The sequence below is a fragment of the Nonomuraea sp. NPDC050556 genome, from assembly GCF_044457355.1.
Lineage (GTDB): Bacteria > Actinomycetota > Actinomycetes > Streptosporangiales > Streptosporangiaceae > Nonomuraea.
In genome coordinates this window covers 855,923-911,034 of the sequence record NZ_JBITGU010000003.1, presented here as the reverse complement: position 1 = coordinate 911,034, position 55,112 = coordinate 855,923, and the positions used below count along the sequence as shown (strand labels likewise).

The window sequence follows — 55,112 nt, the reverse complement described above, 5'->3', positions numbered from 1 at the left end:
CGCCAGGATTGCAGGACCACACCGAGCCTTGACCGCCAGCGCTCGTCACCGCGCGCCGGGTCCTCGCCGAGGACTCTCACGTGACCGTCGGACCGCATCCTGAAGCCTTCGAGGATCTCGATCGTGGTGGTCTTGCCGGCGCCATTGGGGCCGAGCAGGGCAAGGACCTCGCCTGGGTGGGCCTGGAAGGTCACGTCGTGCAGAACGTCGGTGGGGCCGTACCGCATGCGCAGCCCTTCGACCTCGATCACACTCATTCTCATCTCCACGTTTCTTGGACACTCTTGGGCGGGCAGAATCCCCCATGGGCAAGCGCCCACTCGGGACGGGCGGGTAGGCACCCCGCCATGGGCGACCTTGGGCAACCATGGGCAAGCGCCCACCCACCCGCCTTGGGCGGGCGGGTGGGCACTTTTGGGCACGCCAAAGAGAGGGCACGGCCCATGTGTGCGGTTGGGTCTATTCGCCTGCTGCGGCGCGGGCGCGCGCCAGCAGGTCCTCACGGTCGATCCCGGCCAGGCTCAGAGCCCTGGGCACGGTACCCACCTCTGCCTGCAGCACCCCGAGCAGCAGATGCACCGGCCGCAGGTCCTTCTTCCTCGGGGCGTGCAGAATCCCACGCTCCAGCGCCAGCTTCGTCGAGGCGCCCATGACCGTCGGCGCCTTGTCGGCCGGACTCGCCTGCGGAAGCCCGAACCTCGACGGCGACACCCCAGCCGCGGCCAGGCTGTGCTCGAACTCCCTGTCCAGCGCCGCCCGGATCGCGTTACGATCGAGCCCGCCCAGGACTTCACGAGTGACCTCCTCCTGACCGGCGGCAATCGCCAGGAGAAGATGATGCGCCTCGATCGCCGACGAACCGTCCGCCCGCGCCTCCTCAGCGCCTTGCTTCAGGACGGCGTCGAGGTATACGTCGATTGCGGATGCCATGCTTCAGCGTCTCCTCAGGTTGACTCCGGCGGTGATGAGCCGCTTGGCGTGCTTCTTGTGGACCGCTTGACGGGTCACCCCTAGCGCTTCGGCCACTTGAGGCCAGCTCCAGCCCGAACGCATGGCCTGTTCGACAGCGGCGTCCTCGATCTGGTCAGCCAGCCGCCGCAACGCCGCCACCGCGGCGAGCGCATCAGCGGGCTCCTGGGGGACGGGGATATCATCAGCGGACATACAAGCAACCTTAGTTGACAGCCCATCGCTTAGTCAACCTCAGTTGCTAATGCGCTTCCCGGACGCGATCGCTCGCACCCCACCCACGCGATCCCGCGCTTCCCCACCCCACCCTCATCGCGCCCGCCTCCCCCGCTTCACCCGAGCGCGGGCCACACCTTGTCGCCGCCAGCCCTCATTGGGCGCCACATACCTTCCGGCGCGCCACACGCACCCCTTCGGCCTCCACGATCACTGGCCACGCCTCCCAGCCCCACCTGTTGTGGCCAGCCCCCTTGGGCGCCACATCGCCCCGGCGCGCCACCTTCGCGCCCTTCGTGGCCTACTCCACTGGGCGCCACATCCGCCCGGCGCGCCACTCCTCCCGCTCCGCCCATCACCGGCGAGGCGTATGGGAGGGGTGGCCGGGCACGGCTCGCGGACCTTACGGGTGCGTGAGAGGCGAAGGCGCGTGAGGGATGGGGCGGGTTTGGGTGGGGTCAGGCGGGGTCGAGGCGGTAGAGGGTGCCTTGGAGGCTCAGCGCGTACAGCTCCCCCGAGGCGTCCTCGCCGAACGATGACACCTGCTCCATCGTCCCCACCTGCGTCGCCATCGCAAGGTCGTCCTCCGGCGCCGCCTTCACCCACCCGGCGCAGAAGTCCGCGTACACGAAACTCCCCTCCAGCCACGGGATCGCCTTCCCCCGGTACACGAACCCTGCGATCACCGAGCACGTCCCGCCCTCGCCCAGCGCGTAGGTGATCACTGGCTCGGTGAAATCGCTGGCCCTGCCGCCCTTGTACGGCTTCGCGCCCTCACGCAGGTTCCAGCCGTAGTTCTCCCCGCCCTCGGACCCGGCGGGCTGGTAGTCGACCTCTTCCCATCCGTTCTGCCCGACGTCGCCGATCCAGAGGTCGCCGGTCTGCCGGTCGAAGGAGAAGCGCCACGGGTTGCGCAAGCCGTACGCCCATATTTCGGGTTTCGCCCCGCTCTTGCCCACGAACGGGTTGTCCTTCGGCACCTTGTACGGCTTGCCGCGCGGGTCGATGCGCAGCAGCTTGCCGAGCCAGGTGCCGAGGTTCTGCCCGTTGCCGTGCGGGTCGCCGCCGCTGCCGCCGTCGCCGAGGCCGATGTAGAGGAGCCCGTCGGGGCCGAAGGCGAGCTGGCCGCCGTTGTGGTTGGCGTACGGCTGGTCCTGGGTGAGGACGTCGCGCCTGGCCGTCGCCTTGACGCCGTCGTACGCCCACTCGGTGACGTGCGTGTCGCCCGCTTTGTCGGTCCAGTCGAGGTAGAACCAGCGGCCGGTCGGGTGGAAGGCGACGCCCAGCAGGCCTTGCTCGTTGCCGCCGCTGACCTCCTGCGACAGGTCCACGACCGGCTCGCCGACCACCTTGCCCGCCCTCACCGCCCGCAGCTTCCCGCCCTGTTCTGCGATGTAGAGGGAGTCGTCGTTCTTGCGTACGCCGAAGGCCACGGGCTTGGTGAGCTCCGCGATCCTGGTGAAGCGGAGGGCGGCGTGGGCGGGGGTTTTGGGAAACGGTCCACTGGGAGACGGCGACGGTCGCGCCGATGGGGGGCCGGCGGCCAGGGGTTGGGCGGCTGAGCAGGCGGTCAGCGCTGCTAGCAGCAGGATCGTCGTCACCGAACGGCGCACGCCCGTCATCCTCTCACGCGATCGACGTCACCTTCCCTACCCCGAAACCCCCGCCAGGGTTCCCGCTCACCCACCAGAAGGATGGTCGGTAGTCCGACGGCGGCCCCCTCGCGCGGGTCGGGAGCCATTAAAGGGCGCAGGAAGACGGGGCGCGGGGCGCGGGTGAAAGCAATGGGTGGGCAGCTAGGGAGTGCGTGTCATGGGCTGGGAACGTCGGGTTGGGGGTGGGGCGTGAGTGGCGTGAGGATGCCGAGGTGGCGTGCACGGCGGGCAGGTTGGGCACGGAGTGGGATCGGGAGTGGCGTGCGGTTGGGAGTGGTGTGCGATGGGGAGTGGGGTTGGGTTGTGGGGGGAGGGTGGGTGGTTGGAGGTTGGGGCGGGATCCACGAGGATGTGAGGCGATGCCCACCATCTACGACGTCGCGCGGCACGCTGAGGTGTCCGCTGCCACCGTCTCTCGCGTGCTGAACGGTAACCAGACCGTGGATCCCGCCATGACGGCGAGGGTCCTCAAGGCGGTGCGCGAGCTCGGCTACCGTCCCAACGCCGTGGCCAGGAACCTCCGGCGCAGCCGCACCACGCTCTGGGCGGTGATCATCTCTGATATCGGGAACCCGTTCTTCACCGCCATGGTTCGGGGGATCGAGGATGTCGCCCAGCAGGCGGGGTACTCGGTTGTTCTCTGTAATACGGATGAGGATCCGGAGAAGGAGAACACCTATGTCACTGCGGCGCTGAGCCAGCAGATGGCGGGGGTGATCATCTCGTCCAGTGGCAGCGCCAAGGCGGCCAAGCATCTGATGGAGTCGTCTACCCCTGTGGTGGCGATCGATCGGGAGCTGGCCAAGGGGGCCGTGGATACGGTGATGGTCGACAACGAGGGTGGGGCGTACGCGGCTACCAGGCATCTCATCGATGTGGGGTATCGGCGGGTGGCCTGCGTCACCGGGCCGGCTGGCGTCAGTACGGCGGATCGGCGGCTGCGTGGCTACACCAAGGCCATCGAGACGGCACCGATCGTGCGGCGGGCCGACTTCAGGGAGCAGGGCGGGTTCGACGCCATGGCCTCGCTGCTGGATGACGAGCGGCCGGATGCGGTGTTCGTGGCCAACAACCTCATGGCGATAGGGGCCCTGCGGTGCCTGGCTGCGCGTGATGTGGGCATTCCGGGTGAGATGGGTGTCGTCGGGTTCGACGACATTCCTTGGGCGGACCTGATCCGGCCGTCGCTGACTACCGTCGCTCAGCCCACCTATGAGCTGGGGAGGGTGGCGGCTCGGCTGCTCGCCGACCGCATCGAGTCGCCGTCGGGCAAGCCTTCGACGATCATCCTGCCTGCCGAGATGCATGTACGGCAGAGCAGCTCGCGTTAGAGTCACCCGTCGCCCGGTAAGGCTGCACGCCGTCCAGACACTTGACCTTCGCGCCGCGGTTGCGGAGGGCTTCAGGGCGCTGCAGCGTCACCACAAGCGGGCGATCGGCAGTGCACCAAGCATGCGGATCGGCGAAGCGACTCGCAAAAACGCGCGGTCGGCGCGGCGGCTCATGTCACGGCGCGCGGTCGGCGCAGTAGATCACGTCAACCGGGCCAAAGCGTGCGCGATGTCAGCCGTCGACTCGTAGAGCTGCCGGTACAACCCATACAGCTCGTCGTAGTTCGACCCAGAATCGGGCTCGATCGTCGCGGCCACCGGGTTCCACCCCGCCGGTGATCCCGCCGCCAGCCGGGCGTCGCCGTACGCCGCACCGAGGGTGTGCGTCGGCAGCACCTGCGCCTGCTGCAGGACGTCGGAGACGATGCGGGTCCACAGCCCGCCCTGGGTGCCACCGCCGACCGCGACCAGTCGCGATCCGGTGCCGCCCGCTTTGCGCATGACCTCCAGGTTGTGCCGTACGCCGAAGGCGGTCGCCTCGAGCGCCGCCCGATATATGTGTCCACGCCCGTGACGGAGCGTCAGGCCTATGAGCGTGCCACGGGCGTCGGGGTCGAAGAGGGGTGTTCGCTCTCCGGCGAAGTAGGGCAGCATGAGCAGCCCGCCCGCCCCCTTCCCCGCCGAAGCAGCCTCGGCGGTCAGCTCGGCGAACGAGCCGCCGGTCAGGTCGCGCAGCCACGCCGTCACCGCGCCCGACGTCGCCATCCCCGCCGCCAGGTTGTAGGTGCCCGGCGCCACCCCGACGGTGCTCCAGAGGTACGGCGAGGCCGCGCGCGCCGCCATGACCTCGATGAGGAACATGGTCGTGCCGTACATCAGCATGACGTCGCCGGGCGCGGACACCCCGACGCTGGCCGCCTCCGCCCAGGCGTCGATCGTCCCGGCGATCACCGGCACACCGACGGGCAGCCCGGTCGACGCGGCGGCCGTGTGGGTGACCGTACCGATGACCTCTCCGCTCCAGGCCAGCGCGGGAAGTTCGAGCCCCGGAGCGATCTCGGCGGCCCACTCGGCGATCCAGGCACAGGTCCCGGTGTCGTAGAGCGGCGTGCACTGACTGGCGGAGTGGTGGTCGAGCACGTACGCGCCGGTCAGCCGGTGCGCCAGCCACGTGTGCGCCATGAACATGCGCCTGGTCGACGCCCACACGTCAGGCTCGTTACGGCGCAGCCATTCGAGTTTGGGGCCGATCGCCTGGGAGGTGAGCGGGCTGCCGCAGCGCTCCATGAGCGACGGGTAGCGCTCCTGCTGCAGAGCGATCTCGGCGGTGGCGCGGGTGTCGACGCCGTAGAGGACCGCGGGGCGCAGCGGCGTGCCGTCCGCCGTGGCCGGGAGCAGGCAGGGGCCGATGCCGCTCAGGCCGATCGCCTCGATGTCCGGCCTGGCGAGTTCTGCGGCGATCGCGGTGAAATCGGCCCACCAGACGTCGAGCGCGTCGTGCTCGAACCACCCGGGGCGGGGCGTCGAGGTGGCGTGCTCGCGCACGGCCGTGGCCACGACGGAGCCGTCGCCGTCCACGAGGACGCCCTTGGAGCTGGAGGTTCCGATGTCCACACCGAGATACATCAGTTCTGTCCTGAAAGGTCGTACTGCTTGTAGAGGGCCTGGGCGTTGTCCTTGCCCACCTGCGTGGTGCCCAGGATCTGCTGCTTGTCCACCTGCTGGCCGTGGAGGATCTTGTTGACGGTCTCCGCCGCCTCCTGCGCGCCCGTCGGGTAGACGAAGGTGGCGGCGAGCTGGCCGAGCTGCACGGCGCGGATGCCGCCGTCGGGGATGGCCAGGCCGTCGATGCCGATGAACTTGATCTGGCCGGCCCGCCCCGCCGCGTTGGCGGCGAGGTAGGCGCCCAGCGCCATGGGGTCGTTGTGGCCGTAGACCAGGTCGATCTTGGGGTGCTGGGCGAGCCACTGCTGCATGATCGGCGTGGCCTGCTCCTTGAGCCACTTGGCCTCGCGGTCGGCGATGATCTTGATGTTCGGGTTGGCGGCGATGGCCTCGCGGAAGCCCTTGTCCCGGTCGATCTGCGGCTGGTTGGACAGGATGCCGCGGAGTTCGACCACGTTTCCGCCGTTCGGCAGCAGCCTGACCGCCTCCTCCCCCGCTTTCTTGCCGATGAGCACGTTGTCGCCGCCGATGAAGGCGGTGTAGCAGTCGGTGTTGACCGTGCGGTCGAGGATGATCACCGGGATCTTGGCCTGGCAGGCCTGCTGGACGGCGGCGGTGAGCGGCGCGGGCTCGGTGGGCGAGACGATGAGCGCGTCGACCTTCTGGGTGATGAAGTTCTGGACCTGGGAGACCTGCGTGGCGCTGGACTGCTTGGCGTCGGCGATGGGCAGGAGCTCGATGTCCGGATATTTCTTGATGAAGTGCTGCAACTGGAGGTTGAGCTGGGCGCGGTACGGCTCCGCGTTGTTCGACTGCGAGTAGCCGACCACGAAGGTCTTCTTGCCGGTGGTCGGCGCCTGGGAAGCACAGCCGGCGACGAGGACGAGCGCGAGGATCAGGAGCTTTCTCATGAGCGGGACCCTCCTCGGAGGAATCTGAACAGATCGGGGCGCTGCAGGACGACCGCCACGACGACGATCAGTCCCTTGATGACGAGCTGCCAGTTGTCGCTGACGGCGTTGAGCCCGAGGACGTTGTCGAGCAGGGTGAGGATGAGGGCGCCGACGAACGTGCCGGCGATCGTGCCCTTGCCGCCGGCCAGCGACGCGCCGCCGATGACGGCCGCCGCGATGGCGTCCAGCTCGAACGACTGACCGGCCAGCGGGTCCGCCGAGGCGCTGTAGGCGGCGTCGATCGGCCCGGCGAACCCGGCCAGAAGGCCGCAGACGGTGAACACGGCGATGGTGACCGCGGTGACGTTGACGCCGGACAACCGCGCCGCCGTGGGGTTTCCGCCGACGGCGTAGACGTGCCTGCCGAACCTCGTCTTCGTGAGGATCAGCTGGAAGACCACGCAGACCAGGACGAAGGCCAGCACCGGGTAGTAGACGCGGCCGAACAGGTTGTGGCCCGGCGTGCCGAACAGCTGGAACGCCTCGGCCTGCGGGGTGAGCGCGCCGTCGGGACCCGCGATCTGGGTGCCGACGCTCACGTTGTCGCTGACCTGCCGGTCGATGCCGCGCACCACGGACAACATCGCCAGGGTCATGACGAACGACTGGATCTTCAGCCATGCCGTACCCGCGCCGTTGAGGAACCCGAAGAAGGCCCCCACCAGCATGCAGATCGGCACGATCTGCCACGGTTCGAGGGCGAAGCGGGAGAGCATCATCGCGGCCGTCATCGAGGAGATGCCGAGCAGCGAGCCGACCGACAGGTCGATGCCGCCGGTCAGGATGACGAGCGTGACGCCCACGGCGAGGATTCCGCGCGACGCGAACGCGCCGACGGCGTTGGTCAGGTTGACCTCGTTGAGGAACACCTCGCCCTTGGTGGCGAGGCCGACGGCCAGCACCAGGACGAGCCCGATGTAGGCCTGCGCGGCGCCGAGCGCGGACAGCGTGCGCGTCATGCCATGGCCGCCTCGAGAATCGCTTCCTGGGTGGCCAATCCCCTGGTGAAGGTGGCCGTGACGCGGCCCTCGCACAGCACGAGGATCCGGTCGCACATGGCCAGCAGCTCCGGCAGCTCGCTCGACGCCACCAGCACGGCCTTGCCCGACGCGGCCAGTTTCGCCATCAGCGCATGGATCTCCGCCTTGGAGCCGACGTCGATGCCTCGGGTGGGTTCGTCCATGAGGATGACCTTCGGCGTGGTCAGCAGCCATTTGGCCAGGACGACCTTCTGCTGGTTGCCGCCGGACAGGTTGCCGACCGTGAACGCCAGGCTCGGGGTCTTGACCCGCAACTCGCGCACCTGCTCGCCGACGACCGCGCTCTCCCACCGCCGGTCGACCAGGTATTTCCTGAGGGACGGCAGGCTGGCGTTGAAGGCGACGGTGTTGCCGAGCACGAGACTCTGCGCCTTACGGTCCTCGGCGACCAGCGCGACCCCGCGCCTGATCGCCTGCCTGGGGTTTTTCGGGCTGTACGGCACGCCGTCGAGCGTCATCGCGCCTCCTGTCGGCTTGAGCGCGCCGAAGAGGGTTTCGAGGAGTTCGCTGCGTCCCGCCCCCATGAGCCCGGCGACGCCGACGATCTCCCCTTTCCTGACGTCCAGCGAGACGTCGTGCAGCGCCGTACGGCCCGTCTGCCGGTCCCCGGCCACGGACAGGCCTTCGACCTCCAGCAGGACCTCGCCCGTCGCGGCGCCCTCGGCGCGCGGGAACATCTCACCCAGCGGCCTGCCGACCATGAGCTGGATCAGCTCGGCCCGGTCGAAGGTGGTGCGCTCGCCGACGCAGGCGCCGTCGCGCAGCACGACGACGCGGTCGGCGACCTGCTCCAGCTCCTCCAGCCGGTGCGAGATGTAGACGATGCCGACGCCGCGCGCGGTCAGGTCGCGGATCACGGCGTGCAACCGGCGCACCTCGGCGTCGGCCAGCGCCGAGGTGGGTTCGTCCATCACCAGCAGGCGGGCGCTGGCCGACAGCGCCTTGGCCACCTCGATGAGCTGGCGTTCGGCGATCTTGCACTGCCTGACGAGGCGGCGCGGCGACAGGTCGAGCCCGAGTCCGCGCAGCAGCTCCGCCGTACGCCGCTCCATCGACCTCGTGTCGAGGAGGAGGCGTTCCGCGCCGAGGAAGATGTTCGCGGCGATGGACAGCTCGGGGACCTGGTTGAGCTCCTGGTGGATCATGGCGATGCCGTACCGCTGGGCATCTTTGGGGGAATGAATCCGGGCGGGCACGCCGTCGAACGCGATCTCGCCTTCGTAGTCCTTGACCACCCCGGCCAGGATGTTCATGAGGGTTGACTTGCCCGCGCCGTTCTCCCCCAGCAGGGCGACCACCTCGCCGGCGCCCACGGTGAGCGAGACGCCGTCGAGGGCGCGCACGCCGGGGAATGACTTACCGATGTCCCGCATCGCCAGCATCGCCGAACCCTTCGAAATCGATTGCCAGCTGCGCGCACACCGCCTTCAACTCCGCCACGTAGTCGCCCGGGACGGCGTGGATGTGGTTGGAGCCGAAGCGGCCGAGGAACTCGGTGGCCGGGACGTGCAGCCGAGTGAAGGCGTGCGGCCACTCGAAGGTCGACTGCCTGGCCATGCGCTCGTTGGTCGCGTCGTCGTAGAGCTCGAAGTCGCCGCGCATCACGTGCATGCGGTAACGGCCGTCCCTGCGGGTCAACCGGGCGAACGTGGCCGCGCCGGGCGCCGCCAGATGGTGCACGCTCGCGCCTCCCGCGGGAAAGAAGAACACCTCTGGGTAGAAGTGCGTCTTCGCCAGATTCTCCGCCGGGTCGTCGGAACGCGCCGCGTACCAGGTGGCGTGCTGGCCCGAATTGCACAGGTCCCACACGTCCTTGTCGGCGTGGTAGTGACGGACGTCGGCGAACAGCACCGGGTCGCCGCTGAGCAGTTTGAGGATCTGCATGCTCAGCGCGCCGTCCATGTCGGCCTCGGTCGCGCAGACGTGCGTCTCCTTCGGGCCCTCCCAGTCGTAGGGGTCGTTGAGGAAGGACTCGGCGAGGTCCATCGTGCAGAAGTGCGTGGTCAGCTCGGGCTGGCCCTTGATGCCGGAGAAGTCGAGATTCCACTCGTCGATGAGCTCGCGCATCGCGTAGTAGGTACGGATTTGCCGCTCGAACAGCTCTTTGGTGAGCTGCTTGCCGTCATAGTGGACGTTGCCCAGGTTCTCCAGCCACTCGCGGGCCTCGGTGACCCGCTTCTGGTCGGCGTTCTCGCTGCGCCTGACGATCTCCCACTGGTCGATCTCCTCGACGTCGACGCCGAACGTGCGCATCCACTGGTCGGTGTTGGCGACGGCCGTGTACATGCCCATGGGACGGCCGCCGATCCGGCCGAACGTGGAACCTCTCAGGCCTTGTACGGCTCGCGCCGCACGCACCTCGGTGAGCACACGATTTCTCACCTCGGCGTCCTCGATGTCGCCCCAGGCCCTGGAGTGCACGCGGCCGATCTGGTCGAGGCCGCCGCCTCCGGCCAGCATGCCGACCATGCCCGGCTGGGCGGGGTCGATGTTCGCCATGAGCAGCAACGGGCCGCGGGTGGCTTCCGCGGCCAGCATGGTGAAGTGCGGGAACGCCCAGACGGCGTAGTTGAAGATCGTCAGGTCGGGGCGCTGGTCGGCCATCCAGCGGGCCTGGCTGGTGGCCAGGTCGTTGGTCCACACGATCTCTGGGGCGATGATCACCTCGTGGCCGTCCTTGCGAAGGGCCTGCGCCAGGGCCTCGTTGGCGGTGGTGATGTGGGTGACGAGATCGCGGGCGACGAAGTCCCGCCCGTCCGACATTGCCAGCAGTCCGATGCGCGCCATCGCTTGGGCCTCCGCGGGAAATCGTTTGCTAGAAATCGATTTCCCGTTAAGCTAAACCGCGTTGGAGGGGGTGTCAATGGATCGCCCACCGTGATCAACCACCTACTTCGGGCAGCGGTGAAACCCCGGGTGCCCGACGCGTCCGCTTGCCCCCGGCCCCGGTGGCGCGGACACCGCCCCCTGCGGGCACCGGCTCCTGGCGAGCACAGACGCGTGGGTGGCGCGGGCACAGGCGCGTGGGTGGCGCGGGCACCGGTCCGTGAGAGGCGCGTTGCAAGGCGGGTGACGGCGTGCCCGATGGCGGCGCGATTGCTCCGCCCTACCCGTATGTCGCATCTCTTGGCGCGCTCGCCGGTCCTCGCGCTCCCGTCGAGCTCGCTGGTCACCGCGCTCAGGGGCCAGCCACGCTCAGGGCCAGCCATGCGCAGGGGCGGCCATGCGCGGGGGCGGCCATGCGCGGGGGCGGCGTTCTACTCGTCTCTTTCGGTAGGGGTTATGTGCCCTCGGCCGGGGTGATGGTTTCCGGGTGGGGGCGTCTGACGGGGGTCAGGGTGCCGGCCAGGGCGATCAGCAGGATGCCCGACCCCGCCGCCGCGGCCACGGCCGGCACGCCGTACCCCGCCACCGCCAGCGTAAGGACCGCCGCGCCCACCGGGCCGAGCGCGTAGTGGATGGTCCAGAACGCCGACGTGACGCGCCCCAGCAGGTGGCTCGGCGTGACCTCCTGCCGTAGCGACTGCGAGCAGATCCCCCCGATCGCCCCGGAGAACAGGAAACCGGTCATCGCCGCCGCGATGCCCACCGCCCCCGGTGCCAGGCCGACGCCGGCGATCGCGAGGCCCGACAGCGCGATGGCCGCGATCCAGGTCGCGCCGAAGCCGAGCTTCTTGCGTACGGTTGCCACCACCGCCGCCCCGGCCACCGACCCGAGCGCCGCGCACGCCAGGACCACCCCCACGGCGTCGTCGTTCTGGCCGAGGTCGTGCTTGAGGTAGTAGATGACGATGTCGTCCAGGCCGGTGGTGAGGAAGATGTAGAACGTCAACAAGATCGTCAGCGTACGGAGCACCGGGTGCCGCCACAGAAACCGGGCGCCGTCAAAGAAACCGCCCCGATCCACCGCCTTCGCGGCCTCCTCGGTGGCGCGGATGCGGACGAAGTACAGGCCCACGGCGGAGATCACGAAGCTCACCGCGTCGATGCCCAGCGCCACGGCCGGGCCGTACAGCTGCGAGGCGAGACCGGCCAGCGCGGGCCCGCCGACCCCGGCCGCGGAGTAGACCGCGTAGAGGCGGCCGTTGGCCTGGGTGAGCTGCTCCTTCTCCACCAGGCTCGGGACCACGGTGACGTAGGTGACCTGGAAGATCATGCCTACGGCCGCGCCGAGCGGGACGACCACGTACAGGAGCCAGATCTGCGGCGAAAGGATCCACACCAGCGGGACCATCCCGTAAAGGACGGCTCTGGCGAGGTCGCAGACGATCAGGAGGCGTTTCCTGTCGAGGCGGTCGGCGATCACGCCGGCGAACGTTCCGGTGAGAAGGGAGGCAACGCCAGCCGCGCCGGTCAACACGCCCATCTGGACGACGGACCCGGTCTCATGCAGGACCAGCAGCGGGATGGCGATCAAGGAGAAGGAGTCACCCGCGACGGACAGCGCCTGAATCGCGAGGAAGATGGTGTAGTTCCTGTTTCGCCATAGAGACATCGGTTCATTCTCGCCGATCTTCGTGGGACACAAGCCTGTTCTGGTGGGCGAAAACGACGGCCTGGACGCGGTCGCGCAGCTCCAGCTTGGTCAGGACGCGTCCGAGGTGGGTCTTCACGGTCGCCTCCGCGAGGTGCAGAGCCGCGGCGATCTCCGCGTTGGACAGGCCCCGGCCGACTTCGACGAGGACGTCCAGCTCGCGCGGGGTCAGCCGGTGCAGGCGGGGGTCCTCTTCCGGGGGCGGTCCCAGCTGGTGGGCGAAGGTGTCCAGCATGTGGCGGGTGATGCGGGGCGACAGGGCGGCCTCGCCCGCCGCGACGTTCCTGATCGCGGCCAGGAGCTCGTCGGGTCTGGCGTTCTTCAGCAAGAAGCCGGAGGCTCCTGCGCGGAGGGCGGCGAAGGCGTACTCGTCGAGGTCGAAGGTGGTGAGGATGAGGACCCTGGTCTGGCGGCGGTCGCGGAGGATCTTTTCCGTGGCCTGGATGCCGTCCGTGCCCGGCATGCGGACGTCCATGAGGACCACGTCGGGGCGGAGGCGTCTTGCCAGCCGTACGGCTTCCGCGCCATCGGCTGCTTCGCCTACGGCTTCCATGTCGGGCTGGGCTTCGAGGACCATGGAGAAGGCCATGCGCAGGAGCGGCTCGTCGTCGGCCAGGAGCACTCTGATCGTCACCGGACTGCCTCTGGGTGGAGGGTGGCCGCGACTCGCCAGCCGTGGCCCGGGAGGGGGCCCGCCTCGAGGGTTCCGCCGTAGGCGGCGGCGCGTTCCCGCATGCCGAGGATGCCGTGCCTGGAGGCGTGGTGCCCTGACGTGGGGTGGTCGGTGATCTGTACGGTGACCGTTTCCGGGGCGCAGTGGATGGCTACGGTGGCTCGGGAGCCTGGTGGGGCGTGTTTGAGGGTGTTGGTGAGGGCTTCTTGGGTTAGGCGGTAGATGGTCAGCTGGAGTCCGGCCGTGGTGTGGTCGGGGTTTCCGGTCACGTCGAGGCTGGTCGGGAGGCCTGCGGCGTCCATCTGCGCGACCAACGCGTCCAGCTCGGCGAGCCCCGGCAGGGGGTGCCGCTCCGCGGGGGCGTCGCACTCGGTCGCAAAGGCCACGTGCGGCACCGGGGAGCCCGCGTGTGGCGTCGGCGGGCTTTCGTGTGAGCTTGCAGGACGTGCGTGTGGCATTGCGGGGCGTGCGTGTGACCTCGGCGGGCTTGCTTGTGGCCTTGCGGGATCTTCCTGCGACATCGCCAAGCCTGCTCGTGGCCTCCCCGGGCCTGCGTGTGGCGGCGTGGACAGGAGGTCGAGGGCATGAGGTGCCTCGCGCTGGTCAGAGGGATCGAGTGGCGAGACGACCTTGGGGCGGAGGTCCGGAGTGTCGCGTGGTGACGTGGCCTGGGAGTGGGTGGCGGGTGGTGAGGCGGTCGAGATGTGGGTGGCGGATCGTGAGGCGGCCGAGATGTGGGTGGTGGATGGCGGTGGGGCGTCAGGGGTGCGGAGGGCACCCAGGGTGTGGTGCATGTCGGTCAGTGCCTGGCGGCCCGTTTCGGCGATCTGGGTCATGGCGGCGGTGGCGCGGTCAGGGGCGCGGGGCTGGGCGATGACGGCGGCGTCCGCGAGGGCGACCATGACGGACAGGTTATGGGTGACGATGTCATGCATTTCCCGGGCGATACGCGCCCGCTCCCCCGCCACAGCCAGCATCGCCCGCTGGTCACGCTCGTCCTTCAGCCTGGCCAGATGGGCCCGGCGCAGGCGCATGTTGGTCCCCGTGGCGACGGCGGCGACGACCATCGCGGTCAGGAAGACGAGCGAGTTGACCAGACTCCCGGTCGGCAACGCCCACCGCAGGGACGCCAGCACCACCCCCACCTCGACGACCGCAGCAGCCAGGAGCGTACGCCGCCAGGTGGTGCGCGCGGCGACTGTATAGAGCGCGACCAGCAACGCCACGTCGGTGACCAACTGCACGTCGGCGACCCACTGCGCGAAGGCCACGACGGAGATGGCGCAGAGAACGGCCACGGGGGCGCGCCGCCGCCAGACGAGCGGCAGCGCGAGAGCGACATGCAGGTAGAGCGGCGACGGACCGGGATAGACCTGACCGTTCAACCCCAACCCGGCCACCAGGACCCCAGCCGCCAGCACCGCGTCCCACCCCGTCCGCTTCATGGCGCCCAACCTAATCGGCGCGAGGGAATGACTGCGCGAAAGTCATCCCCCAGTCGTACGGCTGATGCCGTACGTGCAGGTCAGACAGGGTACGGCGGGCCGCGAGCGAGGCGGCGGGAAAGCCGACCGGGAGCTGACGCGCCGCGCCGGGAGGAATGACTAGCTTCGTGGTCCTACCTATCGGAGGAGGACTTCTCGATGCTTCCAGGCAAGCTGATCATCGCCGGAGCAGTACTACTGGGCAGCACCCAACCCACCGCACCGCCCACAGACACAACCCCCACACCCCACGCAGCAACGCCCACAACACGCGAAGCGACGCCTGCGGCCCACGGGGTAGCGTCTGCCGCCACCCAAGAGGCCGAGCCCGCAACGCGCGGAACGACGCCTGCGACCCACGGGGCGATGCCTGCAACACGCGGAGCCATCTCCGCGACCCTCTGGGCAGCGTCTGTCGCCCAAGAGGCAACGCCCGCGACACGCGGAACGACCCACGCAGCGACGCCTACGGCCCACGGGCCGATGCCCACGACGCGGGGAGCGACCTCCGCGCCCCTCGGCGCAACCCCCACAACACGGGGGGCAACTTTCGCGCCCCTCGGGGCAGCGGCCGTGACCGCCGAGACAACCACCGCGCCTCTCGGAGCAACCCCCGCGACCCGCGGAGCGACCTCCGTGACCCATACAGCGGGGCAGGCGGTCGGGTGGCATGGGTGTGATGATGAGCAGCTCCAAGCGGCCAAAGCGGACTGCGCCGAGATCACCGTGCCCCTCGACTACACCCACCCAACCGGCAAAACCATCAAGATCGCGATCTCGCGCCTCAAAGCGACCGACCCCAAACACAGACGTGGCGTCCTGCTCTACAACCCCGGCGGCCCAGGCGTCCCAGCGAGAACCCTCACCCCGCTGGTCGCCAAAGCAGCCCCCGCCGTCGCCGCCCGCTACGACCTGATCGGCATGGACCCCCGCTTCGTCGGCAGCAGCCAGCAACTGGACTGCCGCTGGCCCACCGGCTTCGTCGGCTCTGCCGGTCACGACCGGCGCACGTTCGACCAGGGCGTGGCGCTGGCCAAGGACCTCGCGTCCCGCTGCGCCGTACACAAGAGCGTCCTCCCCCACGCCTCCACCGCCAACACCGCGCGGGACATGGACACGATCAGGGCCGCGCTCGGCGAGTCGCGGCTGTCCTACCTCGGCTCCTCCTACGGCACCTACCTGGGCGCCCTCTACCTGCAGCTCTTCCCGCGCCGCGCCGACCGGGTGGTGCTGGACAGCGTGGTCGACCCGGCGCTGTTCGGCCCCGACCTGTCGCGCACCCAGGGCCCGGCGGTGAACGGCGCGCTGCGCAACTGGGCGCGATGGGCGGCGCGAAACCACCAGAAACTGGGCGACACCACGGAAGAGGTCCTGGCCACGGTGCGGTCGATCGACCGCGGGCCGTTCAAGGTGGGCCGGTTCCAGGTGGACGCCCGGATGCTCCCGTTGATCCTGTTCTCGGTCACGGCGGGGGACGACGACGCGGCGTACTCCAGCTTCTCCGCCGACGTCCGGGTGCTGCGTGACGCCGCACTCGGGCGGGACGTCAAGCTCACGCCGGTCCTGGAGCAGGTGCTGAGCGGGATGTCTGCGCCGGACGCGGGCGGAGCGGCCAGCGCGCAGACCGCGATCATGTGCGCCGACCGGGCGGCGTCCCGGGACCCGGAGACCTATTACCGCGACATCCAGGCGCACCGCACCGACGAGGCGCTGTTCGGACCGCTGCTGCGCAACCTGACGCCCTGCTCGTTCTGGCCGGTCGCCCCGGCCGAGCCGCCGGTGCGGGTCGGCAACGCCGTACCCGTGCTCATGGTCGGCGCCACCGGCGACCCCGGCGCGCCGTACCCGGGCCAGCTTTCCGCGCACCGGGCGCTGACCGGCTCGCGGATGGTGACGCTGCGCGGGGCTTTCCGGCACACGGTGTACGGCGGGCTGTTCGCACCGCGCAACGCCTGCATCGACACGGCAGTCAACCGCTACCTGGTCACCGGCAGGCTCCCCGCGACCGACACGACCTGTTAGACCCCGGTGAGCGCGTAGCACAGGGCCTCGTCGAGGTCCCGGCATCTGCTCTCCGCGAAGACGGTGTCGAACGTCTCGTCCCCCAGCCGCAGCCGCGCCTCCCGTTCCGCGTTCTCCCTGATCACGCTGAGGTGGGCGACGGACAGCCGCAGGCCGAAGGTGTGCTCCACCAGCGCCACGATGCCCAGCAGGCGGGCGGTGCGCTCCGGGTCGCCCAGCCCGGCGGCCGCTCCGGCCAGCGTCGCGACCACCAGCGCCACCCCGATGCTGTCGCTGAGCAGGTGCTTGACGCGCAGGCTGTCGCGGCCGAACCGGTCGGCGGCTGCCGCGTTGCCCAGCCCCAGCTCGATCAGCGCGCGGATCCAGTCGCCGAACGAGCCCAGCCACACCTCCCCCTCCTCGGCGCACATCGTGCGCAGCCGTTCGAGGCAGCGCAGGGCTTCCTCGGGCCTGCCGAGGCTGCTGAGGGTGAAGGCCTGGCCGACAAGCGTGTAGGCGAGCCCGGCGCCCGGCGCGTGGATCGCCTCGGCGCGCGAGTAGAGGGCGAGCGCCTCGCTGATCTGGCCGCGGTAGATGCCGGTGATCGCGCACACGGCCATCGCCCAGCCCGCCGCCTCCGCGTCGCCGACGGCCTGCGCCTCCACCATGCACTCGGTGGCCAGGTCGTTGGCCTCGTCGAGGTCCTCCTGAACGTTGCTAAGCCAGGAGCATGCCCACAATGCCCTGTTTCGCTGCGGTCCGGGACGGGGGTTGTGGGCGAGCGCCCGCTTCAGATGATGCCTGCCCTCCGAGACGACGCCGCCCGCCATCCAGAAGTAGGCCAGCCGTCCGGCCAGATCGAGCCCGACCGCGTGCTCGGCGCTGGAGCCGAAGCAGAAGTCGAGGGCGGCGCGCAGGTTGGGCAGTTCCCTGGTCATCCTGGAGTGCCAGGCGACCTGGTCTGGGCCGAACCACTCGGCGTCGAACTGCCTGGCCAGGCCCAGGAAGTGGTCGCGGTGGCGGCGCCGCACCGCGTCGCGCTCATCCAGCCTGACCAGCCAGTCGGCGCCGTACTCGCGGACCGTGTCGAGCATGGCGTACCTGCCGTCGCGGCTCCGCCGTACAACGGACTTTTCCAGCAGACCGGCCAGCAGCTCCTCCACGAGCATGGCGTCGATCCCCGCCGACGGGTCCAGCTCGGCGCACACCGCCTGCGCCGCCTCCAGGTCGAAACCGCCACAGAACACCGACAACCGCGCCCACATCAGCCGCTCCAGCGGCCCGCACAGCTCGTGACTCCAGCCGACCGCCGTGCGCAACGTCTGATGACGGGCCAGTCTGGTACGGCTGCCGCCGGACAGGAGGCGGAACCGGTCACCGAACCGGTCCAGGATCTGCGCCACCGACAGGGAGCGGAGCCGTACGGCAGCCAGCTCGATCGCCAGCGGGATGCCGTCGAGCCACTCGCACAGGCGGACCACGTCGGGCGTGGCGACGAAACCGGCCGCGCTGGCCTCGGCTCGCTCGGTGAACAGGGTCACCGCGTCGACCGCCTCCAGCGGTTCCACCACCCAGCAGGCCTCGCCAGGGACGCCGAGGGGATGCCTCGTCGTGGTCATGACGGTCACCCCGGGGGCGGCGCGCAGGATCGTCTCGGTGAGGTCGGCGCAGGCGTCGACCAGGTGCTCGCAGGTGTCGAGGATGAGGAGGAGCTCGCGGTCATGCAGGTATTCGGCCAGCACCTCCGTCTGGGGGCGGGCGGCCTGGTCGGCTACGCGGAGGGCGGCGCTGACGGTGTGGCCGAGGAGCGCGGGGTCCTGGAGGGAGGAGAGCTCCACCAGCCAGGCGCCGTCGGGGAAGAGTTGCTCGGTGGCTCTGGCGGCTCGTACGGCGAGCCTGGTCTTGCCTACGCCGCCTACGCCGGTGAGGGTGATGAGGCGGGTGGATTGGAGGAGGGTGGTGATGGCTTCTTGGTCTCGCTGGCGCCCGACGAAGCTTGTCACCTCGGCAGGAAGGTTGCCCATCAGGGCATGTTACGCCGCCCACCCCCTAACAGCACCGCCCCGGCGACCCCAGCCCACCCCTACTGTTGCCGCACCCCGACTTCGCCTTTTACCTCGCTGTGGGCGCCTTCTCTCCCCTTTGGCACGCCCTCAACCAGACGCTCTTCCTCCGCGCTCACGTGAACGACCCTGCGTATACGTCGTAGACCTCACCACGCACCCGAGGGTTGCGACCCGATGAGCCCCCACCGCCCGTCAGGACGGATCACTCCCCCTCAACGCCACCGAAGTCCCGTCGATCAGCGCCCGCAACCCATGGTCGAACGCCTCCAGCCCCAACGGATCCCCCCCTTCGACCAGCGCCGCCAGCAACGTCGCCCCCAGCCGCTCCGGCGCGATCCCGGAGTCGAGCCGCTCCGACTGCTCCTGCAACACGAACCCATTGATGTACCTCGTGAGCGCAGCAATGGTCCGCAACGCCAGCACAGGCGTGAACCCCCGCCCCACCAACGCGTCCAACTCCTCATTGAACAACCGGACAGTCTCAGGACTGAGGCTCGCCGCATTGGCCACCACCCGAGCCCCGTCCCGATGCGCCAGCAACGACCCGCGGTAGGCGTGCGCCCGCCGCATGAGCCATTCCTGCCAGCTCTCCCCCTCCCGCGGCGGCCCCATACCTGCCGCGAGGACGATCTCGTCGGCCATACCGTCCAGCAGTTCCTGCTTGGTCCGGATGTGCCAGTAGAGCGCCGGGGACTGCACCCCCAGCTCGGTGGCCAACCGGCGCACGGTGAGCCCCTCGAGCCCCACCTCGTCAAGCAACCGAAGCGCCGTCTCGATCAGCATGTGCCTGGAAAGCCCCGGCCTCTTGTTCTCACCCATCCCCGCCACCTTAGCGCCGCTAAACCCACCCCAGCAGCCAGTGCTGCTGGGGCGCGCGTGGTTGGCGCCTGCGGCTTGGACCCCTACTGGAGCGCGGGAGAGTGGATGTGGGCGCTTGCGCTGGCGGGCGATGGCAGCGAGGCGGGCCGCTGGGGCGGCCCCTAACGCACGCCATGACCGCGAGCGCACACCACGCACCACGAGCACACACCGGGCACCGCAAGCTCACACATCGCACCGGGCACCGGTCATCGGGCACCGGACTGCGCAGGCGGCGGACGCGGCCGACAGTGTGGGCCGCGGGCAGCCAGGTGGGCCGTGCGGGCAGCGCGAGTGACGGACCGTGTTGGCGACGGACCGCCCAGACAGTGGGCGTCTCGGGCCACGCAGACGGCGGCCGCAGCGCGTGGGCGGCGGAACGCGCGAGCGGCGGGCGGCCTGGATGGCGGACTGCGTGGCCGATGGACCGTAAGGCCTAACGGCCGTATGGCCGAGCGGTCGTATGGCCGAGCGGTCGTATGGCCGAGCGGTCGTATGGCCGAGCGGTCGTATCGCTGATGGACCGTATGGCTGATCGGCCGGATGGCCGGTGGGCTTGGGGGCGGGCTTGGGGGCGGTGGCGTGGGGGTTTGGTTGGGTGCTTAGCGGTGCTAAGGGGGGTGGTTGACAGCTTAGCGCTGCTAAGGGAGCATCGCCTTAGCAATGCTAAGGAGGCGTTGGTGTTACGTAACCTGCTTCGGTGTGGGGCGGTGGCTGGGCCGTTCTTTCTGGGGGCTGTGCTTGTCCAGGACTACACGCGGCCCGGGTTCAATCCGCGTGTCCATCCGCTCAGCCTGCTGAGTCTCGGTGGCTGGGGGTGGGTGCAGGTCGTCACGTTCGTTGTCGCTGGGCTGCTCTTTGTCGCTGGGGGTGTTGGGTTGGCAGACCGATGGTGACCGTACGGTGTAGCGGGGGGCCGGGCCCTGGGCCGTCGCTTGAGGGGGTGCTGCTCAGCCTGGGGGCGGGCGGCGGCTTGTGGGAGGACGAGCGAGCCGTTCTGAGGGCAACCGTCCCCTACGGCTTGGAACACGAGTGGGGGCGGTGTGCCAGGTGGCGGTTGAGCCCAAGTGCTGGGCCTGAGGCGGTGGGGCCTGAGGCGGTGAGGCCTGAGGCCGCAGGGCCCTCGGAGCGCTGGCCCAGGGAGTGCCGGGTACGAGCCCGAGGCGGCAGTGGTGCCTGATGGCGGCGGGCTCGGGCAGCGGGCCTGAGGAGCGCGGGCCCTGAGGTTGTGGCCCGACAGGTGTGGGCACGAGGCGGTGGTAGGGCGTCCAGGTCGAAGGTGGGGCCCAAGGTGGTGGGGCTCGGGGCGGCGGGCCCGAGGAGTGCGGGCCCGCCGCTGTGACCCAGCGAGTGTGGGCCTGGTGCTGTGGTCCAAGAGATGTGGGGCCCCGGGTTGGAGGCCTGGGTGGGTTAGTGGGCTGTGGGGAGGGTTAGGGAGGTTTGGGAGAGGTTGACGGTCAGGGTTGGGCGGTCGCCTGGGGTCAAGAACTCCCAGTAGTCGGTTCCGCCGATGATCAAGCCCAGACGGTGGCCTGCCGGGACGATGTGGTCCAGTGGTGACAGGTCGAAGCGCATCGTGTAATAACGATCCGCCCTCAGCGGCACCTGGTGGCGGCGGCTGGCGTAATGGCCCAGGTCGGCCCAGGCTACGGAGACGATCTCCCGGTCCACGGACACGGTGTCGGGCACCGTGTCCAGGTAGCAGGCGCTGTCCACGTCGCTGCTGGAACCCCAGCACGAACGGGTGTCCAGGTTCCTGATGCCGACCTTGCCGGTGAAGTCCACATTACGGATCACGGCGGGGCCGTAGTCCACCACCAAGACGCCCACCCGCGCGACCGGGGTTGAGGACTTCATGGTGACGGTCACCGTACCGACCCCGGACAGGCGGGTGTCAGTGGTCAGGGGTGGGGAGGTGTAGAGGACGCGAGCCAGTGAGTCATCGCTGAGCCATTCGAAGCGTCCCACCGACGGGTCGTCCTGGAAGGTCGTTGTGCCGGGCGAGGGGGTTCCGGAGAGGGTGCCGTCGGATTTGGGCCACCATGTGCGGAAATTTCCGGGGGCAGGCCAGGTGGGTTCGTCGCGCCACTCGTCCACGGCGTGCTCGATCTTCACGGCCGGCTCGCGTTCCACCCCGTTCGGTACACCCAGGAGCCACCTGTCGAACCACCGTCCCACGGTCTCCACATAGTCAGCCCTGCGCAGGTCGAACGGGTCCGCGTGCCCACCCTGGAAAAGCCACGCCTTACGCGGCACGCGCAAAGCCTCCCACCACTGCGAGAAGTTCGTCGGCTTCACCGCGAGGTCGTTGAACCCCTGCGTGGCGAACACCGCAGCCCGTACGGACGACGCCTTGCTCGGGTAATGACGCTCCTGCCAGTACCGGTTCCAGTCACCACTGGTCCCCTTCTGCCTGGCCAGCTCCGCCTCCAGAGGCTTGCACAGCTTCTGCGCCCGCTCGTTGTACAGCGGCGGCCCGCCCTCATAGGTCCCGACCCACGCGCCGTTGTCGTTATAAGTCTGGTAAATATCGGTGACCCCGGCGATCGAAACGACCGCCTTCAACCCCTCCACCCCGGTGGTGGCGATGCCGTTGGCCAACCACCCGTCGTGCGACTTACCCCAGATGCCGACGTTTCCAGTGGACCAGCCGGAAGAGACCGGCGTTCCGCCGAAGGGAGCGGAAAACGCACGCGCCTTGCCGTTCAGCCACTTGATCACCTGCGCCCCGGCAGCGAGATCGTACGGACCACCGTCGTCCATACAGCCGGTGGACCGGTTGGTGCCGGACATGTCCACCAGGAGTACGGCATAGCCCCTCGGCACGAAGTAGTTGTCGTAATAAAGGGGAAAGGCGACGGGCTTGCCGTCGGCGTCGTAGGTCTTCTTCTGCGCCTCGTTGCCACGTCCGCAGCAAGCGTAATAAGGGCTGATGTCCATCAGCACGGGCACCCGGCCCGCCGAGGAAGGACGGATGATGTCCGCGGCGAGGCGGTCCTTGTGGCCGTCCCGGTCCAGGTCGACGTCGAGCTCCACCCAGGCCGTCTCCTTGATCGCCGTGTCGTAGGCAGGCGAACCGACCAGGGAGGTCAACAACAGCACCACCACCGCGCACAGCTTCGATAAGATGATCATGTCGCCAGTCTCGCCACCCCCACCCCGTATGGCAAGCTGCGGACATGCCTACCGCACTCATCACCGGCGCCACCGCCGGCATCGGCGCTGCCTTCGCCCGCCGGCTGGCCGCCGACGGCTTCTCGCTCGTCCTCGTGGCCCGCGACGAGAGCAGGCTCGCCTCGTCGGCCGGCACGCTCAAGCTCCGGTACGGCGTGGCCGTCGAGATCCTCCCCGCCGACCTGGCCACGAACCAGGGACTGGAGCGCGTCGAGGCGCGCATCGCGGACGGCGTCGACCTCCTGGTGAACAACGCCGGGTTCGCCCACGAGAAGGCGTTCCTGACCGTCCCGCTGGAGGACGAGCTGGCGATGCTCAAGGTCCACTGCGAGGCGGTGCTGCGGCTCACGCTGGCCGCGCTGCCGGTGATCGAGGCGCGCGGGCGGGGCGGGATCATCAACGTCGCCTCGGTGGCCGCCTACTTCAACCGCGGCACCTACGGCGCGTCGAAGTCGTGGGTGCTCAGCTTCAGCGAGGCCGTCGCCTCGGAGATGAAGAACCCGCGCGTCAAGGTGATGGCGTTGTGCCCCGGTTTCGTGCACACGGAGTTCCACGAGCGCGCATCCATGGATATGTCCGGCATTCCGGAGTTTCTGTGGCTCAACGCCGACGACGTCGCCAAAACGGCGATGCGCGACCTGGCGATGGGCAAGGCCGCCAGCGTACCCGGCGCCCTTTACAAGGCGATCGTCGCCGTCGGCCAGCTCGTGCCGTCCAGCGTCCAGCAGGCGGTCAACCGCAGGCTGAGCCGCCGATAAAACCGAGGGGACAAACAATCCGCCCGTCTGTAAGTTTGTCGCGATATTTCGACATACGAACGGACGACCCCCCCCCATGCGCGCCGCCATTTCCCTGACCCTGCTCGCCGGTTTCTTCGTCGTCGCGCTCGCCATTCTCGGCGGCGCCGTCTGGGCGGGCGTGCTCATCGCCACCCTGACCACCGGCGTGATCGCGGTCAAGCTGATGGTCCCCCTGGTCCTCGCCGTGGTCGGCGGCGCCGGCGGCGCCCTGTGGAAGGCGCTCCGCGCCAGGCCGGAACCCCCCGAGGGCCTGCCCGTGACCGCCGCCCGCGAGCCCGACCTGTGGCGTACGGTCACCGACCTGGCCACCGAGATCGGCACCAGGCCCCCGGACGAGATCCGCCTCGTCCCCGAGGTCAACGCGGCCGTCTCCGAGGACGCCAAGCTGTTCGGCCTGGTCGGCGGCCACCGGATCATGTACATCGGCCTCCCGCTGCTGCACACGCTCACCGTCGGCCAGCTCCGCGCGGTGCTGGCGCACGAGCTCGGCCACTACTCCCACAGCCACACCAGGCTCGGCGAGGTCGCCTACCGCGGCAGGCTCGCGATCGGCGGCACCCTGTCCAGGATCGGCCCGTACAACCCCGTGGGCTGGGTGTTCAAGGGCTACGCCAGGCTCTACCTGCTCGCCGACAACGCGGTCTCCCGCCGCCAGGAACTCCAGGCGGACGAGGCGTCCGTACGGCTGGCCGGCCGTACCGCGGCGCGCAGCGTGATGCTGGAGCTGCCCGTCCTCGACGCGGCCTGGGAGTTCTTCCACGACGCCTACGTCTCGACGGGCTGGGAGCTCGGGTACGCACCAGATGACGTCTTCGCCGGTTTCGCCGCCATGGTGCACGCACGCGCCTCGGAGCTGGAGGCGTTGCGCGCCGAGCCGGACGAGGAGGTGGCCTCGATCTGGGACACCCACCCGCCCACCGCCGTGCGGGTCGCCGCGATGGACGCGCTGCCCGACCCGGGCGCCGCGCCCGACGACCGGCCGGCCGCCGCCCTCGTTCCCGACCTGGCCGAGGCGGGCAGGGCGATCCAGGACCTGCTGTTCGACCTCGACGGTCGCACGGTGCTGCCGTGGGCCGCGTTCATCCCCGCCGCGCTCGCCGCCGACCTGCAGCGCGACGGCGACGTCGTCTTCCGCGCGATCAGGCGGGTCACCGGGCACGAGCGGCTCACGCTGTCCGACGTGCTCGACGCGATCGAGGCGGGACGGCTGGCCGAACTGGCGCAGCCGTTCCACAGGACGGCCACGAGGCGCGAGGTGGAGGCGTTGTTCGCCGATCAGGTGGAGACGCTGATGGTGCTGGCGGCGGTGCGCTCGGGCGCGACGGCGTTCCAGCTCTCGTGGTCGGGCCCCGCGACGCTCGTCCCGCCGATCGGCGAGGAGCTGGAGGTCGCCGCGGCGCTCGCGGTCGCGCCGGGCGGCGTGGCCAAGGCGCGGGCGAAACTGCTGGAGCTGGGTGTCGACCCGCACGCGGCCGAGCTGGCCGAGCAGTCGCGCACCGCGGCCGGGTCGTCGGTGATGGCGGGCGCCGCCAACGTGAAGGTCGACGGTACGGAGCACGATCTCCTCGCGCTGACCGAGGGTTTCGTGCTCATCGCGAACCCGGGCTCGGCCGACGACGGGCAGCGCAGGCTGGAGGCGCTCGTCGGGCAGGCGTCCGCGGACTGGCTGGCGGCCAACCACCGGTTCATCCCCTACGAGGAGATCGCGGAGGCGAGCGTCACGCGCGAGATCCCGTTGCGCGCCGAGATCCGGCTGCACGACGGCGGGGTCCTGCAGGTCCAGGAGCGGATGTCGAGCGAGTTCCTGTCCAAGGACAGCCGGGAGATCGTCATCAGCGTCCTGCGCCAGATGTGAAGAGCCCCCCACCGCGGGAGGGGGTCGCGGTGAGGGGCTCGGACGGACGCGTAGGAACGCGGTCCGGTTAGCGACCGATGTTGGCCTCGTGGCCGATGGCCAGACCGGACGCCGGGTCGAAGAAGTGCAGGTTGTGCGTGTCGATGACCAGCTCGATGTTCTGGCCGGGGCGCACGTGGCTGCGGGCGTTGACGCGGGCGGTCCACAGGGACTTGTCGCCCACCAGCGGCAGGGCCGCCTCGTCGTCCTCGGTGTCCGCGGCCGCGGCGGTGTCGGCGTGCTCGACCGGCGGGGCGTCGATCAGGAACAGCACGTTGATCTCGGAGCCCAGCTCCTCGGTGACCTCGGCCTTGACGGGCAGCGTGGCCCAGCCGTTGGCGTGCTGGCCCGCGGCGGTGGAGTCCTCGAAGTCCGAGGGACGGATGCCGAGGATGATCTTCTTGCCGATGTACTGGTCGAGGCCGGGCTTCTCGCTGAAGGTCGACTCGGGGATGTTCAGCTTGATGTCGGCGAACGTCACGGCGGCGCCGCCGTCGCGGACGAGCTCGGCGGTGACGAAGTTCATCGAGGGCGAACCCATGAAGCCGGCGACGAACAGGTTGACCGGCTTGTCGAACAGGTTCTGCGGGGTGTCGACCTGCTGCAGCAGACCGTCGCGCAGGACGCAGACGCGGTCGCCGAGGGTCATGGCCTCGACCTGGTCGTGGGTGACGTAGACCGTGGTGACACCGAGGCGCTCGTGCAGCGTGTTCAGCGAGGCGCGCATCGAGACGCGGAGCTTGGCGTCCAGGTTGGACAGCGGCTCGTCCATGAGGAAGGCCTGCGGCTCACGCACGATGGCGCGGCCCATGGCGACACGCTGGCGCTGACCACCGGACAGGGCGGCCGGCTTGCGCTTGAGGTAGCTCTCGAGGCCGAGCATCTTGGCGGCCTCGCCGACGCGCTTCTGGATCTCCGGCTTCGGCATCTTGCGGAGCTTGAGGCCGAAGGCGAGGTTCTCCTCGACCGTCATGTGCGGGTACAGCGCGTAGTTCTGGAAGACCATCGCGATGTCGCGGTCCTTGGGCGGAAGGTGGTTGACCACCTTGTCGCCGATGGAGATCTCGCCGCCCGAGATGTCCTCAAGGCCGGCGATCATCCGGAGTGCGGTCGACTTGCCGCAACCGGAGGGGCCGACCAGCACCATGAACTCGCCATCCTTGATCTCAAGGTTGAGCCCGTTCACAGCCTTCACGCCACCGGCGTAGATCTTGTCGACGTTACTCAGAACGATGGATGCCATGACATTCCTTCGCGCTCCCGGGCGAGGGGCCCGGATCTTTGCGGGGGTTCCCACTTACGTGGATACGTTTTCATGCATCTCACCCGAAACGGACATCCCTGTCAAGAGTGCCTGGGTGTTATCGGTTCGAGCTGGTTCGCTCGTGGAATGCATGATGGAATCGTTTCCATGAACAGGGCGACCATCAAGGACGTGGCCGAGGCCGCAGGCGTGGGCGTCGCGACCGTGTCCAGGGTCCTGTCGGGCGGCTCGGCCAGCGCGGCCACCCGCGAGCGCGTGCTGGCTGTGGCGGCGCAGCTCGACTACCGGCCCAGCGCGCTCGGGCGCAACCTGCGGCAGCGCCGTACCGGCGGCATCGGGCTGCTGGTGCCTGACTTGACCGACACGTTCTACGGGCAGCTGGCCGAAGGTGTGCTCGCGTGCGCCAGGTCGGCGGGGGAACCGGTGCTTCTCGGATCCACCGCCGACGACCCGGAGCAGGAGACGGAGGCGATCGGGATGCTGCTGGAGCAGAGCGTCGACCGCCTCATCGCCGTGCCGTCGGGTGGCGCGGACACGTGGGGGCCCGCGTTGCGCGCCGACATGACCGTCGTCTTCGCCGACCGCCTCCCGTTGATCTCGCCCGAGCCCGCCGGGACCCCTTTGGACGATCTGCAGGCGTTGGACGGTCTTCGTCCTGTACGGCAGGCCGCGCGGCTGGACGTGCCGTCTGTGCTGGCCGACGACCGATCAGGTGTCCGTACGGCGGTGCAGTACCTGCGCGCGCTGGGTCACCGGCGCATCGCCTATCTGGGCGGCCCCGCGAACCCGCGCCGGGTGGCCGCCTTCAGGGAGACAGTGGCGTCGGTGGACGAGGAGCTGATCGTCTTCTCGGACGGCAGCCGGGACTCGGCGTACGCCGCCGCGTCTGGCCTCTTCCAAACCCGCCCCGACCTGACGGCCGTATTGGCAGGCGGAAACGTCTTGGGCGAAGCCGCAGTGTTGGCCGCCAGAGAACTGGACCTGCGCGTACCGCAGGACGTCTCCTTGATCATGTACGACGACGTCCCGTGGGCGGAACTCTGCTCTCCCCCGTTGACCGTGATCGCCCAACCCGGGCATGACATCGGGTACAGGGCGGCGGAGCTGGTGTTGCGAGCGGGCACCCGCAAACCCCGCAGCGTGGTGCTCCCGACCGAACTCATCGTCCGAGGCAGCTGCGGCCCCCACCGCTGACCCGAGGCTCCTTCACAAGCCCGCCTGCCCACCCACCGCCCCCGGTCCTGCTGTGGCCGACCACCTCTGGCAGTTTCCCCCGTTCGGGGACCCCTCGCCGTACAGGTGTCCGCAGAGTGCGGATCACCTTGTCACCGAGCAGCTCGAGCGCAACGCCGCGAGGTGGTCATGGAGAGGTATATCGCCGACGAGCGTCAGCGCGACGCCTCGCCACCGCCCATGGGCGCTCTTCTTGGTCAGCATCCTCAGTCGACCGCCTACCGAAACCCACCCAGACCCGCGCAGACGGGAACTGCCAGAGGTCGCTCGCCACAGCAGGACCAGGGGCGGGCGGAGGGTGGGCAGGCGGGTGAGGAATGGGTGGAGGCGGCAGGCGAGGGAGGGAGGCGCCGGGGGTTAGAGGAGCTTCTCGATGGCCTCTGTGATGGCCGGGTCGTCGGGGGTGGTGCGTGGGCGGAAGCGGGCCACCACGGCGCCCTCCCGGTCCACCAGGAACTTCTCGAAGTTCCACTGCACGTCCCCCGCCTCCCCCGACGCGTCCGGGGTCTCGGTCAACGCCTCGTACAGCGGGTGCCGCGCGTCGCCGTTGACGTCGGTCTTCTCCAGCAACGGGAAGTCCACCCCGTAAGTCGTCGAGCAGAACTCCTGGATCTCCTCAGCCGACCCCGGCTCCTGCCCCATGAACTGGTTGGACGGCACGCCGACCACGGTGAATCCACGCGGCCCATACGTCTCCTGCAGCTTGACCAACCCGCTGTACTGCGGCGTCAGCCCGCACTTGGAGGCCACGTTCACCAGAAGGACGGCCTTGTCGCCGACGAGGGAGGCCAGGGTCGTGGGGGCGTCCGCCAGCGTGCGGACCGGGATGTCGCGAAGGCTCATGATCCGAGCCTACCCCCCGGCAAATTGTGACTCATTCCACAATATCCGGCATAAGGCCTGAATAGCGGCACCGGTCGCATACCCCAAAAGATCTATCTTTTCTTGGTCAATTCGCTATTCGGGCAAAGGTCCCGCATGGTGCTCCAGTCACCCAGAAAGGTCACCGAAGGTCCCCTAGCAGCTGGAGACTCCCCCATGCACTGCCGTACCAAAGCCCTCGTCCTGACCGCCGCCCTCGTGGCGTCCGGGCTGGGAAGCGCAACGGCCGCGCAGGCAGAAGCCAAGGAAACCCAAGAGGCCAGGAGCCAGGCCAACAAGGCGATCGCCAGGAAGATGGTCGCGCACCGAGGCTGGAACGCCCAGCAGTACCGCTGCCTCGTCCAGCTCTGGACCCGCGAGAGCGGCTGGAACCACCGCGCCGGCAACAGCGGCGGCGCCTACGGCATCCCCCAGGCCCTCCCCGGACGCAAGATGGCCAGCGCCGGAAACGACTGGCGCACCAACCCCAGAACCCAGATCGAATGGGGCCTGGGTTACATCAAGCAGAGATACGCCGCGCCGTGCCGAGCATGGGCTCATTTCCAGTCACACGGCTGGTACTGATTCAAACCCCATGAAAGATCCAGCACGACCCCAGAAAGGGGTAGGTCACCCGCCGGGGCAGGCCAGCGCGCCCCCGCGAGACCCCCTGCTGACGGAAACGATCGGGCAAACACCTGTCTGACGCGTGGCGAGATGCCTCACCCGCGGCGGGCGACCGTACTAGAACACCGCCTAGAGAACTCGTCGCGGGCCTTCCGGGCCGCCCAGCCTCATCGGGCGGTGCCAGATCCCGGAAAGGCCGCGCGGGCACACCTCGTCCGAGCCACGGACGCTGGCGAGCAGGGATGGCAGCAGGACCGGCCGTCTGCCCGCACGTGACCCGACAGCAAGGATCGATTTGGACAGCAAACGCGCACTCGCCATCGTGATCGCCGCAACGGCGTTCACCGGCGGCGGGACTGTGACGGTCGCCAGGGCGGACGACGAGTCCACCAGGGCGGTCCACCAGCGGACCTGGGAAAGCGATGCCCGACCTGAAGTGGTGGTCAGGAAAGGCACCTGGGACACCCAGGCCAGGCCGAAGGTCAGGGTCCACCGGCCCAAGGGCAGGAACAAGGAGATCGCGCTCGGCCTGGTCGTCAGGCGATCGTGGTCCTTCCACCAGTTCCGCTGCCTCGACAGCCTCTGGACCAGGGAGAGCAACTGGAACCATCGGGCCTACAACCGCTCATCGGGCGCCTACGGAATTCCGCAGGCACTACCGGGCGGCAAAATGGCCGGTGCTGGATGGGACTGGCGGCACAACCCGACCACCCAGATCCGCTGGGGTCTGACGTACATCAAGAGCAGGTACGGCAGGCCGTGTGGCGCGTGGGGTCACTTCAGGTCCCACAACTGGTACTGAGCAGCCGATCAGGGGAAGGATCGGCTTCTCAACACGGGGAAGGCACTCCTACGGGGTGCCTTCCCTGCTTTTCACCAGCATCGCCTGGATCATCAACTCCACCCCGAAAGCGAACTCCGACTCGTGGTCGCACGCCCCCAGCAGCGGCGCGAGCGCGCTGACCGTGGGGAACAGCGCGGGGTCGACGTCCTCGGCCCTGACCATCCGCTTGTGGTTCGGCGCGAACGTCGGGGTGACCCCCACCTCGCGCAGCAGCGACCCGACGATGAACGCGATGAACATGCGGAGCATCCGTACCGCGTCAGGCCCGTCGAACCCGGCGGAGCGCAGCGTGGACAGCGCCCGCTCGACGGGCAGCAGCCCGGCGTCGGAGTGCAGCTGGCGGCTGACCACGACCATGGTGCAGCGCGGGTAGTGGTGGGCGATCTGCCGGAAGGCGTGCGCCTGCATGCGGACCCGGTCGGTCCAGTGCGCCTCCGGGTCGTCGATGAACTCGATCTGCGCGAGCACGGTCTCGGCGACCTCGCTGAGCAGGGCGTCCTTGTTGGGCACGTGGTTGTAGAGGGACATCACGCCCACGCCGAGCTCGGCCGCGATCCGGCGCATGGAGACCGCGTCCGCGCCTTCACGCTCGATGAGGTCGATGGCGGTGGCCACGATGGCCTGGCGCGTGAGCATGCTCCATTGTATTGACGGACGTACACCGTACGTGCAAGCCTCGAAGGCAGATACGTACGGCGTACGTCCGAGGGAGCCCGCATGTCGACGCACGACCTCTACACGATTCCCGCAGAGCTCTCCACCTGGAATGTGGAGATGTCCGGCGCAAGCCGTTTCACCTGGGAGTACGACGACGGCAGGGACCGCATGCTCTCCCTGTACCAAAAGGGCAAGGACAAGCAGTGGGACTCCACCAAGCGCATCGACTGGGACCTCGAGGTCGATCCGTACAACGTGCTCGGCATCCCGGACAACACCATCGCCATCTACGGCACGCCGCTGTGGGACAGGATGGACGCCAAGACCCGCAACGACGTGCGCCTGCACGGGGCGGCGTGGCAGTTCTCCCAGTTCCTGCACGGTGAGCAGGGCGCGATGATCTGCTCGGCGAAGATCGTGGAGTCGGTGCCCGACCTCGACTCGAAGTTCTACGCCGCCACCCAGACCATGGACGAGGCGCGCCACGCCGAGACCTACGCCCGGTTCCTCCAGGACAAGGTGGGCCTGGCCTACCCGATCAACGAGCACCTCAAGGCGCTGCTGGACTCCACGCTGAGCGACTCGCGCTGGGACATGCCCTACCTCGGCATGCAGGTGCTCATCGAGGGCCTGGCGCTGGCCGCCTTCGGCGTGATGCGCGACATCACCACCAAGGAACTGCCCAAGCAGATCCTCGCCTACGTGATGCAGGACGAGGCCAGGCACGTGGCCTTCGGCCGGATGGCGCTGCGCGACTACTACAAGAACCTGTCGGAGACCGAGCTGCGCGAGCGCGAGGACTTCGTCATCGAGGGCTGCTACCTGATGCGCGACCGGCTGCGCGGCAAGGAGACGTGGGAGACGATCGGCCTGTCCCGGTCGGAGGTCGACGAGGCGATGACCGCCGTCGACCAGTCGGAGTACCTCAAGCTGTTCCGCTCGCTGCTGTTCAGCCGCATCGTCCCGTGCGTGAAGGACATCGGGCTGTGGTCGCCGCGCCTGCAGCAGGCCTACGCCGACATGGGCGTCCTGGACATGGCCGGCCAGTCGCTGGACGCGCTGATGAAGCAGGACGAGGACATCGCCGACAAGCTGGACGCCCAGCGCTTCGCCGAGGAAGAGGCGGAGCGGCACGAGGAAGTCGAGGCCACCATCGCGCTGGGCGCCGACGGCTAATACATCATGTGGTTGTAGAGCCCGTACATGCCCTGGATCAGGGGCGGGCTGTAGTAGCCGCGTCCCGAGCTGTCGAGGTTGCGCCACTTGGCGTCGTAGGCCGACGACTTCTCCGTGCGCATCTCGCTGTGGCTGATCGTGTCGCCGCTCGCGTTCTTGTAGTAGAGCGCGACGTGGCTCACATCGGAATCGAAGCCCTTGGTCGAGGAGTTGTCACCGACGGTGTCGTCGTAGGCGGAGCCGAGGATCGTGTAGTCGGTGCCCATGGCCGAGGACTTCAGCCCGCCGAGCCAGCTCAGGAAGCCGCTGCCGGCCTTCATGTCGCTGCACTGCTCGTGGGTGAAGGGGCACAGGGTGCCGCCGAGGATGCTGTCGATGCCCTTGTGCGGCGTGCCGAGCGTGACGACGTCCTCGATGTAGAGGTACGGTGGCCAGCCGCTCGGCCACGCCGAAGCGCTCAGAGTGGACACATCGGTCGCCGCGACGGCCGCGCCGTACCTCCTGACGCCCTCGATGGCCGCTCTGGTGACCAGCCCGCCCATGGAGTGGGCCATGATGTCGATCGCGACGCCGCGCCCCGAGTAGAAGTAGTAGACGGTCCAGGCGAGCTGGCGGCCCACCTCCTGGATGCGGGTGTCGGTGGTGCCGTCGAACTTCAGGTCGCAGTTCTTGTCGCCGCCGTAGTAGCCGAAGGTGTAGACGTCGGTCCAGCCGTTGGCCAGGAGCAGGTCCTTGGCGGACTTCCAGCCGCCGGCGCAGTCCTGGTCGGCCTCGCGGTCGAAGCCGTGCACGAGCAGGGTGATGCGGTGGCCGTCCGCGCGCGGCGGCGCGGCGGCGGCCGAGCCGGGCTGGGCGGTGGCGACGAGGGAGGTGAGGAGCAGGCCGAGGGCGATGAGTAATCTGGGGAGCCTCTGCATGCGAGCACCGTAGATCCGCGGCGATCATCGCCGAATCGGTCGGCGGCGATCAGGTCATAGGTCTTTCCAGAACGTGTTCTAAGTAGTGCCCGAGTTCTGTCCTGGAGGCGACGCCGAGCTTCGGGTAGGCCTTGTAGAGGTGGTGGCCGACCGTGCGCGGGCTGAGGAACAGGCGGGCGCCGATCTCCCTGTTGGACAGGCCCGCTGCGGCCAGCCGTACGACCTGGCGCTCCTGCGGGGTCAGCCGGTCGAGCGGGCCCTCGCCCCTGGGCTGACCGGCCACGCCGGTGGCCTGGAGCTCCGCCTGCGCCTGTGCGGCCCACGGCGCGGCGCCCACCGCCTCGAACCGCTCCAGCGCGGCCCTCAGGTGCCCTCTGGCCTCCGTACGGCGACGCCTGCGCAGCCACTTGCCGTAGAGCAGCTCGGCCCGCCCGTGCTCGAACGGCTGGTCGGCGGTCGTCTCATGCAGGTGTACGGCGTGCGCGAAGTGCTCCCCCGCCTCCTCTCCCCCGCACAGCAGCCCCCGGGTCCTGGACAGCGCCGCCTCGGTCCACGGCCTGCGGGTGGACGCGGCCCAGGACGCGAGCCGCCCGGCCGGGCGGGCGGCGAGGTCGGTCCTGTCGCCGAGCACGGCCGCCTCCACCAGGTCGGCCGCCGCGTACAGGCAGATGAACGTGTGCTCGATCGCGGTCAGGTGGACGAGGGCCGCGGACGCCCTGCCGTGTCCCAGCTCCGACAGTCCCAGCGCCCAGGAGGCCATCGCCCGTCCGGCCACCACGTCCTCGCTCCGCGCGGCGAACTCGGCGCACCCCGCGGTGTCGCCGCCCGCCGCTGCCAGCCAGGCGAGCGCGCCGCTGAGCTGGCCCGCCTTGGGGGCCTGGCGGATGTCGCCGGCGATGGCCAGCGCCTCGACGGCCGACGCTCTGGCCTCGTCGTGCCTGCCGCGCAGCATCTGGGCCTGCGCGAGCAGGGTCAGCGCCTCGGGCAGCAGCCCGGCGAGGCCGCGCTCGCGGCACTGCGCGACCATCGTGTCCGCGTGCCGGTGCGCGGCCTCCTCCTCGCCGATCATCAGGCTGAGCGAGGTGGCCAGGGCGGGCAGCGGCCAGCGCGCTGCCATTTCGGTGACGGCTCTGACCGCGGACAGGTCGGGTACGGCCTGCCCCTCGATCAGCCGCGCGACCACCCCCATCCCGCGGGCGAGCGTGCGCACCGAGGGGTCGGGCGGCAGCGCGAGCGCCCTGAGCATGGTGTCGGCGGCGCGGGCCAGCTCGCGATCCCCGCCGAAGGCCGCGTGCCGGATCGCGTCGGCCAGCATCTGCGCCGCCGCCCCAGGGTCCCGCGCCGCCCCTGCACCCGGGCCTCCCGAGGCCGCGCACCTGGCCCCGTCGAGGAGGATGCGACCGGCCGCGCTGGGGTCACCGCACTCGAACTCGACAGCCGCGCGCACCCGAGCGAGCCGCACGCCCTGCCCTCCCCGGTCGGAGGCGCGCTCTGTCAGGCCGCTCGCGCGTTGGGTCTGGCCCACGTGCATGGCCAGCTCGGCCGCCGAGACCAGGCGGTCCGCGGCGCGCGGCGGGTCGGCGGTGAGTTCCGCGGCGCGCTCATAGGCAGCGGAAGCGGCGACGGTGGCCTGCCGGTCGCGCGCGCGTTCCGCGGTGCGTTCCAGCTCGTCGGCGACGTCCTCATCGGGCCCGGTCGCGGCGGCCGCCCGGTGCCAGGCGCGACGGTCGACGTGCGTGACGCCCTGGAGTTCCGCGGCCAGGGCGTTGTGCGCGGCGATGCGCTCGAAGTAGGAGGCCGACCGGTACGCGGCCGTCCTGATCAGCGGATGCCTGAAGGTCAGCCCACCCGACTCCAGCACGATCAGGTTCGCCCGCTCAGCCGCGTCAAGGTCACCGGCCCCGGCACCCACACGACTGGCAGCCCGCAACACCAGGTCGAGGTCGCCCGTGTCGTCGGCCGCAGCCACCAGCAGCGCGGTCCGCGCAGAGCCCGGCAACCGCCCGATCTGGGTGTGGAAGAGCCGCCGCACCCGCTCCGACGGCGGCCCGGCGTCGACAAGGGACGGCAGCGGGCTGAGCCGACCAGCCCGCTGCGCCGGGGTGAGCGACAGGGGCAGCTCCAGCAGCGCCAGCGGATTGCCGCCCGCCTCCTCGATGATCCGCCGCCGCACCTCCGGAGCCAGATCGGCCGCCCGCTCGGCCAGCAACGCCTCCGCCGCGTCACAAGGCAGCCCGCCCAGGGCCAGCTCGGGCACCCCGAGTCCCGACCGCCCCGCGAAGATCATCACGATGCCCTCCGCGTTGAGCCGCCGCGCCGCGAACAGCAGCGCGTCAGCCGTACCCCGGTCGAGCCAGTGCACGTCGTCCACCAGGCACAGGAGCGGCCCCAGGTCGGACAGCAGCGTGAGCGCGGCCAGCCCCACCAGGAACCGGTCGCCCATGGTGCCGGTCAGCGCGGCCGCCTGCGCCTCGGGCAACTTGGCCACGTGGTCGCGCACGGGGGTGAACAGCAGGTGCAGGGCGCTGAAGGGCAGCTCGGCCTCCGACTCGACGCCCGCCGTACGGAGCACCGGCCAGCCGGGGGCGCGCGCGGCCGCGTGGTCGAGCAGCGCCGACTTCCCGATCCCCGCCTCGCCGGTGAGCGCCAGGACGCCGCTGCGCCCGGTCCTGGCCGCCGCCAGTAACCGATCGATCTCGCCCTGCTCGGCGTCGCGTCCATGCAACATCGGGCCTCCTGACAACCGGTCAAGGAGGCAAGTATCTGTTACCGTCGCCGCGTGGATCAAAAGCCGCGTGTGGCCCCGCTGGCCGAGTCCGAATGGGACGACGAGACCCGCGCCCTCCTCGAGCCGCTCCGCGTCCGCGGGCAGGTCGGCAACATCTTCGCCACCCTGGTACGGCACCGCGAGCTGTTCGCCAGGTGGCTCCCGTTCGGCAGCCAGCTCCTGGAGAAGGGCAGGCTGGGGGCGCGCGACAGGGAGCTGCTCATCCTGCGTACGGCGAGCAACTGCGGCGCCCCCTACGAATGGGGACACCACGTCAGGATCGGCGCCCGCGCCGGGATCACCGAGCCCGAGTTGCAGCGGATCGCCGAGGGCCCGGACGCGCCCGGCTGGTCAGCCCAGGACGCCACGCTGCTCAGGGCGGCCGACGAGCTGCACCGCGACTCCCGGCTGTCCGAGACCACGTGGGCGGCGCTCGCCGAGCGGTTCGACGCCGAGGACCTCGTCGAGCTGACCATGCTCGTCGGCCACTACACGATGGTCGCCTTCGCCCTGAACTCGCTGGGCGTGCAGCTGGAGCCCGGCGTCAGGGATTGATCACCCGGTCGGCGACGGCGAAGGCGGAGTTGGCCGCCGGGACGCCGCAGTAGATCGCGGACTGCAGGATGACCTCCTTGATCTCGTCGGGGGTCAGCCCGTTGCGCAGGGCCGCGCGCACGTGCATGGCCAGCTCCTCGTGGTGCCCGCGGGCGATGAGCGCGGTGAGCGTGACGCAGCTGCGCGTCTTCCTGTCGAGCCCCGGCCTGGTCCAGATCTCGCCCCAGGCGTAGCGGGTGATGAGGTCCTGGAAGTCGGCGGTGAACGGGGTCGTGCGGGCGATCGCCCGGTCGACGTGCTCGTCGCCGAGCACCTCGCGCCTGACCCGCATCCCGGCAGCGCCTTCGAAATGCTCGCGCAGCGCGGCGGTCACCCGTTCGGGCTGTTCGACCAGCGCGAGGTGGGCGGCGTGCGGGATCTCGACGAGGCTCGCCCCCGGGATGCCGTCGGCCAGCTGCCTGGCGTGCGCGACGGGCGTCGAGGGGTCCTCTCGCCCGGCGATGACCACGGTGGGTGCGGTGATCCGTTCCAGGTCGTCGCGCAGGTCGAAGGTGGACAACGCATCGCAGCAGGCCGCGTATCCGGCGGGGTCGACCGTGCGCATCGCGGCCACGAACGGCTCGCCGCCGGTGAAGCCCGGGGTGAACCAGCGGGTGGCCGCGGTGTCGGCCACCGGTCCCACGCCGTGCTCGCGCACGAGCGCCGCTCTCTCGTGCCAGCCCTGCGGCTCGCCGAACCTGGCCGAGCTGCACACGAGCGCGAGCCGCTCGACCCGCTCACCGTGGGCGGCGAGCCAGGCGCCGACCGCGCCGCCGAGCGACACGCCCGCGTAGGAGAAGCGCTCGACGCCGAGCGAGTCGGCCAGCTCGAGCACCAGCCTGCCCAGGTCGCCCACGTCCGTCACGCGGGTGGCAGGGGTGCCGCCGTGTCCCGGCAGGTTCCAGCGGATCACCCGGTGCCTGCGGGCCAGCGCGGGCACCTGCGCGTCCCACAGCGCGTGCGTGGTGCCGAGCGAGGGGCCGAGCAGCAGCGGCGGCGCGTGGTCCGGCCCGTCGACGCGGTGGTCGAGCATCATGTCCCTTCCGTACGGCGGAGCGCCCGGTCGGTGAGCTCGCCCGCCGAGCCGGTGTCGCCGGTGATCCTCAGGTTGGCGCGCATGCGGTCCGGGTGCACCCGCAGACCCTCGGCCAGCTCGGCCGCGTCGCGGGCCGCGCCGCCCGCCAGGCGCAGGCACTGGCGCAGCGGCTCCCACTCGGCGTGCCAGGCCCCCGAGGGGCGCTCGTCCTCGGCCACCAGCGAGCCGTACAGGATGGACGCCAGCGCGGGCGTCTGCCTGGCCGCAGCGGCGATGAGGGTGGCTCTGACCGGGTTCGACTTGTGCGGCATCGACGAAGAACCGCCGCCGACGCCCTCGCTCACCTCGCCGATCTCCGTACGGGACAGCACCAGCACGTCGGCGGCCAGCTTGCCGAGTGCGCCCGTGGTGAAGGCCAGCGCGCCCGCGAGGTCCGCGATCGGCGTGCGCAGCACGTGCCAGGGCAGCGCCGGTTCCGCCAGCCCGAGCTGGGCGGCGAAGGCGGCGGTGACCGCCGGGTCCAGGGTGCCCGCAGGTCCGCCGAGCTGGGCGGGCAGGGTGAGCGCCGAGAGCCTGGCGTGCGCGTCGAGCACGAGGGCGCGCCACCCGGCCGCCTTGAGCCCGAACGTGGTGGGCACGGCCTGCTGGGTGAGGGTGCGCGCGGCCATGGGAGTGTCGCGGTGGGTTTCCGCGAGCTGTTTCAGAGCGCTCGCCGTACGCGACAGGTCGGACAGCACGCTGGGCAACACCCTGGAGACGACCAGCATGGTCGCGGTGTCCATGATGTCCTGGCTGGTGGCGCCGTGATGCGCGTGCGGAGCCGCCCGGCGCAGGTCCTCGACCAGCGGGATCACCGGGTTGCCGCCAGAGCGGGCGCGCAGCGCCAGGTCTCGGGCGTAGGCGGGCAGATCGGCGCCGATCCGTTCCGCCGCCTCCACGATCGCGCCCTCATGCGGGATCAGGCCGAGCGACGCCTGGGCGCGCGCCAGCGCCACCTCCGCGTCGAGCATCGCCCGGACATATGCCTCATCTCCCGCGAAGGCCTCGGCCGGTGACAGGAGGTCAGGGGAACTCAAGGAAGACCGTCTCCTCATGCACCCCGTCGTACTGCAGCCGGACGTCGAACCGGTGAACCCCGGCCCGCTCCAGCGTGGCGACCAGCGTCGCCCTGCGCTCCGGCGCCAGGCTGTCGAGCAGCGGGTCAGGCCCGTCGCTCAGGTAGGCGCGGGTGTACAGGTGGTGCAGCAGCCCGCGGGCGAAGACCACGACGGACACGTACGGCACGCCGCCAGGCGGCAGGGTGCGCAGCGTGTAGTGCCCGTCGGGATCGGTGCCCACCCGGCCGAACCCGGTGAAGTCCGTCCCGTTGCGCCCGAGGTAGCCGCCGGTGACCTGGTCGCGGCGCAGCGAGCCCGGCCTTCCGGTGCGCGAGCCGTCCGGGCCGGGCTGCCAGAACTCCAGCAGCGCGTCGGGGATCGGCTGCCCGGCCCCGTCCAGGACGTACCCGTGGACGGTGATCGTGTCCTGGCGCCCTGCGGGCGCGAGGTCGCCGCCGCCGGGAACGGGCAGCGCGTAGCCGAAGAACGGGCCGACGGTCTGCGAGGGCGTCGGGTTCATCGGCCTTCCTCCATCCAGGTGGCGGTGGGCCCGTCCAGGACGATGTCCCACCGGTAGCCGAGCGACCACTCCGGCTTCGACAGGTCGTGCACGTAGGTGGCGACCATGCGCTGACGCGCCGACTCGTCGGTCACCGACTGCATGATCGGGTCGTAGGGGAACAGCGGGTCGTTCGGGAAGTACATCTGCGTCACCAGGCGCTGCGTGAACGCGGTGCCGAACAGCGAGAAGTGGATGTGCGCCGGTCGCCAGGCGTTGACGTGGTTACGCCACGGGTAGGCGCCCGGCTTGACGGTGGTGAAGGAGTACTCGCCGTCCGGCCCGGTCAGGCAGCGGCCGACGCCGGTGAAGTTCGGGTCGAGCGGCGCCGGGTGGTCGTCGCGCTGGTGCAGGTAGCGCCCGGAGGCGTTGGCCTGCCAGATCTCCACGAGCTGCCCGCGCACGGGACGGCCCTGCCGGTCGAGGACCCGCCCTGAGACGGTGATGCGCTCGCCGAGCGGCTCGCCCTGGTGCTGCCTGGTCAGGTCGTGGTCGAGCGCGGTGACGTCGGTCGCGCCGAACACCGGCCCGGTCAGCTCGACCGCGTCCGGGTCCTGGACGACGACCAGCGGCCGCTTGGGGTGGCGCAGCGTGGTGCTGCGGTAGGGGGGATAGTCGCGGTCCGGATGGTCCCGCGACGGGTCCGGCTTGATCGCGGCGATCTCCGCGCTGATCTCGCTCTGCGTGTTCATTCATCTCTCCAGGACGAGGGCCAGGCCCTGGCCGACGCCGATGCACAGGGTGGCGACGCCGACGCCGGAACCCGCCGAGGCCAGCTGGTGGGCCACGCTACCCGCGAGCCTGGCGCCAGACGCGCCGAGGGGGTGGCCCATGGCGATGGCGCCGCCGTGCGGGTTGACGAGGGACGGGTCGAGTTCCGGCCATTCGGCCAGGCAGCCGAGCGCCTGGGCGGCGAAGGCCTCGTTGAGTTCGAGCGTGGTCAGGTCGTCGAAGCCGCGTCCTGCCCTGGCGAGGGCCTTCCTGACGGCGGTGACGGGGGCCAGGCCGAAATACTGGGGTTCCACGGCGGTCACGGCCGAGGTGGCGACGCGGGCGAGCGGCTCGCGGCCGATCGCGCGCAGTCCTTCCTCGTCGGCCAGGAGCAGGGCGGCGGCTCCGTCGTTCAGAGGGGAGGAGTTGCCCGCCGTGACCGTGCCGCCAGGACGGAAGACCGGTTTCAGCGCGGCCAGCGCCTCCATCGAGGAGTCCTCGCGGATCGTCTCGTCACGCGAAATTTCCGCCATCGTGATGATGTGGTCGTCCTTCCAGCCTTCAACCGCCTTCGTGTGGCTGGAGAGGGCAAAAGCGTCCTGCTGCTCCCGGGTGATGCCGTGCTTGTCGGCGATCAGCTCGGCGCCCTCACCCAGGGGCACCGTCCAGGACGGCTGCATGCGCTGGTTGACCAGCCGCCAGCCGATCGTCGTCGACACCAGCTCCTGGTTGCCTGCGGGGAAGGCGCGCGACGGCTTGGGCAGCACCCAGGGCGCCCGGCTCATCGACTCCACGCCGCCCGCGACCGCGATCGACGCCTCGCCGACCGCGATGGCCCTGGCCGCCTGGACGACCGCCTCCAGCCCGGACGCGCACAGCCGGTTGACCGTCACTCCCGGTACGGTCACCGGCAGCCCGGCCAGCAGCACCGCCATCCTGGCGACGTTGCGGTTCTCCTCGCCCGCGCCGTTGGCGTTGCCGAAGACGACGTCGTCGATCGCGGCCGGGTCCAGCTCGGGCGAGCGGTCGAGCAGGCTGCGCAGAACCTGGGCCGCCAGGTCGTCGGGGCGCACGCCCGCCAGGGCTCCGCCGTACTTGCCTATGGGTGTCCTGACGGCGTCGACGATGTAGACGGTCATGAGGTCTCCTTGAGTGCGCGGAGCACCCGCAGCTCCGCCTCCGTCGGCTCGGCGGTGGTGGTGACGGCGTCGGCCGTCTTGAGCTCCCAGCCGGTGACCGCGCGCACCTGCTCGGCCGTGACGCCCGGGTGGAGCGCGGTCAGGACGAGCTCGGCGGTGGCCGGGTCGGGGCGCAGCACGCCGAGGTCGGTGATGACCGCCGTCGGTCCCCTGCCGCGCAACCCCAGTCTCGTACGGTCACCCGGCCCTGAGCCGTGCCCCACCGACGTGACGAAGTCCAGCTCGGCCACGAAGGCGCGCAGCGAGTGGCGCACCACGATGAGCACCTCGCCGCAGCTCGCCGCGATCTCCGGGGCTCCGCCCGCGCCGGGCAGCCGCGTCTTCCCGACGACCGTGGTGTTGATGTTGGCGAACCGGTCGAGCTGCGCGGCCCCGAGGAAGCCGACGTCGATCCGCCCCGCCTGCAGCCAGTAGTTGAACATCTCCGGCACCGACACGACCGCGTCGGCGGTCTCGGCCAGTTCGCCGTCGCCGATGGACAGCGGCAGCCTGCCCGGCTTGGCGCCGATCGCCCCGGACTCGTAGATGAGCACCAGGTGCCTGTTCACCGTACGGCGGGCCAGGTTGGCCGCGGTGCTGGGCAGGCCGATGCCGACGAAGCAGGTCCTGGCCCCGGCCAGCGCCCTGGCGGCGTTGACCTCCATGAGCTCGTCAGCCGTCCACTGCATCGCGCAACCACTCCGTGAATCTGTCGCGTGAGCGGGAGATGGCGTCCCACTCCTGGTAATAGCCGTTGTCGCGGACGGTGTATCCGGCGGCGTACGACGGGTGCGCCCCGCCGGGCACCTCGCAGACGGCGGTCACCGTCCACGTGGGCAGCACGATCGCGCCGGGAACCGGGTCCAGTGCGTCCACGATCTCCTCGACCGTCACCAGCGAGCGTTTCGCCGCCAGGACCGCCTCCTTCTGCACCCCGGTCAGCCCCCACAGCTGCACGTTGCCCGCGCGGTCGGCGCGCTGGGCGTGGATGACGGTCACGTCGGGGGTGACCGCCGACACGGCGGCCAGTTCCTCGCCGGTGAACGGGCAGGTCACGGTCCTCGCCGAGGTGAGCCCCGTGCCCCGGTAGCCGCGCAGCACGGCGAACGGCAGCCCGGACGCGCCCGCGACGTAGCGGTTGGCCATGCCCGCGTGGCTGTGCTCCTCGACCTCCAGCGGGCGCGGCCAGCCGTGCTCGACCGCGTCGCGGAAGCGGTGCAGCGACCCGACGCCCGGGTTGCCGCCCCAGGAGAAGACCAGCTTCCTGACCAGGCCAGCGCCGATGAGCTGGTCGTAGATCACGTCCGGCGTCATCCGCACCAGCGTCAGGTCGGTGATGCCCTGCCTGATCACCTCGCGCGCCGCCGCGAACGGGATGAGGTGCGTGAAGCCTTCCATCGCGACCGTGTCGCCGTCGTGGATCAGCTCAGCCACCGCTTCTGGCAGGGTCCGGATGTCCGCCATAACCCTCTCAATTTTCGCCTGGTGAACTATAGTTCGCAGAAAGAGTCTGTCCCTGGGAGATATGACATGTCAATGCCGCCGGAGGTCGTCGGCCCGCTCGTCCGCGGCCTGTCGGTGCTGCGCGCGCTGGCGGCGGCCGGTGGGCGCAGGCGGGTCAGCGAGCTGGCGCGGGAGACCGGCCTGGCCCGCTCGGCGGCCGACCGGGTGGTCAGCACGCTGTCCCAGCTCGGCTACCTCAGGCTGGACGGCGGAGCAGCGTCGATGGCGCCCCGGCTGATGGAGCTGGGCAACGCCTACCTGGCCGCGTGCCGGGTGCCCGCCCGCCTGGGGCCGCTCGCCGAGCGCCTGGCCACCGAGCTGGACGAGTCCGTCGTGCTCGCGGTGCCTGACGGGGGCGGCCTGCGGCTGGTGTACCGGTCGGCGACGCGGCGGGCGATGTCCGCGTCGTTCGGGGTCGGTGACATCGTCTGCCTGGACGAGCCAGGCCTGGTCGCGGTGTCCGCGTGCACGTCGGACGGCGTCGTCGTCAGCGTGGTCGGCGCGCAGCCGCTGGGCTCCGCCGTACGCAGGAGGCTTGAGGAGACCGTCGCCGAGATGGAGGCCGCGCCGTACGCCGAGGACGAGGAGCCGGCGTGGGAGCCGCGCGGGCCGCTCGGTCCCGGGGCCAACGAGTCGCTGGCCCGCGGCCTGGCGGTGCTGGCCACGCTCGACCGGCCGCGCACGCTGAGCGGGGCGGCGCAGGTGACCGGGCTCGCCCCTGCCACGGTCAGGCGGTCGCTGATCACCCTGGAGCACCTCGGCTACGTGGCCGCCTCAGGCAGGCTGTTCGCGCCGACGCCGCGCGTGCTGGACCTCGGGTTCGCGCCGCTGTCCAGGCTCACCTTCGAGCAGCTCGCCAGGCCGCACCTGGAGGAGCTGGTCGCGCGGGTGCACGAGTCCGCGTCGGCCGCCGTGCTGTGCGGCCCCGACATCCAGTACGTCGCCAGGGTGCCGACCGTGCGGATCATGAGCGTCAACCTCATGGTCGGCACCCGGCTGCCCGCCCACTGCACCGCGATGGGCCGGGTGCTGCTGGCCGGGCTGCCCGCCGACCGGCGCCTGGACGGGATCCATCCACGCGCGCTCACCCCGCGCACGGTCACCTCGCCCGACGCGCTCGGCGAACTGCTCGACCAGGTGGCGCGCGACGGGTACGCGCTGGTCGACGGGGAGCTGGAGGAGGGGCTGCGGTCCGTCGCGGTCCCGGTGCGCGGGCGCGGCGGCGAGGTCGTGGCGGCGATCAACGTGGCCATGCACGCGGGGCTGCCCATGGACGCCGGGCTGCTGCCGAACCTGCTCGCGGCGGCGGCCGCGATCGAGGCCGACCTGCGCGTAGCCGTCAGGGCAGCAGGTCGTCCAGGTTCGGTGTGGTGGTGAAGAGCCCGTCCTTCTTCCCGAGGGCGGCGAGCCGTTCCAGGGAGGGGCGGTCGGGGACTATCGGCCATCTGGGCAGCGTCATCGCCTCCAGCGTGGCGTCATCGATCCTGAGGTAGCCGGTGAGGGCCTGCCGCACCTCCTCGGGGTGGGCGTCGGCGTAGGCCAGCGACTCGAGCATGCCGTCGGTGAACCGCCTGACCAGGTCGGGGTCGGAGTCGAGGAGCTTGGCCGAGGTGAAGTAGAGGCCGACGGTCAGGTTCTTGGCCACGTCCACGAACGCGGAGGCGACCACCCTGCCGCCCTTGGCCTTGACCGCGGACAGGGACGGCTCGACCAGCCAGGCCGCGTCGACCTTCCCCTGCTCCAGCTCCGCCTGCGGCGCGTCGGTCGCGACGAAGTCGATGGTGGCCGGGTCGCCGCCCGCCTTGCGCACCGACTCCCTGACCGAGACGTCGCCGAGGCCCTTGAGCGCGGTGACCGCGATCCTGCGGTCGGCGAGGGCTCTGGCCGACCTGATCGGGCTGTCCTTGGCGACCACCAGCGCGCCGAAGTCGGCGCCCTCCTTGCCCGTGGAGGCCGCGCCGTTCACGACCCCCTTGACGGCGACGTTCCTGGTCCGCGCGGCCATCAGCGTGGTGACGGGGCAGAAGCCGAAGTGGAAGTGGCCGTCCAGGACGCCGGGGATCATCGCCTGGCCGGCCTTGGCCGTCTCCAGGGTCAGGTCGATCTTCCTGGCGGCGAAGAAGCCCTTGGCCCTGCCGAGGTAGATCGGCGCGACGTCGACGACGGGGAGCACCCCGACGGTGACCGCGTTCGCCGTCGCCGTGGGCGAACCGCACCCGGCCGCCAGGACCAGGACCACCACAGCGCCGACACTCAGCGCACATCGGTTCACATCGAGAACGTATGGGTGGTCAGCTCACCGGTCAACGATACGGTAATGGGCGTGTTCGCCTTCATACCGGTCACCCGGGACGACGACCTGGCCGGGTTCCTCGCTGCCGACGACTGGCCCTTCCACGCCGGCGCGCCCAGCGCGACGGTGGCCGACGACGCCCAGGCGTTCTGGATCCTCGCCGACGGCGAGCGGGCCGGGCTGGTCAAGCTGATGGACCTCGGCGACGACACCCCGATGTTCGACCTCCGGGTACGGCAGGCCTGGCGCGGCAAAGGCGCGGGCACGGCGGCCGTGGCCTGGCTCACCGGCCACTTGTTCACCTCGCTGCCCGGGGTGAACCGGATCGAGGGCACCACCCGCGTGGACAACGCGGCGATGCGCGCGGTGTTCCGCAAGAGCGGCTACGCGAAGGAGTCGCACTACCGCGACGCGTGGCCGGGCAGGGACGGCACGCCGTACGACGCGGTCGGCTACGCCATCCTGCGCCGCGACTGGGAATCGGGGACGGTCACCTGGCCCGACTGGGACGACGAACCGTCACGACCCTGACGGCGAACCACGGACGCACGTCACACCGCCGGCCGGTAGGCGGCGGTCACGGCGTTCAGCGCCCAGCGCATGCGGTCGGCGAAGCTGTCCGGATGGTCACCGGCCTCCTGCGCCACAGTGGCTGCGCACACGGCGGCATCGCCTCCGCACGCGCACAGCCGGGTGTCGATGGCGGTCCTGACGGCGTCGGGCGTCACGTCGTCCGACGGCTGCAGCGGGGAGGTGAACAACACCTGGGCCAGGTCTGTCGTGGTCATCATGGCTTCACTGTGCGCCCGCGTGCGGCCGCGGTCATCCGGGGTGACCACTGATTCCCCAGGGTAAGAACCACGTATCCGCCCGCGGGCGCCGGGCCTAGAGCCCGAGCGGGGGCGCCACGTACGGGAAGGACGCACCCGTCGGAGTGCCTGGACCGGTGACCGGGCTGTCACCGAGCTCGGGCGCGCCGGGACCGGCCGGCTCCCCCATGAGCATGCGCACGGTGATGGCGCCGACGTCGTCGCCGAGCCTGCGCCCGTTGGGGAACCCCTGGAGGTCCCCGCCCAGGACGCCGAAGCGGTTCTGCCGCGCGGTCACCGGGGTGGCCATGTTGAGCCGCAGTTCGTCCGACGGCGCGAACGCCTCCGCGTCGGCGTCGGCGTTGAGCAGTTGCGAGTTCAGCTCGACGCCGATGGGCCCGCCCCGCTTGCCCGTCAGCCCGGTGAGGAACACCTCCTCGAGGTCGGTGCGCGGCTCGGCGGGGGCGGTGTTGCCCGAGCTGAGCGCGATGGTCTGCGGCAGCCGCGGCCTGCGCACCGCGTCGAGCAGGCTCCTGTCCTCCACGGGCGTCATCGTGTTGTAGCGGGGCGCCTGCTCGGGAATGATCGCGTCGCAGAAGTTGGGGTTGCCCATCCTGGACACCTGGCGGTAGCTCCCGCCGCCACCGGCCAGGCTGACCGTGGAACGGCCCGCGTCCGTCGTCACGCCGATCACCGGGTTGCGCACCGGGTCACCGTTCAGCGCCAGGTCCTTCTTGGGCACCTGGATGGCCAGCGTCTGGATGTTCTCCTGCAGGCCCAGGTCGGTCTGGGGCAGCAGGCTCGCGAACCCCAGCCGCAGCATCCCGGCGATCTTGAAGTCGAAGAAGAACGGGTCGGTCGCCTGGCCCGCGTACGTCTGCCCGCCGCCGGGCAGCGCGGCGACCGTCCTTGCCCTGGGGCCCGTGGTGGAACCGTCCCTCACCAGGGCGCGAGGTAGAGGCCGGGGCCCGGCTGCGGTGGCGGCGGGTCGGACACGGCCATGGCCGGGGCGGCGAGCGACAACGATGCGACCACAGCGGCCGTCATCAGGGCGATGCGCTTCATATGGGATCCCTACGGGTCTTTTGCTTCGAAGATCGAGCAAGATCACCGTTACCAATGACTACTCTCCGTAAACGTTTTCTTTCCGCCGGGGGGACAGAAAACAGGTTGAAGAAGAGGGCTAGCCTGGAAGTGATGCCTCCCGATACTCAAACCCCCAGTCGTCCCCTGCCCAATCCCCGACCGACCCGGCTCAGGTCCAACTCGCTGTGGCGAATGCGAAGCTACCTGCGCCCCCACGTGACCAGACTCGTCTTCATCTGGCTCGCCGCCATGCTGGGCATCGGCACCAGCATCGCCCTCCCCCTGGTGGGCAAGGAAGTCATCGACGGCCCCGTGTCGCTGCGCGACCCCGGCGCGCTGCTCCCCCTGGGCCTGCTCGCCCTCGGCCTCGGCGTCGCGGAAGCGCTGCTGATCTTCCTGCGCCGGTGGTCGCAGATCGGCCCGGTGCTCGGCCTCGAGACCGAGATCCGCGACGACCTCTACAAGCACCTGCAGCGGCTGCCCATGAGCTTCCACGGCGAGTGGCAGTCCGGCCAGCTCCTGTCGCGGGCCACGACCGACCTGTCGACGATCCGCCGCTTCCTCGGCTTCGGCATGCTCTTCCTGGTCATGAACGTCATCCAGCTGACGACCGTGACCATCGTGCTGCTGAACATGTACTGGCCGCTCGGGCTGCTCGTCGCGGCCTCCGCCGTACCGATCGTGTGGACGTCGCTGCGGTTCGAGAAGAAGTACATCAAGATCTCCCGCCAGGTCCAGGACGAGCAGGGCGACCTCGCCACGCTCGTCGAGGAGTCGGCGATCGGGATCCGCACGATCAAGGCGTTCGGCCGCCGCCACCACGTCTTCGACAGCTTCGACGACAACGCGCGCAAGGTCTACGCCACCTCCATGGACAAGGTGAAGCTGTCCGCCCGCTTCTTCACCTTCCTGGAAGTGATCCCCAACTTCACCCTCGCCCTGGTGCTGCTGCTCGGCGCGCTCGCCGTCGGCGGTGCCAACCTCACGATCGGCACCCTGGTCGCCTTCACCACGCTGATGCTGCAGCTGGTGTGGCCCATCGCCAGCCTCGGCTACATCCTGGCCATGGCCCAGGAGTCGATGACCTCGGCCGACCGCGTCATGGAGGTCATGGACACCGTTCCCTCCATCGAGGGCGGCGAGGAGACGATCGAGCGGCCGCGCGGCCACCTCAAGCTGGAGGGGGTCGAGTTCCGCTTCCCCGGCGCCGACCGCCCCGTCCTGCACGACGTGTGGCTGGAGGTACGGCCGGGCGAGACCGTCGCGGTCGTCGGGGCCACGGGGTCGGGCAAGACCACGCTCACCGCGCTGGTCCCCAGGCTCATCGACGTCACGGCGGGCCGGGTCGTCGTCGACGGCCACGACGTGCGCGACCTCAGCCTGACCGCGCTGCGGGAGGTGGTGGCCACCGCGTTCGAGGAGCCGACGCTGTTCTCGATGAGCGTGCGCGAGAACCTCACGCTCGGGCACCGCGAGTCCTCCGAGGAGGAGCTGCGCGAGGCCCTGGAGGTGGCGCAGGCGACGTTCGTCTACGACCTGCCGTGGGGGCTCGACACCCGCATCGGCGAGCAGGGCATGTCGCTGTCCGGCGGGCAGCGGCAGCGCCTCGCCCTGGCGCGTGCCGTACTCAGCAAGCCCAAGATCCTCGTCCTCGACGACACCCTGTCGGCGCTCGACGTGGAGACGGAGGCGCTGGTCGAGGAGGCGCTGCGGCACGTGCTGCGCGAGGCCACCGGCATCGTCGTCGCGCACCGCGCCTCGACCGTGCTGCTGGCCGACAAGGTGGCGCTGCTGCGCGACGGCACCATCACCCACGTCGGCCGCCACCAGGAGCTCCTGGCCGAGGTGCCCGCCTACCGCGAGCTGCTGGCCCAGGACGCCGACTTCGACCCCTCGGAAGGAGCCCTCCGATGACCACCACCACCTGGAGAGGCGTCGCCGCCGAGAACAAGGACGACATGCCGGAGGACATCACCGTCCTCCTGCGGGAGCGCTCCCGCCGCCTGCTCGGCGACCTGCTCAGACCGCACAAGAAGCAGATCGCGCTGCTCACGGCGATCATCGTCCTGTCCAACGCGGCGGGCCTGGCCATCCCCTACCTGGTCAAGGTCGGCATCGACTCCGGCATCCCGCCGATGGCGCGCGGCCAGGGGCCCGGCACGCTGCTCACCGTCGTGGCCGTGATCATCGGCATGGCTCTGACGCAGGCACTGACGCGCCAGGCGTTCCTGCAGCTGTCCGGTCGCATCGGCCAGGACATCCTGCTGGAGCTGCGCCGCCGGGTGTTCGACCACTTCCAGCGGCTGTCGCTGTCCTTCCACGAGAAATACACCTCGGGGCGGGTCATCTCGCGGCTGACCTCCGACATCGAGGCCATCGCCGAGCTGCTCCAGTCGGGGTTCGACGGGCTGGTCACCGCGGTGCTGACCATGTTCGGTACGGCTGCGCTGCTGCTGGTGCTCGACGTCAAGCTCGGTCTGGTCGCGCTGCTGCCGCTGCCGATCCTGCTGCTGTTCACCCGGTGGTTCAGGCGGCAGTCCGCGATCGTCTACCGGCGTACCCGCGAGACCGTGGCGCTGGTCATCGTGCACTTCGTGGAGTCGATGACCGGCATCCGCGCCGTGCAGGCCTTCCGCCGCGAGCCGCGCAACCAGGAGATCTTCGAGCAGCTCAACGACGACTACCGCGAGGCCAACGCCGGGAGCATGCGGCTGATCTCGGTGTTCATGCCGGGCATCAAGCTCATCGGCAACATCACCGTGGCGGGCGTGCTGCTCTACGGCGGGTGGCTGGCGCTGCACGGCGAGGTCACCGTGGGCGTGCTCGCGGCGTTCCTGCTCTACCTGCGCCAGTTCTACGAGCCGATGCAGGAGATCTCGCAGTTCTACAACACGCTGCAGTCGGCGGGGGCGGCGCTGGAGAAGCTGTCCGGGGTGCTGGAGGAGGAGCCCTCCGTGCCCGAGCCGCGCACCCCTTCCGCCCTGGTCACCAAGGGCAAGGTGCGGTTCGAGGGCGTCAGGTTCGCCTACGTCGAGGACCGGCCGATCCTGCCGTCGCTCGACCTGACCGTCCCTGCCGGGCAGAGCGTGGCGCTCGTCGGGGCGACGGGGGCGGGCAAGACGACGCTGGCCAAGCTGATCTCGCGCTTCTACGACCCTACGGCGGGGCGGGTGCTGCTCGACGGGGTCGACCTGCGCGACCTCGACGAGGCTACGCTGCGGCGGGCGGTCGTCATGGTCACCCAGGAGAACTTCCTGTTCTCGGGTACGGTCGCCGACAACATCAGGTTCGGCAGGCCTTCCGCCTCGCACGCCGAGGTGGTCGCGGCGGCCAAGGCGATCGGGGCACACGAGTTCATCCTCGATCTTCCTGACGGGTATGCGACCGAGGTCGGGAAGCGGGGCGGGCGGATGTCGGCGGGGCAGCGGCAGCTGGTCGCGTTCGCTCGGGCGTTTCTCGCTGATCCGGCGGTGTTGATCCTGGATGAGGCTACTTCTTCGCTGGATGTGCCTAGTGAGCGGTTGGTGCAGCGGGCGTTGCGGACGATCCTCGCGGATCGGACGGCGCTGATCATCGCGCATCGGTTGTCCACGGTGGAGATCGCGGACCGGGTGCTGGTGATGGAGCGTGGGGAGATCGTGGAGGATGGGGCGCCGGAGCAGCTGATCGCGGCTTCGGGGCGGTATGCGGGGATGCACGATGCTTGGCTGGAAAGCTTGAGCTAGCGGGGTTTCGTCGCGACCCCTCGCTGTGGGGGGGTCGCGACACCCGCTCGCGGCGCGCCTTCTACGGAGGCGCGCCCTCACCGGCGGCGCGCCCTCACTGGACCCGCGCCCTCACTGGACCCGCACCCTCCCCACCGGAGTCGCACCCCTGCTCGCTTTTGGCGCGCCGTCACCAAGGGGCGCCACCGCCCTTTAGGAGGGCCGTCCCCCCTGGAGTTGTGGCCCCTCAACGCCTCCGACGCCGCGCGGAACCTACCGACTTCGGGCCCCCAGGGCGTGAGGTCCCTCAGGTCCTGAGGGCGCTTGGGCACGGCGGTGCTGAGGCCCTTGGGCGCGAGCCGTACGTGAGGTCAGTGCGGGTGGATCGGCCGCACGAGGTTCATGTACAGCTCGTACCCCACGAACACCACCACCGGCAGCCCGATCGCCGCCATCAGGCGATTCCCGCTCGCCACCCGAAAGGGCTGCCGCCGCGCCACCTCCACGGCCGGGCTCTCGGCGGGTTCCACGGCCGCGACCGGCACGTGCGGTCTCAGCTCGGGATGATGCGACAGGTATCCGGACGGGAACGACGTGACGCGGAACCCGCCACACAGCGGGCAGCAGCAGCCCGACCAGGGTGGCTGCACCGGCACGCTGCCGCGGTACCAGATCTCGCGCTCGTGACCGTGTCCGTCTGCCATGTGACGGACCACGTACTCTTCCTCCCAGACGTGCCAGCAGTGCAGGCACTCGAAGGGCCACGTCTGGCGGGTGCTGAAGCCTTGGTCCACGAGGATCACCCCCGGTAGGGATTTCGCCGCCTACTACGAGTGTGCCCCCTTTCACGCAACACAAAGGCTCGGTAACAGAATCCCTACGTGATACCTTCACATACCGGTTGGTATGTAAGGAGTCACTGATCGATGGACCCCCGCGTAGCGCGCCGCGCCTGGCGTCGTCTGGAACCCGTGCACGGCATGATCTACTTCGTCCCCGAAGCCACCAAGGCCTACGCGGCCCTCGGGCTGACCGGCGACATGACCGGCTACTTCGCCTCCCGCTCCGCCGCGTTCGGCACCGCGAGCGCCGAAGTGGTGATCGCCACCTTCTACAACTTCAACCCAGCTCTTGTACGGCAGGCGCTGCCGTACGCCTGGGAGGTCACCACGCCCGCCCAGATTCTGGCCGCACGGCTGGAGTCGGCGGGCGCCGCGCTGCGCAGGGTCGGGGTCGACGCGTTGCCCTCGCTGCCCGAGACGCTCGGCCTGGCGCGCCGCGCGGCTCTCGCGGCGACGGAACACCTCCAGGGGCGCCCGCTCTTCGCCGCGCACGCCACGCTGGACTGGCCCGGTGAGCCGCTGCTCGACCTGTTCCACGCGCAGACGTTGCTGCGGGAGTTCAGGGGGGACGGTCATGTGGCGACGCTGGTGTCCGAGGGGATCGGGCCGGTGGAGGCGCTCGTCATGCACGCGGCCAGCGGTGACGTGCGGGAGATCTTCCTCAAGGCCTCGCGCGGGTGGCCGCGCGAGCGGTGGGCGGGGGCCGAGGAGTCGTTGCGTTCGCGGGGACTGCTCGGCGCGGAGGGGCTCACGCCCGAGGGCGTCCGGCTGCGTGCCCACATCGAGGCGCGCACCGACCTCCTGGCGCTTCCCGCCTACGGGGTGCTGGGGGACGACGGGGTGGAGCGACTGGCCGAGCTCGCCAGAACCTTCGGCAGGACCGTGGTGGATGCGGGATTGATCCCTGTGTAGAACAATGTTCGGCATGGACATCTTCGACGATCTCGCCGCCGAGTACGCCCAGCTGGACGCCGTGCTTTCCGGCCTTTCCGACGAGCAGTGGTCCCATCCCTCGGCTGCCGAGGGGTGGACCATCGCCGACGTCGTCCTCCACCTGGCCCAGACCGAGGAGTTAGCCGTCGCCTCAGCCACGGGCCTCGCACTCGCGAGCCTCCCGAAGGACACCCCACCCGCGGGAGAGGCTGCGCCCGGAGAAAGCGCGGAAGGGGCCGAGGTCGCCGGGGCCGCAGAAGGGGTCGAGGTCGCCGGGAGCGCGGAAAACGTCGGGCGTACGCGAGGCACCGGGGTCGCCGGGAACGCGGAAGGCGTCGGCGCCGCAGAAGGTGCGGGAGACGCCGGGGTCGCCGGGAACGCGGGAGATGTCGGGGGAGCAGAAGGCGCGGGAGGTGTCGGGAGCGCGGGAGGTGTCGGGGCCGTCGGGGGTGGAGAGCCTGCGGGCAGCGTCGAGGTGGCCGGGGCGCTGGGAACGGCGGGGCGGGTGGATGCGTTCGCCGCCGACCTGGTGGCCGCCCAGCGAGACGTCCCCCCGGCCGAGATCCTGGCCCGCTGGCGGGCGGCGGCGACCAAGTCCCCCGCCGCCCTCCGAGCCCACCCCAAGGGCGTCCGGCTCCCCTGGATCGCCGGAAGCCTGTCTCCCGCCACCCTCGCCACCACCCGCCTGGCAGAACACTGGGCCCACGCCTACGACATCACCAAACCCCTGGAAATCGCCTATCCAGACACAGAACGGCTGCGCCACATCGCCTGGCTCGGCCACCGTACGCTGCCGTATGCCTTCGCCGTGGAAGGCCTAGAAGGCGGCCCCGTCCACGCCGACCTCACCGCCCCCGACGGCTCCCACTGGCATTTCGGCGACCCAGAAGCCCCCTCAGCCATCGTGGGCCCGGCCGCCGAATTCTGCCGCGTAGGCGCCCGCCGCCTCGCAGGCAAGGACTCGACCCTGAAGGCAAGCGGTCCGTACGGCAAGCTGGCCCTCGACGTCCTCCGCAACTACGCCTTCTGACCAGGGGGACACCAAAGGCATCGAACTGAACGCCGGCCCCCTCGAATACCAGGACAGCGGCGGCGCAGGCCCGCCGGTCGTGCTGCTGCACGGCCTGGGGATGGACGGCATGCTGTGGCGCAACGTGGACCTCGGCCCCCGCCGGGTCGTGATCCCGACCCTGCCACTCGGCTCGCACCGGCTGCCCATGCGCCAGGACGCGGACCTGACGCTTTACGGCCACGCCAGGATCGTCGCCGACTTCATGGACAAGCTCGGCCTGACCGCCGCCACCGTGGTGCAGAACGACATCGGCATCGCCATCCCCCTGGCCACCATGCGCCCGGACCTGGTGGCCCGGCTGGTGCTGGTGTCGTGCGAGGCGTTCGACAACTACCCGCCCGGCTTCCCCGGCAAGGCCCTGACCGCGGCGGCCAGGATCTCGGGCGCGCTCAACCTGTCGTTCCAGACGCTGAGGGTGAACCGCTGAGGCGGGTGCCGCCGTTCGGGATGATGTCGAAGCGCGTGCCGCACGAGGTGTCCACCGCGTGGTTCCGCCCCCTGTGGACGCGCGCCGACATCCGGCGCGACCTGCTGAAGTACATCCGCTCGCCGGAGAGGAGGCACATGGTCGAGTCGACCGAGAAACTGCGCACCTACCAGGGCCCGGCGCTGGTGGTGTGGGCGAGCGAGGACCGGGTCATGCCGCCCGACCACGGCAGGCGCCTGGCAGCGTTGCTGCCCGACGCCCGCCTGGTCGAGATCCCCGACAGCTACACCCTCATCCCCGAGGACCAGCCGGGGCCGCTGTCCGAGGCGATCCGGGAGTTCCTGTCAGCTCACCAGTCGTAGGGCTTCTTCAACATGGACCGGTCGAATCTGTTGTTCTTGAGCCACCTGGCCGGATTGGCGTTCCACTGCCATTCGTAGCGCCGGAGGAAGCGAACCCCGCCGACGGCCTCCCGATAGGCGTCCTTGAACTTGTGCAGCGTCGTATGGCCGCCCTTCTCCAACGAGACCGGGACGGTGATCGCCTCCTTGAAGGCGTCCCTGGACCCCTGGTAGACCCGGCTGCCGAAGCCACCCATGGCTCCCCCAGCACCAGCCAGGAGCACCCCCGACACCGTCATGTCCTCGTCGACCGACGCCTGTGACATGGCGTATCCAGCGATGCCGAGCGCGGCGCCCACAACGATGCCGCAGACGATGGATACTCCGCAGGCGGCTGTGGCGACGATGCCGCCGAGTGCCATGAGCGACTTACCGACGAAGCCCATCGTGCTCTTGCCCCACTTGTCCCACCAGCCCTTCTTCTTGCTCTTCTCCGCCTGGAGCCTCTTCTGCTCCGCCTCCCACCTGGCCTGCTCCTTCAGCTTGGCGTTCTCGGTCTGCAGCTTGGCGATCGCGCTCTGCTGGGCGGCGTACTCCGGATCGCTGTACTCCCTGGCGCAGCTGTAGGTCACGCAGTGCGAGGCGTTGCTGGGAGGGGCCCCTGCGTCGCCCCCGTCGTAGAGCGAGTTGACCTTCAACCCGGACGGGTCCGACCAGGTCACCGGGTTGTTGCTGGCGTACGCGTAGCCGTTGATCTGCTGCGGGTCCGACAGGTCCATGATCGGGTCTGCCGAGATGAACCGCCCGTTGGCCACGTCGTACTCGCGCGCCCCGACGTGCGTCAGCCCGGTCGTGTCGTCGACCGTGCCGCCGACGAACCCCTTCTGCGACGGCCAGGAGGCAGGCTGGGCACCGCGAGCGGTGCCGAACGGGGTGGTGTCCCTGCGCGTGTAGGCCATCGTGTACCCGTTGACCGCCACCTCGCCGGTCCCGTTCCTGTCCGCCAGGACGTAGCTGACCGTGGTGGACCCCGAGGTGCGTACGGCGACGCCGTCCGGCCCCTGGTAGAAGCGGCGCCCGGAGAGCACGCCGCCGGTGTTGGTCAGCTCCTGCGTCCCCAGGTAGAGCGTGGCCGCCTTGGGGTCGCGGCGCATCAGGCGGTTGCCGTCCGCGTCGTAGAGGAACGTGGTGCCCACCCCGCCGACGGAGGACTCGGCCAGCTTGCCCTGGGCGTCCCAGGTGAGCGTCTGGTCGCCCAGCGCCGTCTT

At 70.1% G+C, this 55,112-nt stretch carries 51 protein-coding genes (2 of these 51 running past the window's edge); 18 read left to right on the top strand and 33 right to left on the bottom strand.

Features of this window, described 5'->3' with window-relative positions:
* The 4 genes from ACIBG8_RS33295 to ACIBG8_RS33280 form a co-directional block, all read right to left on the bottom strand.
* Positions 1-257 carry the 5' portion of an ABC transporter ATP-binding protein gene (locus ACIBG8_RS33295; protein ID WP_397347026.1) on the bottom strand. 598 nt of this gene lie to the left of the window's left edge, so the window shows 257 of its 855 coding nt (coding positions 1-257); the start codon lies at positions 255-257; its stop codon lies beyond the left edge, outside the window.
* A 202-nt stretch (positions 258-459) separates the two neighbouring features.
* Entirely contained in the window at positions 460-930 is a 471-nt protein-coding gene (locus ACIBG8_RS33290) for a Clp protease N-terminal domain-containing protein (RefSeq protein WP_397347025.1), read from the bottom strand.
* A gap of 3 nt (positions 931-933) precedes the next feature.
* Positions 934-1,164, bottom strand: coding sequence for a hypothetical protein (locus tag ACIBG8_RS33285; RefSeq protein WP_397347024.1), 231 nt, complete (start codon positions 1,162-1,164; stop codon positions 934-936).
* A gap of 479 nt (positions 1,165-1,643) precedes the next feature.
* Positions 1,644-2,798 carry a PQQ-dependent sugar dehydrogenase gene (locus ACIBG8_RS33280; RefSeq protein WP_397347023.1) on the bottom strand — a complete coding sequence of 385 codons (1,155 nt, stop codon included), beginning with the start codon at positions 2,796-2,798 and terminating at the stop codon, positions 1,644-1,646.
* Between the two features lie 401 nt (positions 2,799-3,199).
* Between ACIBG8_RS33280 and ACIBG8_RS33275 the strand changes: the two genes are divergently transcribed.
* On the top strand, positions 3,200-4,171 hold the full coding sequence (locus tag ACIBG8_RS33275; protein ID WP_397347022.1) for a LacI family DNA-binding transcriptional regulator: 972 nt from the start codon (positions 3,200-3,202) through the stop codon (positions 4,169-4,171).
* Between the two features lie 201 nt (positions 4,172-4,372).
* On the opposite strand, the gene ACIBG8_RS33270 is transcribed toward ACIBG8_RS33275, so the two are convergent.
* The 8 genes from ACIBG8_RS33270 to ACIBG8_RS33235 all read right to left on the bottom strand — a co-directional run bounded on the left by ACIBG8_RS33270 (position 4,373) and on the right by ACIBG8_RS33235 (position 14,481).
* Positions 4,373-5,785: an FGGY-family carbohydrate kinase gene (locus tag ACIBG8_RS33270; RefSeq protein ID WP_397347021.1), complete on the bottom strand. Its 1,413-nt coding sequence runs from the start codon at positions 5,783-5,785 to the stop codon at positions 4,373-4,375.
* A gap of 11 nt (positions 5,786-5,796) precedes the next feature.
* Complete coding sequence (locus ACIBG8_RS33265; protein WP_397347020.1) at positions 5,797-6,747, bottom strand: substrate-binding domain-containing protein; 951 nt, start codon at positions 6,745-6,747, stop codon at positions 5,797-5,799.
* Positions 6,744-7,748: an ABC transporter permease gene (locus tag ACIBG8_RS33260; RefSeq protein ID WP_397347019.1), complete on the bottom strand. Its 1,005-nt coding sequence runs from the start codon at positions 7,746-7,748 to the stop codon at positions 6,744-6,746. The genes ACIBG8_RS33265 and ACIBG8_RS33260 overlap by 4 nt, the downstream gene beginning before the upstream one ends.
* Positions 7,745-9,211, bottom strand: a complete 1,467-nt coding sequence (locus ACIBG8_RS33255; protein WP_397347018.1) for a sugar ABC transporter ATP-binding protein — start codon at positions 9,209-9,211, stop codon at positions 7,745-7,747. Before ACIBG8_RS33255 ends, ACIBG8_RS33260 begins: the two co-directional genes overlap by 4 nt.
* Positions 9,186-10,616, bottom strand: a complete 1,431-nt coding sequence (locus ACIBG8_RS33250; protein WP_397347017.1) for an L-fucose/L-arabinose isomerase family protein — start codon at positions 10,614-10,616, stop codon at positions 9,186-9,188. The genes ACIBG8_RS33255 and ACIBG8_RS33250 overlap by 26 nt, the downstream gene beginning before the upstream one ends.
* Positions 10,617-11,109: 493 nt before the next feature.
* Complete coding sequence (locus ACIBG8_RS33245; protein WP_397347016.1) at positions 11,110-12,324, bottom strand: MFS transporter; 1,215 nt, start codon at positions 12,322-12,324, stop codon at positions 11,110-11,112.
* A gap of 4 nt (positions 12,325-12,328) precedes the next feature.
* Positions 12,329-12,997, bottom strand: coding sequence for a response regulator (locus tag ACIBG8_RS33240; RefSeq protein ID WP_397347015.1), 669 nt, complete (start codon positions 12,995-12,997; stop codon positions 12,329-12,331).
* On the bottom strand, positions 12,994-14,481 hold the full coding sequence (locus ACIBG8_RS33235; protein WP_397347014.1) for a histidine kinase: 1,488 nt from the start codon (positions 14,479-14,481) through the stop codon (positions 12,994-12,996). Before ACIBG8_RS33235 ends, ACIBG8_RS33240 begins: the two co-directional genes overlap by 4 nt.
* 675 nt (positions 14,482-15,156) lie before the next feature.
* Between ACIBG8_RS33235 and ACIBG8_RS33230 the strand changes: the two genes are divergently transcribed.
* The gene (locus ACIBG8_RS33230) at positions 15,157-16,542 is read left to right on the top strand and encodes an alpha/beta hydrolase (RefSeq protein ID WP_397347013.1); all 1,386 of its coding nucleotides are present in this window, start codon (positions 15,157-15,159) and stop codon (positions 16,540-16,542) included.
* Here ACIBG8_RS33230 and ACIBG8_RS33225 read toward each other — a convergent pair.
* Positions 16,539-18,545: an ATP-binding protein gene (locus tag ACIBG8_RS33225; protein ID WP_397347012.1), complete on the bottom strand. Its 2,007-nt coding sequence runs from the start codon at positions 18,543-18,545 to the stop codon at positions 16,539-16,541. The two genes, ACIBG8_RS33230 and ACIBG8_RS33225, sit on opposite strands and share 4 nt — an antisense overlap.
* A gap of 234 nt (positions 18,546-18,779) precedes the next feature.
* A complete protein-coding gene (locus ACIBG8_RS33220; protein ID WP_397347011.1) occupies positions 18,780-19,406 on the bottom strand; it encodes a TetR/AcrR family transcriptional regulator C-terminal domain-containing protein in 627 nt (208 codons plus the stop codon).
* A 518-nt stretch (positions 19,407-19,924) separates the two neighbouring features.
* Here ACIBG8_RS33220 and ACIBG8_RS33215 point away from each other — a divergent pair.
* Positions 19,925-20,341, top strand: a complete 417-nt coding sequence (locus ACIBG8_RS33215) for a DUF998 domain-containing protein (protein ID WP_397347010.1) — start codon at positions 19,925-19,927, stop codon at positions 20,339-20,341.
* 514 nt (positions 20,342-20,855) lie between these two features.
* Here ACIBG8_RS33215 and ACIBG8_RS33210 read toward each other — a convergent pair.
* On the bottom strand, positions 20,856-22,580 hold the full coding sequence (locus ACIBG8_RS33210; protein ID WP_397347009.1) for a CocE/NonD family hydrolase: 1,725 nt from the start codon (positions 22,578-22,580) through the stop codon (positions 20,856-20,858).
* Between the two features lie 44 nt (positions 22,581-22,624).
* Here ACIBG8_RS33210 and ACIBG8_RS33205 point away from each other — a divergent pair, with 44 nt between their 5' ends.
* The gene (locus ACIBG8_RS33205) at positions 22,625-23,377 is read left to right on the top strand and encodes an SDR family NAD(P)-dependent oxidoreductase (protein WP_397347008.1); all 753 of its coding nucleotides are present in this window, start codon (positions 22,625-22,627) and stop codon (positions 23,375-23,377) included.
* A gap of 76 nt (positions 23,378-23,453) precedes the next feature.
* A complete protein-coding gene (locus ACIBG8_RS33200) occupies positions 23,454-25,274 on the top strand; it encodes a M48 family metallopeptidase (protein WP_397347007.1) in 1,821 nt (606 codons plus the stop codon).
* Between the two features lie 67 nt (positions 25,275-25,341).
* On the opposite strand, the gene ACIBG8_RS33195 is transcribed toward ACIBG8_RS33200, so the two are convergent.
* Positions 25,342-26,556, bottom strand: coding sequence for an ABC transporter ATP-binding protein (locus ACIBG8_RS33195; RefSeq protein WP_397347006.1), 1,215 nt, complete (start codon positions 26,554-26,556; stop codon positions 25,342-25,344).
* 168 nt (positions 26,557-26,724) lie between these two features.
* Between ACIBG8_RS33195 and ACIBG8_RS33190 the strand changes: the two genes are divergently transcribed.
* The gene (locus ACIBG8_RS33190) at positions 26,725-27,771 is read left to right on the top strand and encodes a LacI family DNA-binding transcriptional regulator (protein WP_397347005.1); all 1,047 of its coding nucleotides are present in this window, start codon (positions 26,725-26,727) and stop codon (positions 27,769-27,771) included.
* 396 nt (positions 27,772-28,167) lie between these two features.
* On the opposite strand, the gene ACIBG8_RS33185 is transcribed toward ACIBG8_RS33190, so the two are convergent.
* Positions 28,168-28,653 (bottom strand): glutathione peroxidase, encoded by a 486-nt coding sequence (locus ACIBG8_RS33185; RefSeq protein ID WP_397347004.1) that lies wholly within the window; start codon positions 28,651-28,653, stop codon positions 28,168-28,170.
* 195 nt (positions 28,654-28,848) lie between these two features.
* On the opposite strand from ACIBG8_RS33185, the gene ACIBG8_RS33180 reads away from it, so the two are divergent.
* Both ACIBG8_RS33180 and ACIBG8_RS33175 read left to right on the top strand, forming a co-directional pair.
* Entirely contained in the window at positions 28,849-29,256 is a 408-nt protein-coding gene (locus ACIBG8_RS33180; RefSeq protein WP_397347003.1) for a transglycosylase SLT domain-containing protein, read from the top strand.
* Between the two features lie 337 nt (positions 29,257-29,593).
* Positions 29,594-30,100, top strand: coding sequence for a lytic transglycosylase domain-containing protein (locus ACIBG8_RS33175; RefSeq protein ID WP_397347002.1), 507 nt, complete (start codon positions 29,594-29,596; stop codon positions 30,098-30,100).
* Between the two features lie 48 nt (positions 30,101-30,148).
* On the opposite strand, the gene ACIBG8_RS33170 is transcribed toward ACIBG8_RS33175, so the two are convergent.
* Positions 30,149-30,778: a TetR/AcrR family transcriptional regulator gene (locus ACIBG8_RS33170; RefSeq protein WP_397347001.1), complete on the bottom strand. Its 630-nt coding sequence runs from the start codon at positions 30,776-30,778 to the stop codon at positions 30,149-30,151.
* A gap of 81 nt (positions 30,779-30,859) precedes the next feature.
* Here ACIBG8_RS33170 and ACIBG8_RS33165 point away from each other — a divergent pair, with 81 nt between their 5' ends.
* Positions 30,860-31,975 (top strand): ferritin-like domain-containing protein, encoded by a 1,116-nt coding sequence (locus ACIBG8_RS33165; protein WP_397347000.1) that lies wholly within the window; start codon positions 30,860-30,862, stop codon positions 31,973-31,975.
* Here ACIBG8_RS33165 and ACIBG8_RS33160 read toward each other — a convergent pair.
* On the bottom strand, positions 31,972-32,892 hold the full coding sequence (locus ACIBG8_RS33160) for an esterase/lipase family protein (RefSeq protein WP_397346999.1): 921 nt from the start codon (positions 32,890-32,892) through the stop codon (positions 31,972-31,974). The genes ACIBG8_RS33165 and ACIBG8_RS33160 overlap by 4 nt on opposite strands.
* Before the next feature lie 49 nt (positions 32,893-32,941).
* The gene (locus tag ACIBG8_RS33155; RefSeq protein WP_397346998.1) at positions 32,942-35,620 is read right to left on the bottom strand and encodes an AAA family ATPase; all 2,679 of its coding nucleotides are present in this window, start codon (positions 35,618-35,620) and stop codon (positions 32,942-32,944) included.
* 51 nt (positions 35,621-35,671) lie between these two features.
* Between ACIBG8_RS33155 and ACIBG8_RS33150 the strand changes: the two genes are divergently transcribed.
* A complete protein-coding gene (locus ACIBG8_RS33150; protein ID WP_397346996.1) occupies positions 35,672-36,214 on the top strand; it encodes a carboxymuconolactone decarboxylase family protein in 543 nt (180 codons plus the stop codon).
* Here ACIBG8_RS33150 and pcaD read toward each other — a convergent pair.
* From pcaD to ACIBG8_RS33115, 7 genes are read right to left on the bottom strand one after another with little or no spacing between them, the layout of a single operon-like run.
* Positions 36,204-37,286, bottom strand: a complete 1,083-nt coding sequence (gene pcaD, locus ACIBG8_RS33145) for a 3-oxoadipate enol-lactonase (RefSeq protein ID WP_397347821.1) — start codon at positions 37,284-37,286, stop codon at positions 36,204-36,206. The genes ACIBG8_RS33150 and pcaD overlap by 11 nt on opposite strands.
* Positions 37,286-38,365, bottom strand: a complete 1,080-nt coding sequence (gene pcaB, locus ACIBG8_RS33140; protein ID WP_397346994.1) for a 3-carboxy-cis,cis-muconate cycloisomerase — start codon at positions 38,363-38,365, stop codon at positions 37,286-37,288. Before pcaB ends, pcaD begins: the two co-directional genes overlap by 1 nt.
* Positions 38,352-38,906: a protocatechuate 3,4-dioxygenase subunit alpha gene (gene pcaG / locus ACIBG8_RS33135; protein ID WP_397346993.1), complete on the bottom strand. Its 555-nt coding sequence runs from the start codon at positions 38,904-38,906 to the stop codon at positions 38,352-38,354. The genes pcaB and pcaG overlap by 14 nt, the downstream gene beginning before the upstream one ends.
* On the bottom strand, positions 38,903-39,637 hold the full coding sequence (pcaH, locus tag ACIBG8_RS33130; RefSeq protein WP_397346992.1) for a protocatechuate 3,4-dioxygenase subunit beta: 735 nt from the start codon (positions 39,635-39,637) through the stop codon (positions 38,903-38,905). The genes pcaG and pcaH overlap by 4 nt, the downstream gene beginning before the upstream one ends.
* Positions 39,638-40,795: a thiolase family protein gene (locus ACIBG8_RS33125; RefSeq protein ID WP_397346991.1), complete on the bottom strand. Its 1,158-nt coding sequence runs from the start codon at positions 40,793-40,795 to the stop codon at positions 39,638-39,640.
* Positions 40,792-41,523, bottom strand: a complete 732-nt coding sequence (locus tag ACIBG8_RS33120) for a CoA-transferase subunit beta (protein ID WP_397346990.1) — start codon at positions 41,521-41,523, stop codon at positions 40,792-40,794. Before ACIBG8_RS33120 ends, ACIBG8_RS33125 begins: the two co-directional genes overlap by 4 nt.
* A complete protein-coding gene (locus ACIBG8_RS33115) occupies positions 41,507-42,298 on the bottom strand; it encodes a CoA transferase subunit A (RefSeq protein ID WP_397346989.1) in 792 nt (263 codons plus the stop codon). The genes ACIBG8_RS33120 and ACIBG8_RS33115 overlap by 17 nt, the downstream gene beginning before the upstream one ends.
* Positions 42,299-42,364: 66 nt before the next feature.
* Between ACIBG8_RS33115 and ACIBG8_RS33110 the strand changes: the two genes are divergently transcribed.
* A complete protein-coding gene (locus tag ACIBG8_RS33110) occupies positions 42,365-43,714 on the top strand; it encodes an IclR family transcriptional regulator C-terminal domain-containing protein (RefSeq protein WP_397346988.1) in 1,350 nt (449 codons plus the stop codon).
* Here the strand turns inward: ACIBG8_RS33110 and ACIBG8_RS33105 are convergent.
* Positions 43,677-44,609 carry an ABC transporter substrate-binding protein gene (locus ACIBG8_RS33105; protein WP_397346987.1) on the bottom strand — a complete coding sequence of 311 codons (933 nt, stop codon included), beginning with the start codon at positions 44,607-44,609 and terminating at the stop codon, positions 43,677-43,679. The genes ACIBG8_RS33110 and ACIBG8_RS33105 overlap by 38 nt on opposite strands.
* Positions 44,610-44,660: 51 nt before the next feature.
* Here ACIBG8_RS33105 and ACIBG8_RS33100 point away from each other — a divergent pair, with 51 nt between their 5' ends.
* The gene (locus tag ACIBG8_RS33100; RefSeq protein WP_397346986.1) at positions 44,661-45,161 is read left to right on the top strand and encodes a GNAT family N-acetyltransferase; all 501 of its coding nucleotides are present in this window, start codon (positions 44,661-44,663) and stop codon (positions 45,159-45,161) included.
* Between the two features lie 20 nt (positions 45,162-45,181).
* Here ACIBG8_RS33100 and ACIBG8_RS33095 read toward each other — a convergent pair whose 3' ends face one another.
* From ACIBG8_RS33095 to ACIBG8_RS33085, 3 genes are all read right to left on the bottom strand, one after another.
* Positions 45,182-45,421, bottom strand: coding sequence for a hypothetical protein (locus tag ACIBG8_RS33095; RefSeq protein WP_397346985.1), 240 nt, complete (start codon positions 45,419-45,421; stop codon positions 45,182-45,184).
* A 94-nt stretch (positions 45,422-45,515) separates the two neighbouring features.
* Complete coding sequence (locus tag ACIBG8_RS33090) at positions 45,516-46,382, bottom strand: DUF4331 domain-containing protein (RefSeq protein ID WP_397346984.1); 867 nt, start codon at positions 46,380-46,382, stop codon at positions 45,516-45,518.
* Positions 46,379-46,504 carry a hypothetical protein gene (locus ACIBG8_RS33085; RefSeq protein WP_397346983.1) on the bottom strand — a complete coding sequence of 42 codons (126 nt, stop codon included), beginning with the start codon at positions 46,502-46,504 and terminating at the stop codon, positions 46,379-46,381. The genes ACIBG8_RS33090 and ACIBG8_RS33085 overlap by 4 nt, the downstream gene beginning before the upstream one ends.
* A 213-nt stretch (positions 46,505-46,717) precedes the next feature.
* Here ACIBG8_RS33085 and ACIBG8_RS33080 point away from each other — a divergent pair, with 213 nt between their 5' ends.
* Both ACIBG8_RS33080 and ACIBG8_RS33075 read left to right on the top strand, forming a co-directional pair.
* Positions 46,718-48,439, top strand: coding sequence for an ABC transporter ATP-binding protein (locus ACIBG8_RS33080; protein ID WP_397346982.1), 1,722 nt, complete (start codon positions 46,718-46,720; stop codon positions 48,437-48,439).
* Positions 48,436-50,250, top strand: coding sequence for an ABC transporter ATP-binding protein (locus ACIBG8_RS33075; RefSeq protein WP_397346981.1), 1,815 nt, complete (start codon positions 48,436-48,438; stop codon positions 50,248-50,250). Before ACIBG8_RS33080 ends, ACIBG8_RS33075 begins: the two co-directional genes overlap by 4 nt.
* 350 nt (positions 50,251-50,600) lie before the next feature.
* Here ACIBG8_RS33075 and ACIBG8_RS33070 read toward each other — a convergent pair whose 3' ends face one another.
* Entirely contained in the window at positions 50,601-51,023 is a 423-nt protein-coding gene (locus ACIBG8_RS33070) for a hypothetical protein (RefSeq protein WP_397346980.1), read from the bottom strand.
* 132 nt (positions 51,024-51,155) lie between these two features.
* Here ACIBG8_RS33070 and ACIBG8_RS33065 point away from each other — a divergent pair, with 132 nt between their 5' ends.
* The 4 genes from ACIBG8_RS33065 (at position 51,156) to ACIBG8_RS33050 (ending at position 53,865) form a co-directional block, all read left to right on the top strand.
* The gene (locus ACIBG8_RS33065; protein WP_397346979.1) at positions 51,156-51,983 is read left to right on the top strand and encodes a hypothetical protein; all 828 of its coding nucleotides are present in this window, start codon (positions 51,156-51,158) and stop codon (positions 51,981-51,983) included.
* 13 nt (positions 51,984-51,996) lie between these two features.
* Complete coding sequence (locus tag ACIBG8_RS33060) at positions 51,997-53,034, top strand: maleylpyruvate isomerase family mycothiol-dependent enzyme (protein ID WP_397346978.1); 1,038 nt, start codon at positions 51,997-51,999, stop codon at positions 53,032-53,034.
* A gap of 79 nt (positions 53,035-53,113) precedes the next feature.
* Positions 53,114-53,503 carry an alpha/beta fold hydrolase gene (locus ACIBG8_RS33055; protein ID WP_397346976.1) on the top strand — a complete coding sequence of 130 codons (390 nt, stop codon included), beginning with the start codon at positions 53,114-53,116 and terminating at the stop codon, positions 53,501-53,503.
* Between the two features lie 5 nt (positions 53,504-53,508).
* Positions 53,509-53,865 (top strand): alpha/beta fold hydrolase, encoded by a 357-nt coding sequence (locus ACIBG8_RS33050; protein ID WP_397346975.1) that lies wholly within the window; start codon positions 53,509-53,511, stop codon positions 53,863-53,865.
* Here ACIBG8_RS33050 and ACIBG8_RS33045 read toward each other — a convergent pair.
* Positions 53,853-55,112, bottom strand: partial view of an RHS repeat-associated core domain-containing protein gene (locus tag ACIBG8_RS33045; protein WP_397346974.1) — the 3' end only. The gene runs 4,407 nt beyond the window's last position; only the last 1,260 of its 5,667 coding nucleotides appear in the window; its start codon lies beyond the right edge, outside the window — the gene reads right to left on this strand; it ends in the stop codon at positions 53,853-53,855. The two genes, ACIBG8_RS33050 and ACIBG8_RS33045, sit on opposite strands and share 13 nt — an antisense overlap.

What these genes read in the sequence shown, in the direction of transcription:
- ACIBG8_RS33075 (WP_397346981.1), top strand. Translation starts at nt 48,436, where the DNA reads ATGACCACCACCACCTGGAGAGGCGTCGCCGCCGAGAACAAGGACGAC.
- ACIBG8_RS33165 (WP_397347000.1), top strand. Translation starts at nt 30,860, where the DNA reads ATGTCGACGCACGACCTCTACACGATTCCCGCAGAGCTCTCCACCTGG.
- ACIBG8_RS33160 (WP_397346999.1), bottom strand. Translation starts at nt 32,892, where the DNA reads ATGCAGAGGCTCCCCAGATTACTCATCGCCCTCGGCCTGCTCCTCACC.
- ACIBG8_RS33220 (WP_397347011.1), bottom strand. Translation starts at nt 19,406, where the DNA reads ATGGGTGAGAACAAGAGGCCGGGGCTTTCCAGGCACATGCTGATCGAG.
- ACIBG8_RS33275 (WP_397347022.1), top strand. Translation starts at nt 3,200, where the DNA reads ATGCCCACCATCTACGACGTCGCGCGGCACGCTGAGGTGTCCGCTGCC.
- ACIBG8_RS33170 (WP_397347001.1), bottom strand. Translation starts at nt 30,778, where the DNA reads ATGCTCACGCGCCAGGCCATCGTGGCCACCGCCATCGACCTCATCGAG.
- ACIBG8_RS33195 (WP_397347006.1), bottom strand. Translation starts at nt 26,556, where the DNA reads ATGGCATCCATCGTTCTGAGTAACGTCGACAAGATCTACGCCGGTGGC.
- ACIBG8_RS33080 (WP_397346982.1), top strand. Translation starts at nt 46,718, where the DNA reads ATGCGAAGCTACCTGCGCCCCCACGTGACCAGACTCGTCTTCATCTGG.
- pcaD (WP_397347821.1), bottom strand. Translation starts at nt 37,286, where the DNA reads ATGCTCGACCACCGCGTCGACGGGCCGGACCACGCGCCGCCGCTGCTG.
- ACIBG8_RS33215 (WP_397347010.1), top strand. Translation starts at nt 19,925, where the DNA reads ATGGCCGAGCGGTCGTATGGCCGAGCGGTCGTATCGCTGATGGACCGT.
- pcaH (WP_397346992.1), bottom strand. Translation starts at nt 39,637, where the DNA reads ATGAACACGCAGAGCGAGATCAGCGCGGAGATCGCCGCGATCAAGCCG.
- ACIBG8_RS33210 (WP_397347009.1), bottom strand. Translation starts at nt 22,580, where the DNA reads ATGATCATCTTATCGAAGCTGTGCGCGGTGGTGGTGCTGTTGTTGACC.
- ACIBG8_RS33200 (WP_397347007.1), top strand. Translation starts at nt 23,454, where the DNA reads ATGCGCGCCGCCATTTCCCTGACCCTGCTCGCCGGTTTCTTCGTCGTC.
- ACIBG8_RS33060 (WP_397346978.1), top strand. Translation starts at nt 51,997, where the DNA reads ATGGACATCTTCGACGATCTCGCCGCCGAGTACGCCCAGCTGGACGCC.
- ACIBG8_RS33125 (WP_397346991.1), bottom strand. Translation starts at nt 40,795, where the DNA reads ATGACCGTCTACATCGTCGACGCCGTCAGGACACCCATAGGCAAGTAC.
- ACIBG8_RS33120 (WP_397346990.1), bottom strand. Translation starts at nt 41,523, where the DNA reads ATGCAGTGGACGGCTGACGAGCTCATGGAGGTCAACGCCGCCAGGGCG.
- ACIBG8_RS33250 (WP_397347017.1), bottom strand. Translation starts at nt 10,616, where the DNA reads ATGGCGCGCATCGGACTGCTGGCAATGTCGGACGGGCGGGACTTCGTC.
- ACIBG8_RS33235 (WP_397347014.1), bottom strand. Translation starts at nt 14,481, where the DNA reads ATGAAGCGGACGGGGTGGGACGCGGTGCTGGCGGCTGGGGTCCTGGTG.
- ACIBG8_RS33115 (WP_397346989.1), bottom strand. Translation starts at nt 42,298, where the DNA reads ATGGCGGACATCCGGACCCTGCCAGAAGCGGTGGCTGAGCTGATCCAC.
- ACIBG8_RS33095 (WP_397346985.1), bottom strand. Translation starts at nt 45,421, where the DNA reads ATGATGACCACGACAGACCTGGCCCAGGTGTTGTTCACCTCCCCGCTG.
- ACIBG8_RS33065 (WP_397346979.1), top strand. Translation starts at nt 51,156, where the DNA reads ATGGACCCCCGCGTAGCGCGCCGCGCCTGGCGTCGTCTGGAACCCGTG.
- ACIBG8_RS33155 (WP_397346998.1), bottom strand. Translation starts at nt 35,620, where the DNA reads ATGTTGCATGGACGCGACGCCGAGCAGGGCGAGATCGATCGGTTACTG.
- ACIBG8_RS33085 (WP_397346983.1), bottom strand. Translation starts at nt 46,504, where the DNA reads ATGAAGCGCATCGCCCTGATGACGGCCGCTGTGGTCGCATCGTTGTCG.
- ACIBG8_RS33180 (WP_397347003.1), top strand. Translation starts at nt 28,849, where the DNA reads ATGCACTGCCGTACCAAAGCCCTCGTCCTGACCGCCGCCCTCGTGGCG.
- ACIBG8_RS33205 (WP_397347008.1), top strand. Translation starts at nt 22,625, where the DNA reads ATGCCTACCGCACTCATCACCGGCGCCACCGCCGGCATCGGCGCTGCC.
- ACIBG8_RS33260 (WP_397347019.1), bottom strand. Translation starts at nt 7,748, where the DNA reads ATGACGCGCACGCTGTCCGCGCTCGGCGCCGCGCAGGCCTACATCGGG.
- ACIBG8_RS33190 (WP_397347005.1), top strand. Translation starts at nt 26,725, where the DNA reads ATGAACAGGGCGACCATCAAGGACGTGGCCGAGGCCGCAGGCGTGGGC.
- ACIBG8_RS33265 (WP_397347020.1), bottom strand. Translation starts at nt 6,747, where the DNA reads ATGAGAAAGCTCCTGATCCTCGCGCTCGTCCTCGTCGCCGGCTGTGCT.
- ACIBG8_RS33225 (WP_397347012.1), bottom strand. Translation starts at nt 18,545, where the DNA reads ATGGGCAACCTTCCTGCCGAGGTGACAAGCTTCGTCGGGCGCCAGCGA.
- ACIBG8_RS33185 (WP_397347004.1), bottom strand. Translation starts at nt 28,653, where the DNA reads ATGAGCCTTCGCGACATCCCGGTCCGCACGCTGGCGGACGCCCCCACG.
- ACIBG8_RS33255 (WP_397347018.1), bottom strand. Translation starts at nt 9,211, where the DNA reads ATGCTGGCGATGCGGGACATCGGTAAGTCATTCCCCGGCGTGCGCGCC.
- ACIBG8_RS33290 (WP_397347025.1), bottom strand. Translation starts at nt 930, where the DNA reads ATGGCATCCGCAATCGACGTATACCTCGACGCCGTCCTGAAGCAAGGC.
- ACIBG8_RS33285 (WP_397347024.1), bottom strand. Translation starts at nt 1,164, where the DNA reads ATGTCCGCTGATGATATCCCCGTCCCCCAGGAGCCCGCTGATGCGCTC.
- pcaG (WP_397346993.1), bottom strand. Translation starts at nt 38,906, where the DNA reads ATGAACCCGACGCCCTCGCAGACCGTCGGCCCGTTCTTCGGCTACGCG.
- ACIBG8_RS33110 (WP_397346988.1), top strand. Translation starts at nt 42,365, where the DNA reads ATGTCAATGCCGCCGGAGGTCGTCGGCCCGCTCGTCCGCGGCCTGTCG.
- ACIBG8_RS33245 (WP_397347016.1), bottom strand. Translation starts at nt 12,324, where the DNA reads ATGTCTCTATGGCGAAACAGGAACTACACCATCTTCCTCGCGATTCAG.